Consider the following 47073-nt stretch of genomic DNA (forward strand, 5'->3'; position numbering starts at 1 on the left):
GCTCGGTACGAGCCCAGTAGTCCAGCTGACGGTACGTGATGCCGGCGGCGCGAGCGGCGACCGCACCGCGGTACCCGACCTCGTCATCCATCGCGGGCAGACCGTCCGTGAAGAGGAGTTCGGTCACGAACCGCGGGTCGCCTGCGAGCTCATCCGCATTCATCTGAAATCCTCCCTGGAACGGTTATCTCCACGGTAGAGCAGGGTCCCGGCACCGGCAACGACATCCGTGCGCCGCCGAAGGTGTGTCGCAATCAGTTCGTTACGAAAGGATGCGCGTGAGCGCGTCCTTCACGAACAGGGTCCGCACGTCGTCGATCCTCTTGGCCAGCTCGGGAGCCAGCTCGTTCGCCCGCGCGCGTGAGGTGGCGTCCGTCCGCCGCAGCAGCGTGGACAGCGCCGACTCGATGAGGGACACCTCGCGCTCCGCGCCCTGCCGGAGGGAGCGGAGGTGACGCGGCTCGATGCCGTGGCGGTCGAGCGCCACGAGTCCCCGCAGCAGCGCGACGGTGGACTCGGGATAGGTCTCCTGGGCGGTGATCACACCCGTGCTGATCGCATCGTTGAGCAGCTGCGGGCCCGCACCGGCGGCGGCCAGAAGCTCCTCCCGGCGGTAGCGGCGCGGTGCGGGGGCGATCGAGGGCGGCGGGGCGAGCGCGGCGGCCTCCCCCGAGGCCTCCGCCTCGTCGAGCTGCTCCCGGATCACGCTGAGCGGCAGGTAGTGGTCCCGCTGCAGGGTGAGGCCCAGACGGAGCCGTTCGATGTCGGCGGCCGAGAACTTCCGGTACCCGGACTCCGTGCGCGACGGGCGGACGATGCCCTGCACCTCGAGGAACCGCAGCTTGCTGGAGGTCAGGTCGGGGAACTCCGGTGTGAGGCGGGCGAGCACCTGACCGATGCTCAGCAGGCCCGCGGACGCCGAGCGTTCGCGGGCGGGAGTCCCCGCCATCAGGCGGTCGCCGCGACGCGATCGAGCGGTGACGCGAAGAAGTTCAGCCGGAACTTGCCGACCCGGAGTTCAGAGCCGTCCACCAGGGTGCTGCGGTCGACGCGCTCCCCGTTGACGTAAGTGCCGTTGAGCGACCGCTGGTCGATGATCTCGAACGTCGTCCCGTTGCGGGTGATCTCTGCATGGCGGCGCGACACCGTGACGTCGTCGAAGAAGATGTCGGCCTCGGGATGACGCCCCACCGTGGTCACGTCGGTGTCGAGCAGGTAGCGGGCTCCCGCGAGTGCGCCGGAACGCACGAGCAGCAGCGCCGAGCCCGACGGCAGCGCCGCGATCGCCGACTGCTCGACATCGGTCAACTCCACGCCGAACGGCACGAAGGACAGATCGGAGTCGTGTCCGAACGTCTGCGTCACATCGTGTCTGGGCTCGCCGGAGCGATGGATGGCGGCTTCACCGGCCGGTCGGCTGTCGCTGTCTGTCACTGTGCCCTCCTGACTGTCCAGACTATCCGATCCGGAGCGCCGCGCGGGAGCCGGGTTTCACACTCAGCGGTCCCATACCGGGGATTCATAGGCTGGACTCGTGAAGACCAAAGCCCTGCGCCGCCCCGCCACCCCGATCGCCCTCGCAGCTGGCCTCCTCGCCACCTTCCTCGTGCTCTTCTCCCCGCTGTCGGCGTCCGCCCACGACGCCCTCCTGTCGTCGTCGCCCGCGGCGGACAGCACGGTCGAGACGCTGCCCTCGGCTCTCACGCTCACCTTCAACGCCAAGCTGATCGACGGCGAAGGGGCGACGGAGCTCGTCGTCACCGATCCGACGGGCGCCTCGGTGATCGACGGCTCCCCCACCGTCGACGGAGCGATCGTGACCCAGCCCCTCCGCGGCTCGGGCCCGGCGGGCGAGTACCACGTGGTGTGGAAGGTCGTCTCCAGCGACGGCCATCCGACGTCCGGGGAGTTCTCCTTCACCGTCTCGGTCGGTGACGAGGGCACGGCGACGGCGGAGCCCACCGCCGCTCCGACCACGGCCGCCCCCACCACGGCGCAGACCGCCGCACCCGAGCCCCCCGCGACGACCACGCCCGCGGCCGCGGACGGCGGCGACAGCGGCGCATCGGCGTGGATCTGGGCGATCTCGATCGCCGGGGTGCTCGCCGCGCTGGCGGTGGCCGTCTGGCTGACGATGCGCGGTCGGAGAGGCACCGCTCCGACCGATTCCGACGCCCCCTCGGAGCGATAGGCTTAAGGCATGCCACATTACGACGTCGTCATCCTTGGTGCAGGTCCTGGCGGATACGTCGCTGCGGTTCGCAGCGCGCAGCTCGGTCTGTCCACCGCCATCATCGAGGAGAAGTACTGGGGTGGTGTCTGCCTCAACGTCGGCTGCATCCCTTCCAAGGCGCTCCTGAAGAACGCGGAGATCGCGCACACGCTGAACCACAAGGCCGACTTCTTCGGGATCTCCGGAGAGTTCACGATCGACTACGGCAAGGCGTTCGACCGCAGCCGTGTCGTCGCGGACGGCCGGGTCAAGGGCATCCACTTCCTCATGAAGAAGAACAAGGTGACCGAGTACGACGGCCGCGGCACCTTCACCGGCCCGAAGGCCATCTCGGTCGCGAAGTCGGACGGCTCCACCGAGGAGGTCACGTTCGACAACGTGATCATCGCGACCGGATCGAAGGTCCGCCTCCTCCCCGGCGTGCAGCTCAGCGAGAACGTGGTGACTTACGAGGAGCAGATCCTCTCCCGCGAGCTGCCGAAGTCCATCGTGATCGTCGGCGCCGGCGCCATCGGCATGGAGTTCGCCTACGTGATGACGAACTACGGCGTGAAGGTCACGATCATCGAGTTCCTCGACCGCGCGCTTCCCAACGAGGACGCCGACGTGTCGAAGGAGATCACGAAGCAGTACAAGAACTACGGCGTCGACATCCTCACCTCCACCAAGGTCGAGTCGGTCGTCGACAACGGCTCCTCCGTGACCGTCTCCTACACGGGCAAGGACGGCCAGCAGGCCTCGATCGACGCCGACAAGGTGCTCATGTCGGTCGGCTTCGCCCCGAACGTCGAGGGCTTCGGGCTCGAGAAGACGGGCGTGAAGCTCACCGAGCGCGGTGCGATCGACATCGACGACCACATGCGCACGAACGTCGAGGGCATCTACGCTATCGGCGACGTCACCGCCAAGCTGCAGCTCGCCCACGTGGCCGAGGCGCAGGGCGTCGTCGCAGCCGAGACGATCGGCGGCGCGGAGACCATGCCCCTGGGCGACTACCGGATGATGCCGCGGGCGACCTTCTGCTCGCCGCAGGTGGCGTCGTTCGGACTCACCGAGCAGCAGGCGAAGGACGAGGGCCGCGAGATCAAGGTCGCGACCTTCCCGTTCATGGCCAACGGCAAGGCGCACGGCCTCGGCGAGCCGGTCGGCTTCGTCAAGCTCATCGCCGACGCCGAGCACCTGGAGCTCATCGGCGCGCACATGATCGGTCCGGACGTGTCGGAGCTGCTGCCCGAGCTGACGCTCGCGCAGAAGTGGGACCTCACGGCTCTCGAGCTGGCCCGCAACGTCCACACGCACCCGACGCTGTCGGAGGCGCTGCAGGAGGGCTTCCACGGGCTCGCCGGCCACATGATCAACTTCTGATCCGTCGCCTCGAGAAGGCCCGGTCCGCGCATCGCGGACCGGGCCTTCTCGCGTCACAGGCCGCGCATCGTGATGAGGCCGGTCGTCCAGCCGCGCAGTGGCGGAGAGCCGAGCGCACGCACCAGTCCCTCGCGGGCGACCGCCACCGGCGCGACCACCGGGGAGCCCATCGCCATGAAGAACGCGGAACGCCGCTGCGCTCTCCCCGCGGAGCGCCGGACACCCCGGGCGAAGCCGTCGAGGAGAGGAAGGGCCTGGGGATCGGTCCCGCGCAGCGCGGCGGCGAGACGGAGGGCGTCCGCCCAGCCGAGGTTCATGCCCTGCCCGCCGATCGGACTCACCTCGTGCGCGGAGTCCCCGAGGAGCACCACGCGACCGCGGTGCACTCGGCGGGCCGCATGCTGGGCCGCGCGGAAAGACGACACCGCGGCCCGGGGGTCCCCCTCGACCCGCTCCCCGGTGCGGTGCGCGACCATGGCGGCCAGCTCGGCCGCCGAGGACACGGTCTGACCGGAGCCCGTCCGCACCACCCAGCGACGCCGACCTCCCGGCAGCGGGAACGACTCGACCAGCCCTTCCGATTCGAAGAACAGCACGGCACGATCGTCCTCGGGCGCATCGACATCGAGCATCGTGTAGGTCGCGGCCCCGGGCCGGGAGACCCACCCGGCACCGAATGCCGCACGCAGCCGGCTCCGCACGCCGTCGGCGACGATCACGACGGACGCCGTCTCCTCCCGCCGGCCCCATGCGTCGTGGATCCCGACGCGGACGAAGGGACCGACGTCCCGCACGGATCGGACGGCGGACCCGGGTCGCAGCGCCTCGGGCTGCAGCTCCCGGAGTCGGGTGCGCAGCAGCCCTTCCGTGCGCGGCTGCGCGAGCGTGAGGATGGGGCGTTCCGCCGGGAAGGTCAGCGACGCGAGGCATCGACCGCGGCTGCGCACCTCGCCACCCGACAGCCGGAGAGCCTCGGCGCGCACGCCGGCGCCCACCCCCGCCGCATCGAGGGCGTCGAGCCCCGGACGGTGGATGCCGATGGCCCGCGTCCGCGTGCCTGGCCCGGTGCGGCGCTCGCACACCCGCACCCGGCGCCCGTCCTGCGCCAGGAGGCAGGCGACGAGCAGGCCCACGGGACCGCCGCCGACGATCAGGACGTCATGGTCGGCCATCCGCCGCCTCCCAGCGCAGTTCGAGCCGCGCCGGCAGGTGCGACCGCACCTCCCAGCCCGACGGGACGACCGCCGCGAGCTCGTCCGGCGTATAGGAGCGCCGGATGCTCAGGAGGCCGTCGACCCGGATGAACGAGCCCGCGAGGGCGTTGCGCGCCAGAGGCCAGGTGCCCGCGGCGAAAGCCGTGTACGCCAGGCGGCTGCGCGCGATGTCGTGATGGGAGATGAGGCCGCGGGGACCGGCCAGCGCCCGGGAGTCCTCGAGGACCGTGCGCAGCGCCCCCGCGTCGAGATGATGGAGGACGTGGTTGGACAGCACCACATCGTAGGTGTCCCCTTCCGCCACGAGGTCGCCGGAGAAGGCATGGCGATAGCGGATGCCCGCACCGTCGTCATGCGCGGAGGCCCAGCGCACCGCCCGCTCGTCGGCATCGAGCGCGGTGATGTCGGCCTGCAGCCCGTCCCGACGCAACCGCCGGACCAGATCCCGGCACAGATCGCCCCCTCCCGCGCCGATGTCCAAAACCCGCACCCGGCGGCCGGACGCCGCCCGGGGACGGATGTCTCGTCGGTAGAGACGCCCGGGACGGGACACGACCGCGTTCACCGCGCCGAAGCGCTGATACGTGCGGCCGAGCGCCTCGTCGTCCGCGTCGGGATCATCCATGAGCTCGACGATGTCGACCGCGCGCGTCGAGAGGTCCACGGTCACGAGGCGGCGGCGACCACGGTAAGCAGCGCGCTCTCGGCAGTGAGGCCCGGCCCGAAGGCCATCGCCGCGACCCGGTCGCCGGGCTCCGCGCCTTCCTGCTCGAGGATGCGCTTCAGGACGAACAGCACGGTCGCGCTGGACATGTTCCCGAACCGGCGGAGGGTCTCCCGCGCCGGACGCAGTTGCACGTCACTCAGGGTCAGCCGCTCCTGGACGCGGTCGAGGATGCTCCGACCGCCGGGGTGGATGGCCCAATGGCGCACGCGATCCCCCACGCGCCCCGCGGCGAAGGCCTCGGCCAGGGCGTCCTCCCGGCCGTAGAGCGGAGTCAGCGCCCCGATGATCGACTCTCCGATGATCTGCGGGACGGCGGTCGAGAGGATCATCTCGAATCCGGAGTCGCCGATCGTCCATGCCATGTCGTCCACGCCCTCGGGAACGATCGCGGTGTGGAAGCCGTCCAGCCGGAGCGCGGGGACGGTCGTGGGGAGGTCCCGCGCCGTCACGATGCCGGCGGCCGCCCCGTCGGCGAACAGAGAGGACGCCACGATGGTGTCCGGATCCTCGGAGGAACGGAGGTGCAGGGTGCACAGTTCGACGCTGACCACGAGGACGACGGCCTCCTGATCGGCGGCGCAGAACTGCCCGGCGGCGCGGAGGGCCGGCATCGAGGCGTAGCAGCCCATGAAGCCGAAGTGATAGCGCTGGACGGCGTCCGACAGTCCGAGTCCGCGCACGATCTCGTACTCGGGTCCCGGAGCGTGGAAGCCGGTACAGGAGACCGTGATGACGTGCGTCACGTCCTCGGGGCCCAGATCGGGGTCCGCCTCGAGGGCGCGGCGCGCGGCCTCGACGAAGAGGCGGGAGGCCTCGCGCGTGTAGACGTCGTTGCGCGCCTTCGTGCCCGGCGCCAGCAGGTGCCCGGAACCACGGTCGTAGAACAGCGGCTCCTCCGGGGCGGCGCCGTCGGCCAGTTCCGCGATCACGGTGTGCCGCGTGTCGATGCCGGAGACGTTGAACGAGGTCGCCACGATGCGCTGCGCCAGACGCCCCAGGTCGGGCTGCGCGGCGAAGACGTCCCGCACCTGCTCCTGGACGAGGACGGTCTCGGGGACGATCGTCTGCAGTGATCGGAGCACGGGCGGTCGACTCATGTCGTCACTCAATCACCCCGGCGCCATCAGCGGAAAGGGGTTGCGCCGGAATGGCGCGCCGCCTAGAACCCGAGAGCGCGGGCGAGCTTCGAGTCGGAGCCGGCACCGCGGCCGCCGACCGCACGCACCGCCTGCTCCACGGCGGCGAAGAACGCCGCACGCCCGGCTTCGTCGGACGGAGCCGCCGGCCCGAGCTCGACCTCCCACTCCCGCCATGTCCGGCGCGTGCCGCCGCGGAGGTCGGTGGCGCGCACGTGGTCGTCGACGAACTCCGCCAGCACGCCACCGGGCCCGGTGAGCAGGTAGGCCGTGCGGTCGTTCTCGATGCGTGCGAGGGGCTCCAGAGGCGCGGTCGTCCACTCGGCGATCGCTTCGAGCACCGGGGCGGGGATCCCCTCGTCATCGCCGAGGGGCCACCCGAGCTCCAGGCGACCGTCACCCTGCCGGGGACCTTTGACGTGCCACCCCTCGTCGGGTCCGCCGGAGCGGCGACGCAGCGCGACGCCCGCGCGGGCGAGCGTCCCTGTCGCGGTGTCGAGGTAACGGGCGTCGAGCGCGCGATGCTCGCCGGGCGAGACCGCGTCCACCCCGGGGACCGTCGTCCAGTCCGGCAGCGGGGTCGCGTCGTCGACGTCGTACTTGCGCTCGACCTCGACGGTGCGGGAGGGCTCAGTCATCCTCGAGCGTGAGGTCTTCGAGGGCCTCTTCGAACCAGTAGTCGATCTCGGTGGGACCGTCGCCCTCCCCGGTGTTCTGCGGTTCGCCGCGGCGGTTGTACACCACCTGCGTCTCGCTGTAGGGGACGATCAGCTTGTCGTCCGCGTCGCCGAGGGGGATGATCTGCCCGTCCAGCGGGCCGCCGTGAAGTCGTGCGAGTGCCATGTGCTCAGGGTAGCGCCGCCCTCCCCCTTTGGTCGCGACCTGCGCGGTCAGCCGCCGACGACCCCGAGGATCGCCCCCGCGATCATCCACGGGCCGAAGGCGATGCGGGTGTGCCGGTCGGCCCGACCGGCGGCGAGCAGCACGAGGGCATACGCCGCGCCGAGCACGAAGGCGGACGAGGCGCCGAGGGCGAAGGCGCCCCAACCGTGCCACCCCAGGAGCAGGCCGATCACGAGGGCGAGCTTCACGTCCCCTCCGCCCATTCCCGCCCGGCTGAGCATCCGCAGCACCGCGTAAAACCCTCCGAGCGCGAGGGCCCCGAGCACGCCTCGGCCGAGCGGGGCCGCCTCCCCCGTCACGACCGCATCCGCGGCGAGGACGAGGAGCAGCAGGGACAGGGTGGGCAGCACGATGCGATTCGGGAGTCGGTGCGTGCGGGCATCGATCGCGGTCAGCAGGATGCCGACCGCGAGGAGCCCGCCGTGCACCAGCCCGAGGAGGGCGAGACGGAGGTCCATCCCGGCAGGCTAGAGAGATCCTGGGCGTCGCGGAGCGGCCTGTGGACAACAGCTCTCGCGATGTCGGATGTACGAACTAGCGTCGATCAGGTCACTTGCTTTATTCGTACATATCTTCGAGGATGGACACATGGGGATCGGGCTCGATGCGATGACCGCGCTCTCTCCGACCAGCGACACCCGCGCCGGAGAGGTCCTGCGACTGCGCCGCGAGATCAGCCGGATGCAGCGACGCCGCAGCGATCATGCCCTCCTCCCCCTCGACCCCGCTTTCGCCGCGCTGCTGCCCGACGAAGGACTGCAGACGGGCACCTCGTACACCGTCTCCCCCTCGCCCGCCCTCGTGCTGGCCCTGCTCAGCGCCGCCTCCGGCCGGGGGCACTGGTGCGCGGTGATCGGCATGCCCACTCTGGGTGTCGAGGCCGCCGCCGCCTACGGCATCGATCTGAGCCGGCTGATCCTCGTCCCCGACCCGGGAGACCGTTGGCTCGCGGCCACCTCTGCGCTGGCCGAGGTGGTGCCGCTCCTCGTCGCGCAACCGTCCACGAGAGCGCGCGATGCCGATGTCTCCCGACTGAGCGCGCGCCTGCGCGACCGTGGGGCCACCCTTCTCGTGGCCGAGGAGCCGGGTGCGGGGCGCTGGGCGCAGAGCGAAGGGAGCATCCGCCTCCACGACCCCGACTGGCACGGGCTCGGTGAAGGGTGGGGGCTGCTGTCGGAATGCACGGTGACGGTCACCGCACGGACCAGGCACAGTCCCCGCGCGACGAGCGTGCGGGTGCTTCTGCCGGGTGGGCAGGGAGCCGTGGAGACCGCGGCCACCGAGCTGACCGCTCTGCCGACCCTCTCCCCGCCGATGGCGGACGCCGCTGCGACGGCACCGTCCGAACTCCTCTACTGGGCGGAGGCAGGATGAACGCCCCGCTCCGCGTCCTCGTGCTCTGGTTCCCCGACTGGCCGCTGCGCGCGGCGCTGGGTGGCGGGCATCCGCACCCGCCGACGGCCCTGGTGCAGGCGAACACGGTCGTCGCCTGCACCGCTTCGGCCCGCGCGCACGGGGTGCGGACGGGTCAGCGCCGTCGCGTCGCCCAGGGCCTCCTCTCCTCCCTGCAGGTCCTTCCCCACGACGCCGAGCGGGATGAACGCGCCTTCACCCCGGTGCTGCAGCTCATCGAGAAGCACGCGCCGGGAGTCACGCTGCTGCGCCCGGGACTCGCGATCCTCCGCGCCCGCGGCATCGCCCGCTACCACGGCGGAGAGGCCGAGGCGGGGGCGGCGCTGTCCGCGATCCTCTCCGCAGCCGGCTTCCCCGAAGTGCGCGTCGGTATCGCCGACGGCCCCTTCACCGCAGAGATCGCTGCCCGGGGCACCGCGTCCTGCACCGTGGTCCCGCCGGGCGAGTCGAGGGGGTTCCTGGCCCCATACCCCGTCCAGGTGCTCCGCGACGAGCAGCTGAGCGACCTCCTCCTCCGTCTCGGCGTACGCACCCTGGGTGAGTTCACCGCGCTCGCCCCGCTCGACGTACGCGACCGCTTCGGCGAGCACGGCGCCCGACTGCAGGCGCTCGCCGCCGGCGCCGACTCCCGGCCCCTGACCCCTCGACCACCCGATCCCGAGCTCGCCCGGAGCATCGAGTTCGAGTCGCCCCTCGGAGGCGCGGACCAAGTGGCCTTCGCCGTGCGGCAGACCGCCGACGCCGTGATGCTCGCGTTGGCGGACGCGTCGGTCGTGTGCACCGAGGTGCGGATCGACCTGACCGATGATGACGGCACGGTCCACTCCCGGACGTGGTTGCATCCGACGAGCTTCGACGCCGCCGATCTCGTGGACCGCGTGCGCTGGCAGCTGGAAGCGCTGGCAGCCCGCAACGCCCGCGAGCCCGTCGACGAGGCCCGGGCGTTCGGAGGCATCGTGGCCGCCCGGCTGCTCCCCGTCGCCGTGGACGACGCCGCCCACCATCAGCCCGGGCTCTTCGGTTCCGGCACCGACGAACGCCTGCATCACGCGGTCTCGCGGGTGCAGACCATGCTCGGTCATGAGGGGGTCGTCACGGCGGCCCTCTCCGGAGGGCGCTGGCTCGCCGACCGTCAGGTGCTGACGCCGTGGGGAGAACGTGCGGTGCCGCCTCGCGACCCCCGCTCCCCCTGGCCGGGGAGCCTTCCCGATCCTCTTCCCTCCGAGGTGTTCCGACCGCCGCGTCCCATCGGGGTCGTCGCCGCGGACGGGAGCACGGTCGCCGTCGACGACCGTGGCGCCCTCTCACACGACCCCGCCCGGATCGACGGCGCCCTCGTGCAGGCCTGGGCCGGCCCCTGGCCCGTGCACGAACACCGCTGGAGCACGGACGGCGGCAAACGAGGACACCGGCTCCAGATCGTCGACGACCGCGATCGCGCCTGGCTGGTCTTCCGGGCCGGCGAGCGCTGGTGGGCCGAAGGGAGGTACCGCTGATGGGCTGGCACAATCCGCCGCTGACCTGGGATCAGCTCGAACGCACCCTCAGCGGGGAGTCTGCTCCCGCGTCCGCACCGCCGGGGCTCCGTCCGGACCCCGGCCCCGTGAGCCGTCCCCGGAAGCGCGTCCCCCCTGCCCACCCGGAGCGTCCGGAGAAGGCTGTGCCCTATGCCGAGCTGCACGCGCACTCGTCGTACTCCTTCCTCGACGGGGCGTCCTCACCCGAAGACCTCCTCGCGGAGGCCGAACGCCTCGGCCTGAGCGCGCTCGCGCTCACCGACCACGACGGGTTCTACGGCGCCGCACGGTTCGCCGAGCTTGCAGAGCTCATGGAGCTGCGACTGCAGACCGTGTACGGGGCCGAGCTCTCCCTCGACCTCCCTTCCTCCCCGCAGGGGGCCCCGGATCCGGCCGGTACGCATCTGCTCGTGCTCGCGCGCGGCCTCGAGGGATACCACCGCCTGTCGGGCGCGATCACCGCCGCGCAGCTGCGCGGCGGTGAGAAAGGACGTCCGGTCTATGACCTCGAGGACCTCGCTGCGACCGCCGACGGCCACTGGACGATCTTGACGGGCTGCCGCAAGGGCGCAGTACGGCGGGGCCTCGAGGCGGGAGACGCCGCCGCGCCGCTGCGCCGCCTCGTCGACCTCTTCGGGAGGGACAACGTCAGCGTCGAGCTCTTCGACCACGGCGACCCGCTGGACACGCGACGCAACGACGCCCTCGCCGACCTCGCCCGTCGGATGCGACTGCCCGTCGTGGCGACCAACAACGTGCACTACGCCCGTCCGGATCAGGCCCCTCTCGCCGAGGCGGTGGCCGCGGTCCGCGCGGTCCGGAGCATGGACGAGCTCGACGGCTGGCTGCCGGCCCACGGCGGGGCGCACCTGCGCAGCGGTGCGGAGATGACGGCGCGTTTCCGGCGGTACCCCGGCGCCATCTCCCACGGACTGGAACTGGCGGCGGCCTCCGCGTTCCCGCTGCGGATGGCGCGCCCCGCCCTGCCCCGACAGGACGTGCCGCCGGGGCACACGCCGATGAGCTGGCTGCGGCACCTGGTCTGGGACGCCGTCCCCACGAAGTATCCCCGGCTGGATGCGGAGGGCCATCGGCGCATCCAGCGGGAACTCGACGTCATCGAAGAGAAGGACTTCCCCGGCTACTTCCTCATCGTGCACGGGATCGTGGCGGAGGCCCGGCGACGCGGCATCCTCTGCCAGGGCCGAGGGTCCGCGGCGGCGAGCGCGGTGTGCTACCTCCTGGGCATCACCGCGGTCGATCCGATCCTCTACCGTCTTCCCTTCGAGCGCTTCCTCGCCACCACGCGCACGGAGGAGCCGGACATCGACGTGGACTTCGACTCGCGGCGACGGGAGGAGATCATCCAGTGGGTGTATCGGGAGTACGGCAGGGAACGCGCGGCGCAGGTGGCGAACGTCATCCAGTACCGACCGAAGAACGCGGTCCGCGACATGGCCAGGGCTCTCGGGCACTCTCCGGGGCAGCAGGACTCCTGGTCACGACAGGTGGACGGCTGGGGGTCGGGACTGGAGCCGGTCGACGGCCATGACATCCCCGACACGGTGCTCGACTACGCGGGCGAGCTGCTGAAGGCGCCCCGACATCTGGGTATCCATTCGGGTGGCATGGTGCTCACCGCCCGCCCGGTGGGTGAGGTGGTGCCGGTGGAACACGCGCGCATGGAGGATCGCACCGTCATCCAGTGGGACAAGGACGACGCCGCCTTCATGGGGTTGGTGAAGTTCGATCTGCTGGGCCTGGGCATGCTCGCGGCGCTGCAGCACTGCTTCGATCTCATCCGCGAGGCGACGGGCGAGGAGTGGACGCTGGAGACCCTGCCGAAGGAGGAGGCCGGCGTCTACGACATGCTCTGCCGCGCCGATTCGATCGGTGTCTTCCAGGTGGAGTCCCGCGCACAGATCGGCCTGCTCCCGCGGCTGCAGCCGCGGCGCTTCTACGACCTCGCGATCCAGATCGCCCTCATCCGCCCCGGCCCCATCCAGGGCGGCGCCGTCCACCCGTTCGTCCGGCGGAAGATGGCGAAGGACAAGGTGGACGAGGCGAACAGGGAGCGGGAGGCCAGGGGCGAAGCGCCAGAGGAGTTCCCCATCCCGTATCCGCACAGCGACCTCGAGGACATCCTCGCCCGGACGCTGGGCATCCCCATCTTCCAGGAGCAGCTCATCCAGATGGCCACCGCTGTGGGCGACTGCACCGCTGATGAAGCGGATCTGCTGCGCCGCGCGATGGGGTCGAAGCGAGGTCTGGAGAAGATCGAGAAGGTGAGGGACAAGCTGTACGCGGGCATGGCCCGTCGCGGGCTCGTCGACGAGGCCGCCGACCGCATCTACGCGCAGATCCAGGCGTTCTCGAACTTCGGCTTCGCCGAATCCCATTCCCTGTCCTTCGCTCTGCTCGTCTACGCGAGCTCCTGGCTGAAGCTGCACTATCCGGCCGCCTTCCTCGCGGGCCTGCTGCGGTCGCAGCCGATGGGCTTCTACTCCCCCGCGACGCTCACGGCGGATGCCCGCCGGCACGGTGTGGAGGTCCGCCGGCCGGATCTCCATCTCTCCGGCGCCACCGAGACCCTCGAACCTCTCTCGCCGGACGCCGCAGGCGCGACCGGAAGGGATGACTGCCTGGCCGATCCGCAACCCCCTGTGCACCGGTTCGACCGGAGCGCCCCCGACGAGTCCGCTGCCCACCGGCGGGACGGGCGGTTCGCGGTGCGTCTGGGTCTCAGCGGCATCCGGGGAATCGGGGTGCCGATGGCGGAGCGCATCGTCGCCGAACGCGAGGCGCACGGCCCGTATCGCGATCTCCACGATCTCGTACGCCGGACCGATGCCACGGCCGCGCAGCTGGAGGCCCTAGCCACCGCCGGCGCCTTCACCTGTCTCGGACTGGAGCGTCGGGAGGCGATCTGGCTCGCCGGGGCCGCCGCAGAGGACCGCTCACGTTTCCTTCCGGGCACGACCGTGGCGGTCCAGCCTCCCCTGTTCGCCGATCAGACCAGTTACGAACGCCTCTCAGCGGATCTCTGGGCCACCGGGATCTCCACCGACGACCATCCGATGACGCATTTCCGCACGGACCTCCGCGCTCGGGGCGTCCTGACGGCCGCGGATCTGCAACGGCATGAGACCGGGCGACGAGTCGAAGTGGCCGGTCTCGTCACCCACCGGCAACGCCCCGCCACGGCCGCCGGGGTCACCTTCGTCAATCTCGAGGACGAGAGCGGCCTGGTGAACGTGATCTGCTCCACCGGGGTCTGGGGCCGCTTCGGCCGGATCGCGCGGGAGTCCCCGGCGCTCATCATCCGCGGCATCCTCGAGCGTTCCCCGGAAGGCGTGGTCAACGTCCTGGCCGATGCCTTCGAAGACCTCCGCACCGGCGTCGCACACCGCTCGAGGGACTTCCGGTGACCGCGGCGGTCACCAGAAGCGTTCGCGCTCCTCCGCGGGCGGGCGATCGGTGCCGCCCCAGCGATCGGCCTCGGCCTTCGCCGCGCTGACCGCGGCGTCCGCTCCTCGCAGCGCGATGCCCGCACCGCTGGCCGACGGTCCGATCGGGTCGATGAGCAGCGACGTGCGCGGGGCGCCGCCGACGGCGACCGTGCACTCCAGGACACGGCCGATCCAGTGCGTCACCTCTCCCCGCGGCTCGTCGCCACGCCGGTAACGGATGCCCGTGTCGAGGTCGACCACCGTGAGCACGACGGGTTCCTCGGTTCGCGGATCGAGGTGCTCGGAGACCTCGACCCGATGACCGACGGGAAGAGCGACCTGACCGGCGAAGACGAGCATCCTGTCCATGCCTCCACCCTACGGATCAGCCCTCATCGGCGACAGAGAGGGGCCGGGGCAGAGAATTCGAAGAAATTTTTGTCCCCCAAATGGTGGACACGAGGATTAAGGGATATCCTGCTTCTTGTAGCGGGGGCTACGGCTGATGACTGGGGATTCAGCCGATGAGACAGCGAGATCTTCGCCGCCTCCCCCACCGTCCGGGTAGGGCGGTGAGCCCTCTCGGCAGCACCGGGTTGGGGCGGTTCGTCGAGAGGGCATACCCCTCGCGGCTAGCGGCGGCATGGCGACCCGTCAACCCCGGACCGCGCAACCAGAGCCCGGGCTACCGTCGCTCCGTATGACAGCTCTCCGCGACCACCGCCGCCCCGGTGCGGGTACCGGGTGCCGCTACTCCTCGTCGAACGCGCCCTCGAGGCCGTCGTCGTCCAGAGGCACCTCCAGGCGCTGCTCCGCCGCATCCGCGGGATCCGCCTCGATCGGGTGCGGATCCGGGGCCGACGGCTGCGGCACCTCCGGGTCGTCGGGCGTCTCGTCGGCCAGACGCTCCTGCTCCTGCAGGTCGGCCTCGGGCTTCACGTCATCGATCGGATGGTCGTTGAGGGACATGCCTTCTCCTCCTTCACTGCGGATGACTCCAGCCTGCCGACCGGGCGCCGTCGCGGCAAGGGGCTTGACCCTCGGGCGGCGCCCATGACACGGGCAGCAGGACGCGGGCGGGTGCGCATCGGCGTCTCCGGCTGGCGGTATGCGCGATGGCGCGGCGACTTCTACCCCCGCGGCCTCCCGCAGCGGCGCGAACTCGAGCACATCAGCATGGCCTTCCCCACCGTCGAACTCAACGGTTCCTTCTATTCCCTGCAGCGGCCCGACAGCTACCGACGGTGGGCCGACAGCGTCCCCGAGGACTTCGTCTTCGCGGTCAAGGGCTCCCGGTACGTCAGCCACATGTTGCGGCTGCGGAACGTGGAGCAGGCCCTCGCGAACTTCTTCGCCTCCGGGGTCCTGGCCCTGGGACCGCGTCTGGGCCCGATCCTCTGGCAGCTCCCCGCGCGCCAGCGCTTCGACGCAGACGTGCTCGCGTCGTTCCTCGACGGGCTGCCGCAGACCACGGCGGAGGCCCTCGCCCTCGCCGAGCGCCACGACGAACGGCTGAAGGACAGGGCGTGGCTGGAGATCGATGCCGACCGCCCGCTCCGGTACGCCCTGGAGCCACGGTCGGACACGTTCGCGGCGGACTCCAGCCTGCGGCTGCTCCAGGACCACGGCACGGCCCTCGTCATCGCCGACACGGCCGGCAAGTGGCCGCGGTTCGATGCCCTCACCGCCGACCACGTCTACATCCGTCTGCACGGCGCACAGATGCTCTACCACAGCGCCTACACCGAGCCCGAGCTGCGGGAGTGGGCGGCGCTCATCCGCGGGTGGGCGGACGGGACCGGTGCCGCTGACGGGAAGCCGCGGGACGTGTACGTGTACTTCGACAACGATGCCCGGGGGCACGCTCCCCACGACGCCCGGGCGCTCATCGATCTGGTGGCGGAGGCGTCCTCGTGAGGTGCCTGCGGCGAGCGCGGGTCACCGATCGCCGACGTGGCCCGGTGCGGTGAGCGACAGCACCCTCTCGACGAACGCCGCGTACTCCTCCATGTAGTGCGCGAGGAACTTCTCGGTGTCGGCGTCGTGGACCTGCCCGTCGGAGCCGAACACCTCGGGACGGAACGTGATGTACGCCTCCGGCGCGTTCAGCTGCGGGGCGTTGAGGAAGCTCAGCACGCTCCGCATGGACGACTGCACGACGGCCGTGCCGATCGCGCCGGTGGACGCGCCGATGATGCCGGTGGGTTTCCGGGCGAACGAGTTGTGCCCCCAGGGGCGGGACCCCCAGTCGATGGCGTTCTTCAACGCGCCGGGGATGGAGCGGTTGTACTCCGGCGAGATGAGGAGGAGGCCGTCGGAGCTCTCGATCGCGCTCTTGAACGCGCTGACGGCGGGGACGGGAGTGAGTTCGTCGTCGCGGTTGTAGAGCGGGAGGTCCCGGATCGGGATCTCGACGAGGTCAAGATCCGGCGGGGCGAGGCGCACGAGCGCGGTGGCGAGGACGCGATTGATCGAGTCCGATGCGAGGCTGCCGATGAGGTAGCCGATCCGATGGGTCATGGTGTGGTCCCCTCGTCTCCCTGCACCTCCAGGATATCGCCGGGGTGGGGGCTTGCCACAAGACCCCCCTGACCGAGCAGAATCGACGGCTCGCGTGCCTTCGCACGCGGACCCGAGAAGGAGACCCGGTGCTCGATCCCTTTCACCTTTCCGACGACCATGCGGCGAAGTCCGCCGACGATCTGATCGCGGCCGATCGCGCGCACCTCCGGCGCCTCGACGCCGCGCTGACCCGCGAGCGGGAGACGGTGTCCGCCCGCCTCGCCCTCGTGCGCCGGCAGACCGCTGAGGCCGGTGTCACCGCGGTCGACCGCGACCTGGAGATCCGGCGGCTGAGCGCGACGCTGCGTCTGCGGGAACGCTTCGGCATCGACATGTGCCTCGGCCGGATGACGCCGGCCGACGGCCCGCCGATCTACATCGGCCGCGCGGGTGTCTCCGACGCCGACGGCACCCGGCTCCTCGTGGATTGGCGTGTTCCCGCCGCCGAGCCGTATTTCGCCGCCACCTGGGAAGACCCCCGAGGGCTCATCTCCCGACGTCGGTACCGCTGGACCGCGGGGCGGATCACGGACTACTGGGACGAGGCCCTGACCGCGGAGGGCCTCGACGGTTCGGCTTCGCTCGACGACCAGTCCGCCTTCCTCGCCAGCCTCGACGCCCACCGCACGGGCCGGATGCGCGACGTGCTGGCGACCATCCAGGCGGATCAGGACGCCATCGTCCGCGCCCCGTCCGCGGGGGCGCTCGTGGTGGACGGCGGGCCGGGGACCGGCAAGACCGTCGTGGCGCTGCACCGGGCCGCGCACCTCCTGTATGCGGAGCCGCACCTGACGAACGGTGCCGGCGGGATGCTCCTCGTCGGGCCGAACCCGCACTACCTGGGATACGTCGAGGACGTGCTGCCGAGCCTCGGGGAGGACACCGTGCGTCTGTGCACGCTGCGGGATCTCACCCCCGAGGGTGCGGCCGCCGTCGCCGAGACGGATGCCCGGGTCGCGGCCGTGAAGGAGCGCCTGGCCCCGGACCGGGTGATCGACGCGGCGGTGGCCGCGTTGACCCGTCCGCCTCGCCACGCGCTGCGGATCGAGTCGCCGTGGGCCGATCTCTGGGTGACCGGCCGGGACTGGATCGACCTGTTCGCGGCGGCTGATCCGGAGGTGCCCCTCAACGAGGCCCGCGACGCGGTCTGGGAGGAACTCCTGGACATGCTCGTCGACCAGGTGCGCGACGAGGAGGTGCCGGAGTCCGCGATCCGCCGGCGTCTGCGGCAGGACGACGAGCTGACCGGCCTGTTCGTGCGGGCCTGGCCGCTGCTGTCGCCCGCCGCCGTGGTGGCGGCGCTGTGGGCGTCGCCGGAGCTCCTCACCCGCTGCGCCCCGGAGCTCTCGGCGGAGGATCTCGCTCTGCTGCACCGGGCGGAGGGAGCGCCGTGGACGGATGCCGATCTTCCGCTGCTGGACGCCGCCCACCGCCGGATCGGCGACCCGGAGTCCGTGCGCGAGCAGCATCGCCGGCAGGCGGCCGCGGCGGTCGCGCAGGAGCAGATGGCCGCGGTGGTCGAGCATCTCGTCGCGGGGGACGACAGTGAGATGAAGGTCATGTCGATCCTGCAGGGCGAGGACGCCCGGAACGTCCTCGCCGGGGCGGGAGCGCCGCCGCCGCTGCCGCCGGACGAGCTGGCGGGCCCGTTCGGGCACATCGTGGTCGACGAGGCCCAGGAACTGACCGACGCGCAGTGGCGCATGCTCCTGGCGCGCTGTCCGTCGCGCCGCTTCACGATCGTCGGAGACCGCGCCCAGGCACGGCAGGAGTTCGCGGAGTCCTGGACGGAGCGGCTGGAGCGCCTCGGTCTGCGTGACGTGCGCGTCGCCACCCTCCGGGTGAACTATCGGACGCCCGCGGAGGTCATGGATCTGGCGGGTCCGGCGATCCGCGAGGCGTTGCCTGACGCCAACGTGCCCGTCTCCGTGCGCGAGAGCGGCATCCCGGTGCGCGATGCCGCCGTGTCCGAACTGGATGCCGTGCTGGACGCATGGCTGGCGGAGCACCCGGAGGGCGTCGCGGCGGTCATCGGCGCAGGTCCGATCACCCCGCGTCCGCGGGTGCGGGCACTGACGCCCGAGGGAGCGAAGGGCCTCGAGTTCGATCTCGTGATGCTCGTTCGGCCCGAAGACCTCGGGGACGGGCGCATCGGGGCCGTCGACCGCTACGTCGCGATGACCCGGACCACGCGGGAACTCATCGTGCTGCACTGACCAAGGTCCCTGGCGTCGCCGTGGGAGCGGTCCTAGCCTGGGGCGATGACGAACCGTGAGGGGACGGCGCCGCACTGTCCGGAGGACGACGTCGTGATGCTCGCCGTGCCCGGCGGCTGGAGGTGCCCGGAATGCGGGCACCTCCAGCAGGCGCAGGATCCCGACGAGCCGGATCCTCCGGCGGCGTTCGGGTCACGCCTATGACGCTCAGGCGTCGTCGGAGTCGCCCCCGTCGGTGATGACGCCGGTGGGCTCACTGAGCTCCACCTCGTGGCGGACGCCGTGCTCGGACGCGAGGGCCTCCCCCTCCTCGATGGCCTCATCGCGGCTGGTGTAACTGCGGGAGAGCTCGGGGGCGCCGTCCACCTCGTTGACCCACTGGCCGTTCTTCGAGCGGGTGATGACCGCGGCGACCCCCATCAGATGTCTCCCGGTCCGAGGTCGCCCTGACCTTCCTCGCCGAGATCGGCGAGCACCGGGTCCTCCCCCTGGCTCTCCGGTTGGGGCGCAGACCCGGGAAGGTCCGCCGCCGGGACCTCGTCGTCGGGATCGGGGATCTCGTCGGGATCACGGCCGGTCGCGGTCGACGCGTCCAGCTCCTCCGGCGTCGCTCCGTCGTCGAGGGCCTCCGTGCGCTCCCACTCCGCCTGCGCGGGGTCATCACGCGGGTCGGCCTCGGTCGTCGCGTCACCGTCGCGCAGCGGCTGGCCGCCGACGTCGTCGGGTGTCGATTGCATGTGTCCTCCTTCGATCGGGCTGCCCTCAGTCTGGCGGTGCGCACGGGCGTCGCCGAGGGGCTTGAGGAGACCTCGCCGAGCCGCTAGGTTCGCGACCGTCGGTGCCACGACCGAGCCGTCTCGCTATGGCGCCGTTCGGGCGATGCGGGCGATCTCGTCGCGAATGAGCTCCAGCGCCCCGTCCACGTCGCCGGGTTCCCGGTGCAGCAGGTGGAGGGCCAGTCCATCGGTGAGGGCGTGCAGTCGCCGTGCCAGTGGGACGACGACCTCGTCCGGCAGGCTCTCGTGTGTCAGCAGCTCCACCAGTCGCGTGAAGACGGCGAGGAGCTGCTCATGCGCGCGGTTCCGGATCCCCACCAGCGCGGGCTCTGCCGGGCATTCGCCCACGAGGGCGAGATTGATCTCGAGCTCCGCGCGCGTGTCCGGGTCCCGCGGGAGGAGACGCGTGATGACCGCGAGTGCGTACTCGGCCGGGTCGTCGTGCCACGGCGTCGCCAGGACGCGGGCGGTGGCCCGTTCCACCATGAGCTCGGCAGAGAAGCGGAGCAGTTCGGTGCGGGTCGGGAAGATGTAGCGCAGCGAGCCGACGGCGAGCCCGGCCCGGTCTGCGACGGTGCGGACGGAGACGGCGCCGATCCCCTTGTCGAGGATGATCTGCCAGACCGCCTCCGCCAACTGCTCTTTGCGGGCCTCCCTGTCGATGCTCCTGCTCACGGCTGGACTCTAGCACGACCGTGCTAGAGTCCAGTTCTAGCACAGTCGTGCTAGACGATTGCGCGGATCTGGACAGGAGGCGCGGTGATGAGGCGACACGGAGCGAGGCGCTCGACCGCAGCGGTGGCCTGTGCGCTGGTGAGCATGCTGACCCTGAGCGGTTGCGGCGTGGTCGAAGACACTCTGGAAGGACTCACGGGTACCGCGCCGTCACACGAGGCCCCACGCCCCGCCCCCTCCGGCTCCGCGCACGAGTCAGAGGCTCCAGACGGCGAACAGATCGTGATCGAGGTGCGATTCGAGAGCGACGGCGCCACCGCCGCGGACGTCGTGATCGAGGTCGAATCCACGACCAGCCCACAGAGCTTCCGCGACGACCTCGTCGACCTCCCGTTCCAGCAGGAATTCCGGGTCGACACCGGCAAGCCGTTCCCGTTCCGGAATGTGACGGCGACGGCCGATGCCGCAGACGGAGCGACGTACATCAGCTGCGAGATCATCATCGACGGCGAGTCGGTCGCGTCGCACCGCAGCACGGGCGGGAACGCGCGCGCCGAGTGCGAACGCGGCCTGCGCCTGGGTCCGTCCTGACGGCGCGAAGTGCCGCGCTCTCACGACCCTCGGTGGAGGGGTGCGCAACACTCAACGCCGTCATCGCCTGGGGACGGCATCGAGGTGATACGCCTGAGATCCCTCGAGAGCGCGCAGCGGGGACGCATCAGCCAGCCGCGCTGACCATCGCGCCCCCAGCAACCTCGCTGACGGCGCCCCGGCGCGGGCCGAACCCTCATGAGGAGGAGCGCAGGCGCCGCCGGATGCCCGCGGCGTCGAGGCCGTGCAACCGGGCATGATCGGCCGGCGTGCCGTAATGGCGCCGTTCGGCATGCCCGACCCCCAAGTGCTCGATCCGGAGGGGGGAACCGCGGAGCGCTGTCGACACGGCGTAGGCCAGGGTTCCCTCCAAGAACGGCTCGAGGACGAGGAGCCGGTCGTACCCGTCGGCGAGGCGGCGAAGCCCGGCGCCGTCGAGCGGGAGCGGGGTGGAGGTGTAGGCGACGCCGACCTCGAGGTCGCTCGTCGCCGCCAGCGCCGGGGCGAGCATCGGACCGATCGCGAGCAGGAGGGTTCCCGTCCCCTGCCGGACGGCGTGTACCGACCCGTCGGCGGGGAACGGATCCGGATTCTGCTGGGTGGACAGGCGGATGTACTGCCGATCGCGTGCGGCGACGGCACGACGGGTGACCGCTTCGACTTCGTCGGGGTGGCCGGGCGTGTGCACACACCAGTCCGGCAGCGTGGACAACAGGGCGACATCCCCCGGACTCTGGTGTGTCCTTCCCTCGACGGAGGCGTCGTAGCTGGCGCCGATGGAGACCAGGACGGCGCCGAGGTCCTGGTGCGAAAGGTCGAGCTTGATCTGCTCGAACGGACGCTCCACGAGGAAGGGGGCGTAGGTGTGGACGACGGGGCGGAGCCCGGCGAGGGCGAGGCCTGCCGCCACTCCGATCATGGCCTGCTCACGGATCCCGACGTTCACCACGCGGTCCCCCGTCGACGTGCCGGCGAGGAGCCGGGTCGGGCCGATATCGGCGAGCACGAGAGCGGCTTGAGGATCGTGGACGAGCAGATCCGACATGGCGTCGTAGAAGCGGGTACGCATCAGGCCCCCTTGGCCGGGGTGTGGACGACTGTGACGCGAGGCTCGGGGCCCCGCGCCGAGAGCGCCGCCGCGAGCCCGTCGTGATCGGCCGTGTCGACGTCGGCCGTGGCCCATCCTTCGACGGCGAAACGGGAGGCGATGCCACCCGTCCACCCCAAGGAGGCCGACGCGTTGTCGATGACGATGCAGTGCAGCCGCCCCAGAGACCACCGCGCGGCGACGGCGATCGCCTCGTGGTTGCTGCCCTCGTCGAGCTCGGCATCGCCGACGAGCACGAAGATCCGACCCGCTTCACCGGCGATCTCGAGCCCCCGCGCCAGCCCGACGGCGATCGGCAGGCCGTGGCCGAGGGAGCCGCTCGATATCTCCACCGGCGGGATCAGCAGGCGGTCAGGGTGATGTCCGAGCGGCGAGTCGATTCCGCCGAGGTCGTCGAGCCAGGAATCGGGGATGAGGCCGAGGGCCGCCAGCACCGCGTAGTACGAGGCAGGGCCGTGCCCCTTGGAGAGGAGGAAGCGATCGCCACCCGGAGAGTCGAGGACCCGGTCGTGCAGCACCCACAGTACGTCGAGGGTCGAGTGCGCGGCGGAGTCGTGTTTCTCGTCGCCCGTGACGCGGCGGAGCCTCTCGAGGAGGGCATCGGGAAGTCGTGAATCGCGTGATGTCAGGAGTGTCGAAGGCATGCCCCTGATGCTAAAACCTCAACTTAAGTTGAGGTCAAGTCGACCGGTGACGGCCCAGATCGTCAGTGATCTCGGCCTCCCCGACCTCGCTTGGCACGGCCTCCGGCACGCCGGAGCCACCTGGATAGCCGACACCTTGACGAGGGGACCAGAGTGGGACCGGCGAGAACCGGTCGCCAGACATGACGAAGCCCTGATGAGAATCGCTTCTCATCAGGGCTTTTCCGTCGGGCTGACAGGATTTGAACCTGCGACCCCTTGACCCCCAGTCAAGTGCGCTACCAAGCTGCGCCACAGCCCGTTGTTCTGCACTCTCGCGCAGGCAACTCCCCTATCTTAGCCGCACCGGAGGCCGTCTCGCGAACCGAGGCATTGCGGGGTGTCGGAGGCTGCTTGTACGGTCGCCTGCATGTCGACGATCACGACCGAGCCGGCGACGACCGCGCGGTGGAACGACGTGCAGCGTGCGCTCACCGGCGGCGGCGATGGCGCCAGCTGCCAGTGCATGTGGCCGATCCTGCGGAACAAGGATTGGAATCAGACGAGCACGCCGCAGCGCACGGAGATGTTCCGCGCCGAGATCGATGAGGGGCCGCCGCCCGGACTGGTCGCGTACGTCGACGGCGAGGCCGCCGGGTGGATCCGGGTCGGACCGCGACCCCGCCAAGCCCGGATCCCCCACACCCGCATGATCGCCGCGGCCACCACCGAGGCGTTCGACGACGAGTCGGTGTGGGCCGTGACCTGTGTCGTCGTCCGCCGGGAGCATCGCGGAGTCGGGCTCACCGCCGCGCTGCTTCGTGCGGCGGTGGAGTACGCGCGCGACGCGGGTGCGCGCGTCCTCGAGGCATACCCGGTCGACACCCGCGGCGAGCAGCAGCGCGCGAACGATCTGTACCACGGCACGCTCGGCACATTCCTCCGCGCGGGATTCCAACAGAAGACGGTCATGAAACCCGGCCGCGTGCTCGTCGCGCTCGACCTTTCGGGGAACGCGAACCGCTAGCGTGAAGGCATGAGTGACGCGCCTTCTTCCCTCGACGATTCCGGTCTCAGCTCCCTTCGGCGGGCGACCTCGACTCTCGAAGACGGCACGGTCCTCACCCACGACTGGTTCGTCGGCAGCACCGAGATCGACGGCTACACGTACGAGGTGATGGTCGAGGGCACGACGCCGGACGAGATCGCGCCGCTGCTCCCCCGGCTTCGTGCGACCCTCGCCGACCTGCCCGCCACCCGTCGCGCCGCCTCCGACGCTGTGGTCACGGCCTTCAGCACCGGGGAATCCGCCGCCACCGAGCTCGACGAAGCCGCGGCCGACCTGGAGCTCGAGACGGTCGAAGCCGCGGCCGACGGCACCATCGTGCTCCACTTCACCGACACCTGCGGCGAACATTTCCCGGACGGCTACTGGCCGGCCGTGCACCTGGATGCAGGCGGCGACGTGGCCAACGTGACCGTGGAATCCTGATCCGCCGCCTCGCCGCCTCCGGCGCTCGGGACGCGCCGTCGCCTCGGTCATACGATGGGAGGATGCAGCGCAGCGCCCGCCCGTCCGTGATCGTGTGGGCCTTCGTTCCCTACGTCGCCGTGTCTCTCGTGCATGTGGTGCTCCTCGCGCTCGACCATGACCTCGCTGGCCCGTCGAAGCTGCTGCTCATGCCGCTGCTGGCGGTCCCAGTGCTGGTGTCGGCGCGACGGATCCGTCCTCCCGTCACCGCCGCACTGCTCCTGATCGCCCTCCTGTTCTCCTGGTTGGGAGACGGCGCCGGCGCGCTGTTCCCCACCGCCCCCGAGCTCCCGCTCATGCTCGGGTTCTTCGGTCTCGCGCACGTCGCCTACATCCTCCTGTTCGCACGCCATCTCGCTCGCCGTCGCCTCCCCTGGTGGACGACGGTGTACGCGGTGTGGTGGCTCGCGATGATCGTCGTGCTCGGGCCGCACACCGGTGGGCTCCTCGCGGCCGTCGGGCTCTACGGTCTGCTGCTCGCCGGCACCGCCGCCTTCGCCGCCCGCTGCGATCCGCTGGTGGCGGTCGGCGGGGCATTCTTCCTGGCGAGCGATACGATCCTCGCCTTCCGTCTCTTCCTCCCGGACGCTCTTCCGGCCTGGAGCAGCCCCGCCGTGATGCTCACGTACACACTCGGGCAGGGGCTGATCGTGGCTGGCGCTCTTCTCTCCCTGCGACGGAAGGCCGCCTGATGGCCGACAGCGCACGGGTGGACAGCTGGCTCTGGGCCATCCGGATGTACAAGACGCGATCAGCGGCGACGACCGCGTGCCGTGCGGGGCATGTGCGCGTCAACGGTGACAAGGCGAAAGCCGCGCAGGCGGTGCGCATCGGAGACGAGCTCCGCGTTCGGATCGCGGGTTTCGACCGGATCCTGATCGTGAAACAGCTCCTCGTCAAGCGCGTCGGCGCGCCGCTCGCCGCCCTCGCCTATGACGACCGCACACCGGAACGAGAGCCCCAGGCGGCCCTCGCTGTCCGTGACCGCGGCGCGGGGCGCCCGACGAAGCGGGAGCGTCGGGACATCGATCGCCTCCGCGGTCGAGGCGACATCGCGCACGACTGACCGGTCGGATCGACCGGCACGGGCGATTCCCGGCCCCTCTCCGTTCGCCCACGGGGCACCCGATGGCCGGCCTTCTGAGCATGCCAATATGCTTCCGCTCCGGGTGATGGAGAGTGGCCATCCTCGCGTCTATCCTGAGGGCCGGAGCCTCGTCGCAGGCTGCCGATGTCCCGTATCCGAACCCGCCGCAGGGCTTTGAAGCCACCGCCGTGCGCGGCACCGGCAAGCCGGATCCTCCTGTTGCAGATTCCGCGATCGGGCGTCCTCGGGATACGTCACTTCCGGCGAGATGGAGAGGGGAACCGCCACGTGCAACTGAGTACGCGCAACGGCCGCTGCTGGATCATCGGGTCGGCAACGGCGGTTGCCTGCATCCTGGTCTTGACGGGCTGTCAGGCTCCTGAGCCCCCGCAGACGATCGTGCAGAATCGATCCATGTGGACGATGCCACTGGACGAATTCAAGGCATTCGAGCCGTCACTGAGCAACTACGCCGAACAACTGCTGATCGCGAAATGTCTCGAGGTACAGGGCTACGAGTGGCCGGTGCCGTGGCAGGACACCGAGTTCCCTCCGCCTGAGACGGTCAACGACGCGGCTCTCAAGATCTTCAACTCCGACATCGCGCGCCGCTACGGCTACCACGATGCGCCCGCAGCGAATCCCGCGGATGCACGCGCATGGGCAGAGTTCACGGCATGGACGAATTCCTACGATCCGGACGGTGAGTTTCGTTCCCGGTTCGAAGCGTGCGGAGAAGATGCGCGGAGCGAGAAGACGGTGGCAGGTGCCGATGGGTTGAACTATGTCGCCAGCCTCGAGATGCAAGCGCGCGATGAGATCTCGTCGGATGACTCCGTTCGCGACGCAGCGCGATCGTGGCGAGCATGCCTCTCGGATCTCGTCACGTTCGACCTGCCGACAGATCCGTGGAGCGAGATGCCGACGACCACGATGGCACAGGAGTTCGGACTGTTCGGCTCCCACCTGACCGAGGCGGCATCGTCGGAGGAGATCTCCGTTGCCGAGGCCGACGCGCAGTGCCGTGAATCCAGCGGTTACGCCGAAGCCCGGTATCAAGCCGAATGGGCGGCGCAAGAGATTCTCGTGAGAAACAACCGCGACAAACTCGACCGGATTCGGGACGAAGCGGTCGCTCATATGGACGAGCTGAAGACAGTGATCGCATCGAACGCGCCGTCGAAATGAGGTTCATCCGGCGAGGTGGCGATCTGGACCCGATGACCGAGGACGCCTCCCTCCCCCGCGGATCCGCCGCGAGGAGGATCCGGCCGTTCGTCATCCTTCTTCTTTCGGCTCTTGTCGCGCTGACTGCCGGGTGGGCCCTTGCAACGGTCTTCCAATCATCAGCCCAGCGGGATGCCGCGACCGCCCCGCCCGCATCGACCCCCATCCTTGCCACGGTGACCACCGGAAAGCTCGTTCGCGAGACAGCGTTCTCCGGGAGCATCGTCGCCGAGAACCAGGAGTCCCTGAGCCTGGCGGTGCCGTCCGACGCGCTGCGCTCCGTGGTTACGGCACACCCGGTGAACAAGGGTATGACCGTGACCACCGGTCAGGTCTTGACTGAGGTCAACGGCCGCCCCGTCTTCGTCGTGCAGTCCGCGTTCCCGTTCTACCGTGATGTCGGAGTCGGCGATCAGGGTCCTGATGTGGCGTCTCTGCAGGAGACGCTGCAGAGCTTGGGGTACTCGCTCGACATCGACGGCTCGTTCGGCGCGCAGACGGAGATCGCCGTCCGGGACTGGTACGCCACGAACCATTACGCCCCGGCCACACGGGGCGGCGAGGCCGACAGCGGTGCGAGCACCTCCGACCCCGCGGCTCGACCACAGGACCCGAAGGCAGGGACCGACTCCGGAACGAGCACGGCATTCGTCCCCTACTCCGAGATACTCGGCGTCAAGGTTCTTCCGTCTGCTTCTCTGAGCGCACTGGCGGTGGGCAGTGCCGTGGGAGCGGAGGGTGAATCTGACATCGTCCTCGGTTCGACCACGACCACAGTGACGTTCGAGGCCGCGCCCGCGGATCTGACGTACATCGCTGAGGGTGGCGAGGTTTCCATCGAAGCGGATGGCGGCGTCACGAAGGGGGTGGTCTCGAGCATCGAGCCGATCGCCCCCGGCACCCAAGAGGACGCTGAAGGCGGCCAGCCCGAGACCGACGAACCTCCCAGCACGTCGCTCGTCACGGTGATCCCCTCAGAACCACTCCAGGCATCGAACGCCAAGGTGCGAGTCGTTTCTTCGCAGGTCATCGTGGATGAGGAGGCGCTCCTCGTCCCCACGATCGCGGTGGTCGACCGCGGTGACACCAATCAGGTTGTCATCGTCCGCCGGCCGGGAGGGGAATTCGCCGAGGTCGAGGTGACTGTCCTCGGCGCTCTCGACGGCAAAGCGGCGATCAGGCCCTCGTCTCCGTCATCGATTCGCGACGGCGATCGGGTTCGAGTGGGGTCCTCGTGACCTTGATCGAACTGCGTGACGTCTCACGAACCTACACGCCGCCACACGGGCCGCGTGTTCACGCGCTGCGCAACGTCACGTTGACGATCGACCACGGTGAGTTCGTGGCCATCGTGGGCCCATCAGGCGGCGGCAAGAGCACTCTGCTGAATCTGCTGGGACTGCTCGATGACGCTTCGTCCGGCGAGTATCTCCTCGCGGGAAAGAACCCAGGGCCGGTGAACCGCAGCGCAGCGGCGAGATTGCGGGCCCGGCACATCGCGTTCATCTTCCAGGCCTTTCATCTGCTGGAGCGGCGCCCGGCGATGGACAGTGTGGGACTGAATCTCCTGTACCGCGGAGTCCCCCTCCGTGCGCGGCAGCGGGAATCGATGCGCGCACTCGCGGCAGTGGGCCTGGATGACATCGCCTGGCAGGACACGTCCACTCTGTCCGGCGGGCAGCGTCAGCGGATCGCGATCGCGCGTGCGATGGCCGGCGATGCTCACCTCGTCCTCGCGGACGAACCGACCGGCAACCTCGATTCGGTCAACACGGAACGGGTCCTCGCCGAACTGGAGCGAGTGAATCGCGGTGGCGCTGCGGTCGTCATCGTGACCCACTCTCCGGAAGTCGCGGCTCGCGCAGACCGGATCATCCGTATCTCGGATGGAGGTGTGGTCTCGGACACGGGACCATCGAATCCGAGAGCGACCTTCGCGAACGTTCCGACGAGTGGAGCCGTCGCGACACGAGGCGATGGGAGGGCTTTCCTTCGCGTCGCGGACATGATGGCCGACGCCTGGGCATCGATCTCGTCGCGGAAGAACCAGACACTTGCACAGTGCATGGCCGTGGTGATCGCCGTCGCGCTGTCGATCATCACCCTCGGCCTCTCCGCTTCTGCCGATGCCCAGGTCTCCGAGACCTTCGACGCCCACCTCACCCGCGAAGTGACCGCCAGATGGTCCACGCAAGTGCCGCACTCGAAACCGCTCTCCGCGGCGCCGTCGACGGCACGAACGGTGCGAGGGGTGGAAGCCGCCGCGGTCGTCGTCGACCTGAGCGCGAGCGCGATCACGACGCCCGCCGCAACAGCGCAGGCGCAACCCCACGTCGTCGCGGGGGACCTGGAAGAGGCGACGAGGGTCGAGATCGACGAGGCACAGTGGCACCACGGCGGTCTCCTGCCCGGCGAGGCCTACGTCGGGGATCTCCTCGCCCGGGACCTCGAGCTCGCTGACGTCGATCTGGCCCCCACCATCCAGGTGTCGGGTGAACGCTACGTGGTCGCCGGTCTCATCACGGAATCCCCGCGGCTCCCGCTCTGGAGGGGCGAACTCGTGCTCGGCGCGGAGGCACAGGGCTTGGACACCATGGCGCCGGAGGCGACCCTGCTCGTGACGACCATGGCCGGAGCCGTTCCTCAGGTCTCGTCGCAACTCGCGCGTGCGATCAATCCCTATGCGCCGGACGCGATCTCCATCGTCGCAGCGTCGGATGACAGCCGATTGAGGGTTCAGATCGAAGCCGGCGTGCAAGCGACACTCGTCGCCTTCACGCTTCTTGCGGTGCTCGTTGCCGTCGCCGCTCTCATCAACACGACCCTCATGGCCGTCAACGCACGCAGAGGCGAGATCGGCATGCGGAAAGCGCTGGGCGCGAAGGAGCGCGACATCGGGATCCTGATCGCGGTCGAAGCTGTGTACGTCGGTGCCCTGGGCGGGATCGGCGGCCTCTTCGTCGGGATGATGGCGATCCTGGCGGTCACGATCAGCCAGCGGTGGGCCCCGGTCTTCGATGTCATGCTGATGCCGCTCGCTGTGCTGCTCGGAGTGGTCGTATCGAGCGCCGGCGGCGCCTTTGCGGCTGTCCGCGCGGCCACACTGCGTCCTGCCGAGAACCTGCGCGCGCCCTGAGGGCCGAGCCTCCGCGCCGTTCCCACCCTGCGACTCCGACAGGTCTCAGGTGTCGAGGAGTCGCAGGAGCCAGCCGCTCGAGCGCACCTGGGCGCCGGCCGCCGCGACACGCGCCTGCAGTTCGCGGTCGCTGGTCACGGCCAGCACCGGCTGTGCCGTGGCGACGCGACGCTCCACCTCGGCCACGATGGCATCGTCACCGGCGGCTTCCGTGCGCACCACGTCCAACGCCGCCCCCGCAACGCCGGCCTCCGCGGCCGCGACGTCGGCGGGCGAGCTCTCCGCGGCGGCTTCCGCGATGTCCCGCGCGCGCCCCTCGACGACGAGCGCCACCTCCGGGAACCAGGCGTCACCCGCGAGCCCGAGGTCGTCCCCGGGGACCGCGAGCCCCGTCAGCCGGTCGCGCAGACGCGCGGCCGCACCCGCCCTGTCCTTCCACCAGCCGTCCGGGACCGACCCCACGACGTTGGCGGCGTCGACCACGACCACCGGATGCGCCGACAGCTGCGCGCGCAGCACCGGCCAGGCGGCCCCGAAGCCGGGATGCAGCGGCAGCCCGTCCACCTCCTCGACCGGCACCCACGAAAGCGCGACGCTCTCGGGATCGCTGATCACAGGATCGAACGCCGTCCGCACGTCGGCGACGACGGTCGTGTAGGACCAGATGCCGAGGTCGAGCACGCTCGTGAAGCGCGGCCGCACCGCACCATCCGGCACTCCCGCCTCCTCCTGAGCCTCCCGGATCGCACCGACGATCGCCGCCTCACCCTCGTGCAGCGCGCCCCCGGGCAGACCCCAGGTGCCGCCGAAATGGCTCCACGCCACGCGATGCTGCAGCAGGATGCCGCGCTCCGGGTCGACGGCGAGCAGACCGGCGGCGCCGAAGCGCCCCCAGTAGCGCTCCCCGGTGTCCGCGACGACCCAGGCATCGCCCGGATCACGAGGCCCCTCGGGGCGACGCGGTTCACCGGCGGCGGGAGGTACGACAGTCACCCCCTCAGCTTTTCACAGCATCGGGGCTCCGGCGCCACCGCCGCGACATGCGCGGCAACGAGTCAGCGCTGACGCTTCTCGCGCACCCGCATGTTGATGACGATCGGTGTGCCCTCGAACGGGTAGAGCTCCCGCAGCCGGCGCTGGATGAATCGGCGGTAGCCCGGGTCGAGGAATCCGGTCGTGAACAGCACGAACGTCGGCGGACGGGTCGACGCCTGCGTCCCGAACAGGATGCGCGGCTGCTTCCCACCCCGCACCGGGTGCGGGTGCTCGGCGACGAGCTCGGCGAGGAACGCGTTGAATTTGCCCGTCGGAATCCGTCGGTCCCAGTTCTCCAGCGCCGTTTCCAGCGCCGGGACGAGCTTGTCGAGATGACGGCCCGTCTTGGCGGAGATGTTCACGCGCGGGGCCCAGGCGACGTGCGCCAGGTCCTGCTCGATCTCGCGCTCCAGGTAGCGTCGGCGGTCGGCGTTCTCCAGGTCGTCGTCGTTGAGACGGTCCCACTTGTTGAAGGCCAGGACCAGCGCGCGGCCCGATTCGAGCACGAGGTCGATGATGCGCACGTCCTGCTCGCTGATCGACTCGGAGACGTCGAGGACGACGACGGCCACTTCGGCCTTCTCCAGGGCGGCCGAGGTGCGCAGCGAGGCATAGAAGTCGGCGCCCTGCGCCATGTGCACGCGGCGACGGATGCCGGCCGTGTCGACCAGGCGCCACATCTTGCCGCCGAGCTCGACGACCTCGTCCACCGGGTCGCGGGTGGTGCCGGCGAGGTCGTTGACGACCACGCGCTCCTCCCCTGCGGCCTTGTTCAGCAGCGAGGACTTGCCGACGTTCGGGCGTCCCAGGATCGCGACACGGCGCGGGCCGCCGATCTCCTGCTTCGCCACGGCGGAGACCTCCGGCAGCTTCTTCAGCACGTCGTCGAGCAGGTCCGCGACACCGCGACCGTGGATCGCGGAGACGGGGTGCGGCTCCCCGAGACCCAGATTCCACAGCGCGGCTGCTTCCGGCTCCTGACGGGCGTCGTCGATCTTGTTGGCGACGAGGAAGACCGGCTTGCCGCTCTTGCGCAGCAGCTTCACGACGTGCTCGTCGGTCGACGTGGCGCCCACCATGGCATCCACGACGAACAGCACGACATCGGACAGGTCGATCGCGACCTCGGCCTGGGCTGCGACGGAACGGTCGATGCCGCGGGCGTCGGGCTCCCAGCCGCCGGTGTCGACGACGGTGAAGCGACGGTCGTTCCACTCGGCCTTGTACGTGACCCGGTCGCGGGTGACACCGGGGGTGTCCTCCACGACGGCCTCACGACGACCGAGGATGCGGTTCACCAGCGCGGACTTGCCGACGTTCGGCCGCCCGACGATCGCCACCACGGGCAGCGCGGGGCTGTACTGGATGCCGTCTTCGCCGAGGGTGATGCCCGCGAGGAGCTCCGCGTCCTCGTCGTCCAGTTCGTAGTCGGCGAGGCCGGCGCGCAGGGTCTCCGCGCGCTGTTCCGCCAGCTGCTCATCGAGTTGGTCCATCTTCTCGGCGAGCTGGTCGGGACCGCCTTCGTATTCGTCGTCAGCCACGGTGTGCTCCTCGGAGTCGTTCGATCACCGAAAGGACGGCGTCGATGGTCTGGGGGAAATCGAGTGCGGTCGAGTCGACGACCTCGACGCCGTCCGCGGCGTTGAGGAAGTCGACGACCGCACTGTCGGAGGCGTCGCGCTTGTGCAGGGCGGCCGCCACGGCGGCGGCGTTCTCACCGGCGAGCTCACCGGCGCGACGGGCGGCGCGCACCTCGGGCGCCGCCGTGAGCAGGATGCGGACGGGCGCGTCGGGGGCGACGACGGTCGTGATGTCGCGTCCTTCCACGACGACGGCCGGGTACGGCGCCTCGGCGACGAGGGCACGGAAGAGCTCGTTGACCTGCGCACGCACCTCGGGCACGCGGGCCACGCCGCTCACGGCGCCGGACACCCGGGGCTCGCGGATCGCGTCCGTCACGTCGACCTCGCCCACGCGGACGGTGCGGTCGTCCGGGTCGAGCCCGAGACGCACGGGGAAGTCGGCCGCAGCGGAACGCACGGCCTCGGCGTCGTCGGTGTCGGCACCCCGGTCGAGCACATGCCAGGCGAGCGCGCGGTAGGCGGACCCCGTGTCGAGGTAGCCGTATCCCTGACGCCGGGCGATGGCCTTGGACACGCTCGATTTGCCGGACCCGGCGGGGCCGTCGATGGCGATGAACTTCGTGGCGGAGACGGTGGAGGTGTCAGTCATTGGTGTTCCCTGCGATGCGCCAGCCGCGTTCCTGGAGCCCGGTGATCGCGCCGTGCAGCGCCGCGGGGTCGACACTGATCTCGGCGAGGCCGAACTGCGCGCCGGGCGAATGCTCCAGCCGCAGATCCTCGACGTTGACGCCCAGTTCACCGAGCTCGCCGAACAGGCGGCCCAGCTGTCCGGGGGTGTCGTCGATCATGACGACCAGTGTCTCGAAGCGCCGGTTCTGCCCGTGCTTGCCCGGCAGACGATCGACGCCGTCGTTGCCCTGGCGGATGGCCTCCGCCAGCACGCGGCGGGCGCCGGGGGCGCCGGGCGCACGGAGCGCAGCGGCGACCTCGCTCAGATCCGTCGCGAGCGCGTCGAGGATCTCGACGACGGGCGTGGCGTTGGCCCCGAGGATCTGCACCCACAGCTCCGGAGCCGACGCCGCGATGCGGGTCGTGTCGCGCACGCCCTGCCCGGCGAGGCGCAGTGCACCCTCCTCCGCCCCGGCGAGCCGCCCGGCGAGGAGGCTCGCGACGACCTGCGGCACGTGCGAGGTCAGGGCGACGGAACGGTCGTGCTCCTCGGGGGTCATCTCGAGCGGCATCGCGCCCACATCCAGAGCGAGGGCCTCGACCAACGCGAGGTCCCGCGCCGTCGTGTGCTCGTCGCGGCACACCACCCACGGACGTCCGATGAACAGGTCGGCCCGCGCGGAGATGGCCCCGCCGCGTTCCCTGCCCGCGAGCGGGTGCGAACCGATGTAGCGCGCGAGGTTGACGCCGCGCTCTTTCAGCGTGCGGAACGGCTCCAGCTTCACGCTCGCGACATCCGTCACGACCGCATGCGGGTAGCGCTCCAGCTCGGCCTGGACCACGTCGGCGGTGACATCCGGCGGCACCGCCACGACGACGAGCACGGGAGCGTCGTCATCGGCCGGAAGACGTCCGGCACCGTAGTCGACCGCGAGGCGCAGCTGTGCCGGGGACGCGTCCGTGAGGACCACGTCGACGCCCTTCGCGCGGAGCGCGTGACCGACGCTGGCGCCCAGCAGCCCGGCGCCGACGATGCGCACGGTGCCGGACAGACGCGGCGCCACGGCACCGGTCTTCCGCGCCGCGGGCGCACTCGTCGTCTGGGTCATTCGTTCTCCTGCTCGCCTGGCGCCTCGGCGACACCGGATTCCCGGCGCGCGAGAGTCAACAGCGCGCCGAGTTCGATTTTACTCAGTTCCCGCGTCCTGCCCGCCGGGAGGGTTCCCAGGTGCAGGGGACCGAACTGGCGGCGGACGAGTTCCGTGACGGGATGCCCGACCGCGGCCATCATCCGGCGCACGATCCGGTTGCGGCCGGAGTGCAGCGTGAGCTCCACGAGGCTCGATCCACGGGACGTGTCCAGCAGCCGGGCCTTGTCGGCGGCGATGGGACCGTCCTCCAGCTCGATGCCCTTGGTGAGCGTCGAGATGGTCTGCGCGGTCACCGTCCCCTCGACCTTCGCGATGTACACCTTGGTGACACCGAAGGACGGATGCGCGAGCACGTGCGCGAGTTCGCCGTCGTTGGTGAGCAGCAGCAGGCCACTCGTCTCGGCGTCGAGACGACCGACGTTGTACAGCCGCTCCTCGTAGTCCTTCGTGAAGCGCCGAAGGTCCGGACGACCGCTCTCGTCGCGCATGCTGCTGACCACGCCGGTCGGCTTGTTGAGCATCACGTAGCGCTTGGACACGTCGAGCTGCACGGCCGTACCGTCCACATCCACGAGGTCGCGCTCGGGATCGATGCGGCGCCCCAGCTCGCTGACCACCTGGCCGTTCACCCGGATGCGGCCTTCGACGATGTACTGCTCGACCACGCGCCGGGACGCCACGCCGGCCGCCGCCAGCACCTTCTGCAGTCGCACGCCCTCGGGGGCCGCGGGGTCGTCGGTGTGCGGGGTCATCGGACCGTCCCTTCGTCGAAGCCGTCGGCGCCGTCATCCAGGAGCGGCGAGATCGGCGGAAGCTCATCGAGCGAGTTGATGCCGAGGTGCTGCAGCAGCGCGTCGGTGGTGCCGTAGTTGATCGCGCCGGTCTCGGAGTCGGCGAACAACTCCGTGATCAGGCCGCGGGCGAGCAGCGTGCGGACCACGGAGTCGACGTTGACGGCACGGATCGATGCGACCTGACTCCGCGTGACGGGCTGCTTGTAGGCGATCACCGCGAGGGTCTCCAGGGCCGCCTGCGACAGCCGCGCGGGCGCCTGACCGCCGACGAACTCCGCCACGACCGGATCAAGGTCCTCGCGCACGTACAGCCGCCACCCGCCGCCGACCTCCCGCAGCTCGAAGCCGCGCCGAGGGCCGGCGCCTCCCCCGTCGTAGTCCGCGACGAGGGTCTCCAGGGTCTGCCGCACCGCCGGCACCGGCGCGCCGACCGCCGCAGCGAGGGCCACGAGGCCGATCGGCTCGTCGACGATGAAGAGGATCGCCTCGACGCGCTCGCTCAGCGGCAGCTCCGAACCCGCCGCCGTGGCGGGGCCGGCGTCCTGGTCCGGGGAGTGCGGATCCGCGGTCACGTCATCGGTCATAGTCGGCCCCCAGGGTCGCGAGTGTCTCATCCGACCAAGAGTCGGCGGCCCAGCGGAGCGTGAGCTCCCCGAGCGGTTCCAGTTGTTCGAAGGAGAGCGCCGCATGGCGGTACAGCTCCAGCACCGAGATGAACCGCGCGACCACGATGCCCGGTTCGGTGACGCCGGCGACCAGCTCGCGGAAGCTCAGCGACTCGGTACCGCGCAGCAGCGTCACGACGATCGCGGCCTGCTCGCGGATGCTGACGAGGGGTGCGTGCAGGTGGTCGAGCCCGACGTGCGGGATCTCCTTCGGCGCGAACGCCAGGAGCGCCAGCGCCGCGAAGTCGTCCACCGTGAGCGACCAGACGAGCTCGGGGGTCTGCTTCCGGTGCTTCTCCTCCAGCGGCACCGCGCGCACGTGACGCCGGTCCTCGCGCTGCAGGCATCGCGCGAACCACGCGGAGACCTCCTTGAACGCGCGGTACTGCAGCAGACGGGCGAACAGCAGGTCCCGCGCTTCGAGCAGAGCGACGGCCTCGGCATCGACGAGTTCGCCCTGCGGGAGGAGTCCCGCCACCTTCATGTCGAGTAGCGTCGCCGCGACGACGAGGAACTCGGAGGCCTGATCCAATTCCTCGTCGTCCTCGAGGTCGGCGAGGTACGCGATGAACTCGTTGGTGACGGCGCTCAGCGACACCTCGGTGATGTCCATCTCGTGCTTCGAGATGAGACTGAGCAGAAGGTCGAACGGCCCGTCGAAGTTGGTCAGCGAGACGCGGAAGCCGGAGGCCTCGTCCCCGTTTGCGGCCTCCCGAGCGTCGACGACCGGGGCGGACGCCGCGGCCTCCGTCGCTTCAGCGGTCGGCGGAGCGTCAGCGGTTGCGAGCTCGTCAGGCGACGGCGCCACGGGCGACCAGCTCCCTGGCCAGCCGCAGATATGCCTGTGCGGCCGCGTGCTCCGGGGCGAACTCGGTGATCGGGACCCCCGAGACCGACGCGTCCGGGAACTTCACGGTGCGGCCGATCACGGTCTCCAGCACGTCGTCGCCGAATGCCTCCACGACACGCTCCAGCACCTCGCGCGAATGCAGGGTGCGCGGGTCGTACATGGTGGCCAGCAGTCCGTCCATCTCGATGGAGGGGTTCAGCCGGTCACGCACCTTGTCGATGGTCTCGATGAGGAGCGCGACCCCACGCAGCGCGAAGAACTCGCACTCGAGCGGGATAATCACGCCGTGCGCCGCCGTCAGCGCGTTCACGGTCAGCAGGCCGAGCGACGGCTGGCAGTCGATGAGGATGACGTCGTACTCCCCCGCCACCTGCCGCAGCACGCGGGCGAGGATCGTCTCGCGGGCGACCTCGTTGACGAGGTGCACCTCCGCGGCGGAGAGGTCGATATTCGCCGGCAGGACGTCGAGCCCCGCGACGTTCGAGTGCACGATCGCGTCGTGCGCATCGCGCTTCGTGTCGAGCAGGAGGTCGTAGACCGTGGGCACGTCGTGCGTCTGGATGCCGAGGCCGGCGGACAGCGCGCCCTGCGGGTCGAAGTCCACGGCGAGCACCTTGCGGCCGTACTCGGCGAGAGCGGCGGCGAGGTTGATGGAGGTCGTCGTCTTGCCGACGCCCCCCTTCTGGTTGCACAGGGCGATGATGCGGGCGGGACCATGCGACTTCAGCGGTGCCGGGATCGGGAAGCCCTGATACGGACGGCCGGTGGGTCCCATGGGGATGTCGTCGGCCTTCTGTGCCTTCGCCCTGGACTTCGCCGCTTTCTCAGCCACCGGTTCTCCTGCTCCTTCGTGCTTGCTCGATTGTAGCGGCCGTGGGTTCCCCGGCCGTCCCGGCGCGCGGCGGACGGGCGGGGCGGGATGGCCGCGGAGCGCCGGAGTCAGCGCGCCCGAGGATGCGAGGTCGCATAGATGTCGCGGAGGGCGTCCACCGAGACGTGGGTGTAGATCTGGGTCGTCGCGACCGACGAGTGCCCGAGCAGCTCCTGCACCACGCGCACGTCGGCGCCGCCCTGGAGGAGGTGGGTCGCGAACGAGTGCCGCAGCGTGTGCGGCGAGACCTCGGCCGTGAGCTGCGCGCGCTCCGCGGCGGAACGGATCACCAGCCAGGCGCTCTGGCGCGACAGCGGGGCACCCCGGGCGCCGAGGAAGAGGCGGGCGGACGCGCGCCCCTTCGCCGCCAGGCCGGGGCGCACCCGGGTGAGGTAGGCGTCGACGGCCGCGCGGGCATACGACCCCACGGGGACGATGCGTTCCTTCGACCCCTTGCCGCGCAGGCGCAGCACCTCGCCGTGCGCCATGTCGTCGACGTCGAGACCGACCGCCTCCGAGACGCGGGCCCCGGTCGCGTACAGGAGCTCCAGCAGCGCCCGATCGCGGATACCCAAGGGCTCCTCGGCGGAGGGTGCCGCGAGCAGCCGCTCCACCTGGTCGATCGTGAGGGCCTTCGGCAGCCGACGCGGAGTCTTCGGCGGCCGCAGCCGGCCGCTCGGATCGTCGGCCTCGATGCCCTCCCTGGCAAGGAAGCGATGCCATCCCCGCACCGAGGACTGCAGGCGCGCGAGGCTCGTCGCCGCGGGCGGCGGATCCGCCGAGGCGCGGTCCGCGACGAACCGGTCGACCACCGCCGGAGTGATGTCCGCGGTGTCGACGATGCCTTCCGCCTCCAGCCACTCGCGGTAGCCCTCGAGGTCGCGACGATAGGCCGCGATCGTATGTGCGCTGAGGCCGCGCTCGATCGTCACATGACGCAGGTACGCGTCGAGGGCGCGATCGAGCAGCATCTCAGCCCCGGTCGCGCAGCCTCTGCGCCGCGGCCAGCACGCCGATGGACAGGATGCCGTTGTGCAAGCGCCCCTCCAGGACTCCGGCGACGGCCTCCTCCAGCGGCACCCAGGCGACACGGATGTCCGCCTCCTCGTCCTCGCGGGCATGCGCCGTCTCGGCGGGCGAGAGGCCGGTCGCGAGGAACACCCGGATGAGCTCGTCGTTACCACCCGGCGTCGTCCACGACGACACCAGGGGCTCCCACTGCGCGGCGACGAGGTCGGCCTCCTCCGCGAGCTCGCGACGGGCGGCCGCCACCGGCTCCTCCCCCTCGATGTCGAGGAGACCGGCCGGGAGCTCCCAGTCGCGGTGACGGATCGGGTGGCGGTACTGCTGGATCAGCAGCACGCGCTCCTCGTCGTCCAGAGCGAGGATCGCCACCGCTCCGGGATGGGCGACGTACTCCCGGACGATCTCGCCGTCGCCGTAGCGGACCCGGTCGGAGCGCACGTCCCAGACGTAGCCCTCGTACACGAGATCGCTGCTCACGACCTCCGGCTCGAAGGGCTCGTCGCGCAGCGACCCGCCCCCGGCGCCCGTCCCCGACTCACTCATCGACGGGCACGTCGAACAGCTCGCTGGCGCGGTGTCGGGCGATGGCGGCACCGACGAGACCGCGGAACAGCGGGTGCGGGTCGGTCGGACGCGAGCGCAGCTCCGGGTGCGCCTGCGTGGCGATGTAGTACGGGTGGACGTCCCGCGGCAGCTCGACGTACTCGACGAGGTCGAGTTCCGGGTTGAGCCCGGAGAACACCAGGCCCGCCTCGGACAGCCGGTCGCGGTAGGCGTTGTTGACCTCGTAGCGGTGGCGGTGCCGCTCGGACACCTCGGCGGCGCCGTAGACCTCGCGCGCCAGCGAGCCCTCCGCGAGAGCCGCCTGGTAGAGGCCGAGACGCATCGTGCCCCCCAGGTCGCCGCCGTCGAGGATCTCGATCTGCTCGGCCATCGTCGCGATGACCGGCTCGGCGGTGTCCGGGTCGAACTCGCTGGACGATGCGCCGACGATCCCGGCGACATCGCGGGCGTACTCGATCACCATGCACTGCAGGCCCAGGCACAGCCCCAGCGTCGGGATGCCCTGCTCACGGGCGAACTTCAGTGCGCCCAGCTTGCCCTCGATGCCGCGGATGCCGAAGCCACCGGGCACGCAGATGCCGTCGAGTTCGGCCAGCTGCTCCTGCGCACCCTCGGGCGTCTCGCACAGGTCGGACGGGATCCAGCGGATGTGGACCTTGGTCTCCTGCGCGAAGCCGCCGGCCTTGAGCGCCTCGGTGACCGACAGGTAGGCGTCGGGCAGGTCGATGTACTTGCCGACGAGACCGATCGTGACCTCGTGCTTGGGGTTGTGCACCGCGTGCAGCACCTTGTTCCAGCGCGTCCAGTCGACGTCGTCCGCCTTCTGGTCGAGGCCGAGGCGGCGCACGATGTAGGAGTCGAGGCCCTGCTCGTTGAGGGTCGACGGGATGTCGTAGATGCTCGGCAGGTCGACGGTGTTGATGACACCCTCGACGTCGACGTCGCACATGAGGGCGATCTTGTTGCGGTTGCTCGCGCTCACCGGGCGGTCGCTGCGCAGCACGAGCGCGTCGGGCTGGATGCCGACCTGGCGGAGAGCGGCGACGGAGTGCTGGGTCGGCTTGGTCTTCTGCTCGCCGGACGCGCCCATGAACGGCACGAGGGAGACGTGCACGAAGAACACGTTGTCACGGCCGAGCTCGTGACGCAGCTGGCGGGCCGACTCAAGGAACGGCTGCGACTCGATGTCGCCGACCGTGCCGCCGACCTCGGTGATGATCACGTCGGGACGCGGGTCCTCGGTCGCCTGCAGCCGCATGCGGCGCTTGATCTCGTCCGTGATGTGCGGGATGACCTGCACGGTGTCGCCGAGGTACTCGCCGCGGCGTTCGCGTGCGATGACCTGCGAGTAGATCTGGCCGGTGGTGACGTTGGCCGCCTCGGACAGGTTGATGTCGAGGAAGCGCTCGTAGTGGCCGATGTCGAGGTCGGTCTCCGCGCCGTCATCGGTGACGAAGACCTCACCGTGCTGGAACGGGTTCATGGTGCCCGGATCGACGTTCAGATACGGGTCGAGCTTCTGCATGACCACGCGGAGCCCGCGGGCGGTCAGGAGGTTGCCCAGGCTGGCCGCGGTGAGCCCCTTGCCCAAAGACGAAACGACACCACCAGTCACGAAGATGTGCTTGGTCGTGTCGTTCTTGGGCCCCGCAGAAGAAGAGTTCATCACGGGCTTCTATCCTAACAGTTCGTTCAGACGCCGAGGCTGAGAAGCTCGCGGGCGTGGGTGAGTGCGGCATCGGAATCCGCGAGTCCGGAGAGCAGGCGAGCCATCTCGGCCTCGCGCTCCTCCCCGTCGAGCCGCCGCACGCTGGAGGCGGTGACGGCGCCGTCGTGCGATTTCACGACGGTGAGGTGGTTGTTCGCGAAGGCGGCGACCTGCGCGAGATGGGTGACGGCGATCACCTGCGACTTCTCGGCGAGTCGGGCGAGTCGCCGCCCGACCTCGATGGCCGCGGCGCCGCCGATGCCCGCGTCGACCTCGTCGAACACGAAGGTGGGAACCGGGTCGGTCGCCGCGATGACGACCTCGATCGCGAGCATCACGCGGGACAGCTCTCCCCCGGAAGCCCCCTTGGCGACGGAACGGGGTTCGGCGCCCGGGTGGGGGGCGAGCAGGATGGCGACGTCGTCGCGTCCGTGGCTGCTCTCGGCGCCGGCGGTCACGGAGACCTCCAGACGCGCGTCCGGCATCGCGAGCGCGTGGAGCTCGGCGGTCACCGCCTCGCCGAGCCGGACGGCGGCCTCGCTCCGGGCGGCGGTGAGAGCGTCGGCGCGGACGTCGAGTTCCGTCCTGGCCGCGTCACGCTCGGCGGTGAGGCGTTCCAGACGCTCCCCGTCGTCGTCGAGTTCGGCCAGCCGCGCGGACCCGGTCTGCCACAGGGCGAGTGCCTCCGCGAGGGAACCGTGCTGGCGGATGAGGACGCCGAGCGCCGCCCGGCGCTCCTCGACGGCCGCCAGCTCGTGCGGACCGGACTCGTCGAGGTCGGCGAGGAAGCCGGAGAGCACGCCGGCGGCATCGGCGATCCGGTAGCCGATATCGGCCAGGGTCTCGGCGACCTCCGCGAGCTTCGGGTCCGACACGCGTTCGATCGCCCGCCGGGCCTCCGCCACCAGCGCCGACGCATCGGGCTCCCCCTCCTCATGGGAGAGAGCGCTGTGCGCCAAGGAGGCCGCGAGGCGCAGCTCCTCGGCATTCGCCAGACGCTCGGCCCGGGCTGTCAGCTCGTCGTCCTCGCCCTCTTCGGGGGCAGTCGCCTCGATCAGCGCGAGGTCTTCCCGCAGCCGGGCGGCCTCCTCCGCACGCCGGTCGCGGTTGGCGGTGATGTCGATGATCTCCGCGTCGAGAGTGCGCCAGTGCTCGAACGCCGCCTGGTACTCCTGCAGTGCCCGGGCGATCGGCTCGCCGCCGAAGCGGTCGAGGGCGTCGCGCTGCGCGGCGGCCGACCGCAGTCGGAGCTGCTCGGACTGTCCGTGCACGACGATGAGCTCATCGGCGAGCGATGACAGCACCCCCGCCGGCGCGGCGCGTCCGCCGACGCTCGCGCGACTGCGGCCTTCGGCGCTGAGAGTGCGCGAGACGTACAGCTCGGCCGTTCCCGCGCCGGCCGGCTCCAGTTCTCCCCCGGCTTCGGCGACGATGTCGGCCACCTCACCGGATTCCGGCACGATCCACACACCTGCGACGGAGGCCTGCGCCGACCCCTTGCGGACCGCTCCGGAATCGGCACGCTGGCCGAGGAGCAGTCCGAGGCCGGTGACGACCATGGTCTTCCCCGCACCCGTCTCCCCCGTGATGGCGGTGAATCCAGGACCGAGCGGCAGGACGGCGTCGGCGATCACGCCGAGCCCCTGCATGCGCATCTCCTCGATCATGCCTCGCTCCTCCGTTCCTGTCCGCGCCATCCCTCGACGGGCAGCTGGAACTTGCGGACGAGACGATTCGTGAAGGCGGTGGGATGCAGCCGCGCGAGCCGGACGGGGCGCGACGAGCGACGGACCACGACGCGCGCGCCGGGCGGGAGGTCGTGCGAGCGGCGGCCGTCGCACCAGAGGATGCCGGACCCGTCGGTCCGCTCCAGCATCTCGATCGCCACGGCGGCGTCGGGACTCACCACGAGCGGCTTCGCGAACAGGGCGTGCGCGGACAGCGGGACGACGGCGATGGCCTCCACGGTGGGCCAGATGACCGGCCCGCCGGCGGAGAAGTTGTAGGCGGTCGACCCGGTCGGGGTGGAGATGACCATGCCGTCGCAGCCGAAGCTCGACAGCGGGCGTCCGTCGATCTCGAGCACCACCTCGATCATGCGCTCCCGGCTCGCCTTCTCGACGGTCGCCTCGTTGAGCGCCCACGTCTCGTACACGACGTCGCCGGACGCATCCTTCACCCGGACCGACAGCGCCAGGCGCTCCTCGACTTCATAGTCGCGGGCGATGACGCGCCGCATGGCGTCGTCCATGTCGTCGCGGTCGATCTCCGCGAGGAATCCCACATGGCCCATGTTGATCCCGAGCACCGGGGCGCCACTGTCGCGGACGAGCTCCGCCGCCCGGAGGATGGTGCCGTCGCCGCCGAGGACGATCGCGAGTTCGAGGGTGGCGCGGTCGCCGGCCGCCTCCAGCACGTCGACGTCCTGGAAGAACGGGTCGACCGCGGCGAGCTCGGCATGGTCGTCCGCCGCGAGGACGGGCCGGACACCCGCACCCCGGAGGGCGTCGGTCACGCGGCGGGCGGCCGCGACGGTGTCGACGCGCCCCGCGTGGGCGACGACCAGGATCCTGCGCTCGTTCATCGTCCCCCTGCCAGCCGGTTGATGGTGTCCATCCATTCTGTCGGATTGCTGCCGCCGCCCGGCACGAGGTGGACGAGATACTCCGCGTTGCCGTGGGTTCCGAGGATCGGGGAGGGAACGATCCCCGCCATCCCCATCCCCGCGTCCCAGGCGCTCCACACCACACGCGCGACGGCGTCGGCGCGGGTGGCCGGATCGGTCACGAGACCGCCGCGGACGGCCGTGCGGCCCACTTCGAACTGCGGCTTGACGAGGACCAGCGCATCGGCACCGGGCGCGGCGACCGCCACGACCGCGGGAAGCACGTGCTCCAGGGAGATGAAGGACAGGTCGCCGACCACGAGGTCGGGCGCGGCGGTCTCCCACGTCGCCTCGGCCAGGCTCTCTCGGGTCATGTAGCGCACGTTGAAGCCCTCGACGGCGGTGACTCCCGGATCCGCCGCGACCGACGGCGCGAGCTGTCCGTGCCCCACATCGACGGCGAGCACCCGGCGCGCACCGCGCTCGCGGAGCACCTGCGTGAAGCCGCCGGTCGATGCGCCCATGTCGAGCGCGAGCCGGCCCTCGACGGGGATCGCGAGCCCGTCGAGACCGGCGAGGAGCTTGTGCGCGGCACGGCTGACGTAATGGTCGGCCCCTGCCACCGTGATCGTGGTGGTGTCGTCCACCGAGGTCGAGGCTTTCGTCACCGGACGGCCGTCCACGCTCACGAGCCCCTCGGCGATCAGGGTGGCGGCATGGGTGCGCGAGCGGGCGAGTCCTCGGGACGCGAGGGCGGCGTCGAGTCGCGTCATCGTGGTCCCGGCGTCTCCCGCTGATCCAGCCGGGAACCGCTCTCGAGGCGACGGGAGAGTTCATCGTGGAGAGCGGAGTACGCCTCGGCCCTCGCGGTGAGCGGCTGGCCCTCGATCAGACGCAGGCGGCTCCACAGGCCGTCCGTCGGCGCGCTGGTCGTCGTCTCTTCGCTCACGCTTCCACTGTACGCGGCGCCGCCGACGGCCGACGGCGCCACGCGTGGCTCAGGGACGGTGGAACGGATCGGCGTACAGGCGCTCCGGGACCCGGAGGACGAACACCGGCGTGCCGGAGGCCCAGATGGCCGCAGCGCCCGCCCGGAGCAGATCGAGCTGGTCGCCGGACTCAGCGACGATCTCGACGTCCGCGCCCCGGACGCGGACGGCGGCGCCGTTCACATCGAACACGCCGTCGGTCACGGTGGGCTCGGGATACGGCTCATGCAGCCCGCGGAGGTCGCCGAGGATGAAGGTCGGACGCGACCCTTCGGGCGCGGCGAGGACGTGCTTGGGACGGTCGATGCCGGTCAGCACCAGTGCGGACTCGATGCCGGCACGGCTGGCGCCGAGGATGTCGGTGTCGAGGCGGTCACCGATGAACAGGGCCTTCGCGGCGCCGAAACGGGCGAGGGCCTCCTCGAAGATCGGCGTCTCCGGCTTGCCCGCCACCGTCGCCAGCCGCCCGATCGCCGTGTGCACGGCGGAGACGAGGGTGCCGTTGCCGGGGGCGACGCCGCGTTCGCGCGGGATCGTCCAGTCGGTGTTCGTCGCGATCCACGGGATGCCGCCCTCGTCCTCGGGGACTTTGAGTGCGAACGCCGCCTCGGCAAGATCCGTCCAGGCGACCTCCGGTGCGAAGCCCTGCACGACCGCCTGCGGCGCATCCTCCGCACTGCGGGTGACCGTGTAGCCCGCCTTCTGCACCTCGTCCACGAGACCGTCGCCGCCGACCACGAGGATCGTGGCGGGCGCCGGGACGATTCCGGACAGGAGACGCATCGCCGCCTGCGGGCTCGTCACCACGTCCTGCGGTGCGACCTCGAGTCCGAGACTCGTGAGATGCGCGGCCACGGAGGCGTCGGTGCGGGAAGCGTTGTTCGTGATGTACCCGAGGCGCACCGAGCGCGCCGCCGCGTTCAGGTTCTCGACCGCGTGCGGCAGGGCGCCCGGGCCGGCGTACACGACGCCGTCGAGGTCGGCGAGGACGGTATCCACGCCGTCGAGCGGGGTGCGCCCCGTCGGCCGCTTCCGTGTGAACAGGCCCACTACGCCTCCGGCTTCTCGGATGCGGAGGGCGCGTCGTCCTCCGTCTCGTCGTCCTCACCGAGCAGTTCGCGCACCTCGTCCTCGATGGACGGCTCTACGGGCTCGGCCCCCGCAGCGGCATCGGCCGCATCAGGCTCAACATCAGCACCAGCGGGCGCGTCGGTGTCGTCGATGTCCTCGGTGTCGTCGGAGAAACCGTCCTCGTCATCGATGAGGCCGTCCTCCACGTAGATCTCCTCGTCGCCGGCTTCGTCGACCCCGAGGGCCTCCGCTGCGACCTCGGCGCGGTGCGCCCAGAACTCGGCCTCGTCTGTGCGTCCGAGGTCCTCCAGGACGGCCGCCCGTGCAGCGAACAACGCCGGGCTCCACTCGAACGCACGATCGGGATCGAGCTCGGGGATCTCGAGTTCGCCGAGCGCCAGCTCCAGGTCACCCTGATCGAGACGGGCGCCGGACATCGCGATGGCGAGAGCCACGCGCACCGGGGTGGTGAGGCTGGAGCGGTCGACCGCACGGCCGGTCTCCAGCGCGCGGTCAGGTCGACCGATGCCGCGCTCGCTGTCGACCATGAGCGCGATCTGGTCGTCCTTACCCGAGATCCGACGGTACGTACGCAGCTCTCGCAGCGCCAGGGCGAAGTCACCGGTCGCATACGCGGTGATCCCGAGGGTCTCGCGGACGATCGCGATACGACCCGCACGACGCGAGGCCGCCAGCGCGTGCTCGTGTGCCGACGCCGGGTCCTCGTCGATCAGCCGCGACGCCATCGCGAGGTGCCGTGCGACGAACTCGGCGTTCTCCTTGCTGAGTGTCTTCAGCTCGTTGCGCGCAGACGGGTGAAGGTCGCGTGCGGTGACCTCGTCCGGAACGCGGGGCTCATCGAACCGCGGACGCTCGTTCGCCGCGTTCGCCGGCCGTTCCCGACCGGCGCCCCCGCGCTGCGGGAAGGACCGAGACCGATCACTCCCCCGCTCCCGGTCGAAACCGCCCTCGCGACGCGGGGCACCACCATCACGGCGCGGGGCACCACCATCACGGCGCGGGGCACCACCATCACGGCGCGGGGCACCACCATCACGGCGCGGGGCACCACCATCGCGGTTGTAGCCACCCTCGCGACGCGGAGCACCACCATCGCGGTTGTAGCCACCCTCGCGACGCGGAGCACCACCATCGCGGTTGTAGCCACCCTCGCGACGCGGAGCACCACCATCGCGGTTGTACCCACCCTCGCGACGCGGAGCACCACCATCGCGGTTGTACCCACCCTCGCGACGCGGAGCACCACCATCGCGGTTGTACCCACCTTCACGACGCGGGCCACCACCGTCACGGTTGTACCCACCCTCGCGACGCGGAGCACCACCGTCACGGTTGTACCCACCCTCGCGACGCGGGCCACCACCATCGCGGTTGTACCCACCCTCGCGACGCGGGCCACCACCGTCACGGTTGTACCCACCCTCACGACGCGGAGCACCACCGTCACGGTTGTACCCACCCTCGCGACGCGGGCCACCACCATCGCGGTTGTACCCACCCTCACGACGCGGGCCACCACCATCGCGGTTGTACCCACCCTCACGACGCGGGCCACCACCATCGCGGTTGTACCCACCCTCACGACGCGGGCCACCACCGTCACGGTTGTACCCACCCTCACGACGCGGGCCACCACCGTCACGGTTGTACCCACCCTCACGACGCGGGCCACCACCATCGCGGTTGTAACCGCCCTCGCGACGAGGAGCATCACCATCGCGGTTGTAACCGCCCTCGCGACGCGGAGCACCACCATCACGGTTGTACCCACCCTCACGACGCGGGCCACGGTCACCGGAGCCCGCGCGAGAGCCGCCGTCGCGGTACACAGGGCGCCCTCCGGAAGGACGATCGCTGCGCTGGTTCCTGTCGTCGTTGCGACGTGGACGGCGCTCTTCCTCTTCCGGCATGGTGCTCCCTGTTCTCTGTTCTTTTCGTTCTCAAACGCAAAATGGCCACCCAGCATTGGGTGGCCATTTCGA

Annotated in this window: 51 protein-coding genes and 1 tRNA gene (1 of these 52 running past the window's edge); 16 read left to right on the plus strand and 36 right to left on the minus strand. The window is 70.6% G+C overall.

From position 1 onward, the window contains the following. The 3 genes from KAF39_RS14295 to KAF39_RS14305 form a co-directional block, all read right to left on the minus strand. Nucleotides 1-163, minus strand: partial view of a MerR family transcriptional regulator gene (locus KAF39_RS14295; protein WP_025105106.1) — the start only. The gene continues 383 nt to the left of window position 1, outside the view; 163 of the gene's 546 nt are visible here — the first part of the coding sequence; the start codon lies at nucleotides 161-163; the stop codon falls past the left edge of the window. Nucleotides 164-262: 99 nt separating this feature from the next. Further along, nucleotides 263-949, minus strand: a complete 687-nt coding sequence (locus tag KAF39_RS14300) for a MerR family transcriptional regulator (protein WP_210677840.1) — start codon at nucleotides 947-949, stop codon at nucleotides 263-265. Further along, on the minus strand, nucleotides 949-1434 hold the full coding sequence (locus KAF39_RS14305) for an FHA domain-containing protein (protein WP_210677841.1): 486 nt from the start codon (nucleotides 1432-1434) through the stop codon (nucleotides 949-951). The genes KAF39_RS14300 and KAF39_RS14305 overlap by 1 nt, the downstream gene beginning before the upstream one ends. Nucleotides 1435-1534: 100 nt before the next feature. Here KAF39_RS14305 and KAF39_RS14310 point away from each other — a divergent pair, with 100 nt between their 5' ends. Then, on the plus strand, nucleotides 1535-2191 hold the full coding sequence (locus KAF39_RS14310; RefSeq protein WP_210677842.1) for a copper resistance CopC family protein: 657 nt from the start codon (nucleotides 1535-1537) through the stop codon (nucleotides 2189-2191). Nucleotides 2192-2200: 9 nt separating this feature from the next. Next, nucleotides 2201-3598 carry a dihydrolipoyl dehydrogenase gene (gene lpdA / locus KAF39_RS14315; protein WP_210677843.1) on the plus strand — a complete coding sequence of 466 codons (1398 nt, stop codon included), beginning with the start codon at nucleotides 2201-2203 and terminating at the stop codon, nucleotides 3596-3598. Nucleotides 3599-3651: 53 nt separating this feature from the next. On the opposite strand, the gene KAF39_RS14320 is transcribed toward lpdA, so the two are convergent. From KAF39_RS14320 to KAF39_RS14345, 6 genes are all read right to left on the minus strand, one after another. Continuing rightward, entirely contained in the window at nucleotides 3652-4770 is a 1119-nt protein-coding gene (locus KAF39_RS14320) for an NAD(P)/FAD-dependent oxidoreductase (RefSeq protein ID WP_210677844.1), read from the minus strand. Beyond that, nucleotides 4757-5476, minus strand: a complete 720-nt coding sequence (locus KAF39_RS14325) for a methyltransferase domain-containing protein (RefSeq protein WP_307805220.1) — start codon at nucleotides 5474-5476, stop codon at nucleotides 4757-4759. The genes KAF39_RS14320 and KAF39_RS14325 overlap by 14 nt, the downstream gene beginning before the upstream one ends. Before the next feature lie 2 nt (nucleotides 5477-5478). Beyond that, nucleotides 5479-6636 (minus strand): type III polyketide synthase, encoded by a 1158-nt coding sequence (locus tag KAF39_RS14330; protein ID WP_246878318.1) that lies wholly within the window; start codon nucleotides 6634-6636, stop codon nucleotides 5479-5481. Nucleotides 6637-6698: 62 nt separating this feature from the next. After that, nucleotides 6699-7313: a CYTH domain-containing protein gene (locus KAF39_RS14335; RefSeq protein ID WP_210677846.1), complete on the minus strand. Its 615-nt coding sequence runs from the start codon at nucleotides 7311-7313 to the stop codon at nucleotides 6699-6701. Next, on the minus strand, nucleotides 7306-7518 hold the full coding sequence (locus KAF39_RS14340) for a response regulator (RefSeq protein WP_210677847.1): 213 nt from the start codon (nucleotides 7516-7518) through the stop codon (nucleotides 7306-7308). Before KAF39_RS14340 ends, KAF39_RS14335 begins: the two co-directional genes overlap by 8 nt. Before the next feature lie 47 nt (nucleotides 7519-7565). Then, nucleotides 7566-8036, minus strand: coding sequence for an A24 family peptidase (locus tag KAF39_RS14345; RefSeq protein ID WP_210677848.1), 471 nt, complete (start codon nucleotides 8034-8036; stop codon nucleotides 7566-7568). A gap of 130 nt (nucleotides 8037-8166) precedes the next feature. On the opposite strand from KAF39_RS14345, the gene KAF39_RS14350 reads away from it, so the two are divergent. The 3 genes from KAF39_RS14350 to KAF39_RS14360 are packed head-to-tail and all read left to right on the plus strand — an operon-like array spanning nucleotide 8167 to nucleotide 13936. Further along, complete coding sequence (locus tag KAF39_RS14350) at nucleotides 8167-8952, plus strand: hypothetical protein (protein WP_210677849.1); 786 nt, start codon at nucleotides 8167-8169, stop codon at nucleotides 8950-8952. Then, nucleotides 8949-10487, plus strand: a complete 1539-nt coding sequence (locus KAF39_RS14355) for a DNA polymerase Y family protein (RefSeq protein WP_210677850.1) — start codon at nucleotides 8949-8951, stop codon at nucleotides 10485-10487. The genes KAF39_RS14350 and KAF39_RS14355 overlap by 4 nt, the downstream gene beginning before the upstream one ends. Beyond that, nucleotides 10487-13936: an error-prone DNA polymerase gene (locus KAF39_RS14360; RefSeq protein ID WP_210677851.1), complete on the plus strand. Its 3450-nt coding sequence runs from the start codon at nucleotides 10487-10489 to the stop codon at nucleotides 13934-13936. Before KAF39_RS14355 ends, KAF39_RS14360 begins: the two co-directional genes overlap by 1 nt. Before the next feature lie 9 nt (nucleotides 13937-13945). On the opposite strand, the gene KAF39_RS14365 is transcribed toward KAF39_RS14360, so the two are convergent. After that, nucleotides 13946-14326, minus strand: a complete 381-nt coding sequence (locus KAF39_RS14365; protein WP_210677852.1) for a hypothetical protein — start codon at nucleotides 14324-14326, stop codon at nucleotides 13946-13948. A 381-nt stretch (nucleotides 14327-14707) separates the two neighbouring features. Beyond that, nucleotides 14708-14926, minus strand: a complete 219-nt coding sequence (locus KAF39_RS14370; RefSeq protein WP_210677853.1) for a hypothetical protein — start codon at nucleotides 14924-14926, stop codon at nucleotides 14708-14710. An 84-nt stretch (nucleotides 14927-15010) separates the two neighbouring features. Here KAF39_RS14370 and KAF39_RS14375 point away from each other — a divergent pair, with 84 nt between their 5' ends. Then, nucleotides 15011-15874 (plus strand): DUF72 domain-containing protein, encoded by an 864-nt coding sequence (locus KAF39_RS14375; RefSeq protein ID WP_210677854.1) that lies wholly within the window; start codon nucleotides 15011-15013, stop codon nucleotides 15872-15874. 21 nt (nucleotides 15875-15895) lie between these two features. Here the strand turns inward: KAF39_RS14375 and KAF39_RS14380 are convergent, their stop codons facing one another. Continuing rightward, complete coding sequence (locus KAF39_RS14380) at nucleotides 15896-16477, minus strand: NADPH-dependent FMN reductase (RefSeq protein WP_210677855.1); 582 nt, start codon at nucleotides 16475-16477, stop codon at nucleotides 15896-15898. Between the two features lie 128 nt (nucleotides 16478-16605). On the opposite strand from KAF39_RS14380, the gene helR reads away from it, so the two are divergent. Both helR and KAF39_RS14390 read left to right on the plus strand, forming a co-directional pair. Further along, nucleotides 16606-18735: an RNA polymerase recycling motor ATPase HelR gene (helR, locus tag KAF39_RS14385; RefSeq protein ID WP_210677856.1), complete on the plus strand. Its 2130-nt coding sequence runs from the start codon at nucleotides 16606-16608 to the stop codon at nucleotides 18733-18735. A 45-nt stretch (nucleotides 18736-18780) separates the two neighbouring features. Then, a complete protein-coding gene (locus tag KAF39_RS14390) occupies nucleotides 18781-18939 on the plus strand; it encodes a hypothetical protein (protein WP_210677857.1) in 159 nt (52 codons plus the stop codon). 3 nt (nucleotides 18940-18942) lie between these two features. On the opposite strand, the gene KAF39_RS14395 is transcribed toward KAF39_RS14390, so the two are convergent. The 3 genes from KAF39_RS14395 to KAF39_RS14405 form a co-directional block, all read right to left on the minus strand. Continuing rightward, on the minus strand, nucleotides 18943-19155 hold the full coding sequence (locus tag KAF39_RS14395; protein ID WP_210677858.1) for a DUF2188 domain-containing protein: 213 nt from the start codon (nucleotides 19153-19155) through the stop codon (nucleotides 18943-18945). Beyond that, entirely contained in the window at nucleotides 19155-19472 is a 318-nt protein-coding gene (locus KAF39_RS14400; protein ID WP_210677859.1) for a sugar ABC transporter ATPase, read from the minus strand. The genes KAF39_RS14395 and KAF39_RS14400 overlap by 1 nt, the downstream gene beginning before the upstream one ends. Nucleotides 19473-19595: 123 nt before the next feature. Continuing rightward, a complete protein-coding gene (locus tag KAF39_RS14405; RefSeq protein WP_307805221.1) occupies nucleotides 19596-20186 on the minus strand; it encodes a TetR family transcriptional regulator C-terminal domain-containing protein in 591 nt (196 codons plus the stop codon). Nucleotides 20187-20468: 282 nt separating this feature from the next. Here KAF39_RS14405 and KAF39_RS14410 point away from each other — a divergent pair, with 282 nt between their 5' ends. Then, a complete protein-coding gene (locus KAF39_RS14410) occupies nucleotides 20469-20777 on the plus strand; it encodes a hypothetical protein (RefSeq protein ID WP_210677860.1) in 309 nt (102 codons plus the stop codon). 196 nt (nucleotides 20778-20973) lie between these two features. Here KAF39_RS14410 and KAF39_RS14415 read toward each other — a convergent pair whose 3' ends face one another. The 3 genes from KAF39_RS14415 to KAF39_RS14425 form a co-directional block, all read right to left on the minus strand. Next, complete coding sequence (locus KAF39_RS14415; protein ID WP_210677861.1) at nucleotides 20974-21846, minus strand: transketolase family protein; 873 nt, start codon at nucleotides 21844-21846, stop codon at nucleotides 20974-20976. Beyond that, complete coding sequence (locus KAF39_RS14420) at nucleotides 21846-22529, minus strand: transketolase (RefSeq protein WP_210677862.1); 684 nt, start codon at nucleotides 22527-22529, stop codon at nucleotides 21846-21848. The genes KAF39_RS14415 and KAF39_RS14420 overlap by 1 nt, the downstream gene beginning before the upstream one ends. 227 nt (nucleotides 22530-22756) lie before the next feature. After that, nucleotides 22757-22830 (minus strand) — tRNA-Pro (locus KAF39_RS14425). Between the two features lie 108 nt (nucleotides 22831-22938). Between KAF39_RS14425 and KAF39_RS14430 the strand changes: the two genes are divergently transcribed. The 7 genes from KAF39_RS14430 to KAF39_RS14460 all read left to right on the plus strand — a co-directional run bounded on the left by KAF39_RS14430 (nucleotide 22939) and on the right by KAF39_RS14460 (nucleotide 29489). Then, nucleotides 22939-23535, plus strand: coding sequence for a GNAT family N-acetyltransferase (locus tag KAF39_RS14430; RefSeq protein WP_210677863.1), 597 nt, complete (start codon nucleotides 22939-22941; stop codon nucleotides 23533-23535). Between the two features lie 9 nt (nucleotides 23536-23544). Beyond that, nucleotides 23545-24000 carry a hypothetical protein gene (locus KAF39_RS14435; RefSeq protein ID WP_210677864.1) on the plus strand — a complete coding sequence of 152 codons (456 nt, stop codon included), beginning with the start codon at nucleotides 23545-23547 and terminating at the stop codon, nucleotides 23998-24000. Between the two features lie 62 nt (nucleotides 24001-24062). Continuing rightward, nucleotides 24063-24731 carry a lysoplasmalogenase family protein gene (locus KAF39_RS14440; RefSeq protein ID WP_210677865.1) on the plus strand — a complete coding sequence of 223 codons (669 nt, stop codon included), beginning with the start codon at nucleotides 24063-24065 and terminating at the stop codon, nucleotides 24729-24731. Further along, nucleotides 24731-25105, plus strand: coding sequence for an RNA-binding S4 domain-containing protein (locus tag KAF39_RS14445; RefSeq protein ID WP_210677866.1), 375 nt, complete (start codon nucleotides 24731-24733; stop codon nucleotides 25103-25105). The genes KAF39_RS14440 and KAF39_RS14445 overlap by 1 nt, the downstream gene beginning before the upstream one ends. 309 nt (nucleotides 25106-25414) lie before the next feature. After that, entirely contained in the window at nucleotides 25415-26314 is a 900-nt protein-coding gene (locus tag KAF39_RS14450; RefSeq protein ID WP_210677867.1) for a hypothetical protein, read from the plus strand. A 32-nt stretch (nucleotides 26315-26346) separates the two neighbouring features. Beyond that, a complete protein-coding gene (locus tag KAF39_RS14455) occupies nucleotides 26347-27591 on the plus strand; it encodes a peptidoglycan-binding domain-containing protein (RefSeq protein ID WP_210677868.1) in 1245 nt (414 codons plus the stop codon). Continuing rightward, nucleotides 27588-29489, plus strand: coding sequence for an ATP-binding cassette domain-containing protein (locus KAF39_RS14460; RefSeq protein WP_210677869.1), 1902 nt, complete (start codon nucleotides 27588-27590; stop codon nucleotides 29487-29489). Before KAF39_RS14455 ends, KAF39_RS14460 begins: the two co-directional genes overlap by 4 nt. Nucleotides 29490-29534: 45 nt before the next feature. Here KAF39_RS14460 and KAF39_RS14465 read toward each other — a convergent pair whose 3' ends face one another. The 18 genes from KAF39_RS14465 to KAF39_RS14550 form a co-directional block, all read right to left on the minus strand. Beyond that, nucleotides 29535-30482, minus strand: a complete 948-nt coding sequence (locus tag KAF39_RS14465; RefSeq protein ID WP_210677870.1) for an NUDIX domain-containing protein — start codon at nucleotides 30480-30482, stop codon at nucleotides 29535-29537. A gap of 62 nt (nucleotides 30483-30544) precedes the next feature. Beyond that, on the minus strand, nucleotides 30545-32017 hold the full coding sequence (gene der, locus KAF39_RS14470) for a ribosome biogenesis GTPase Der (RefSeq protein WP_246878766.1): 1473 nt from the start codon (nucleotides 32015-32017) through the stop codon (nucleotides 30545-30547). 40 nt (nucleotides 32018-32057) lie between these two features. Then, entirely contained in the window at nucleotides 32058-32756 is a 699-nt protein-coding gene (gene cmk, locus KAF39_RS14475) for a (d)CMP kinase (protein WP_210677872.1), read from the minus strand. Further along, nucleotides 32749-33885 (minus strand): prephenate dehydrogenase, encoded by a 1137-nt coding sequence (locus KAF39_RS14480; RefSeq protein WP_210677873.1) that lies wholly within the window; start codon nucleotides 33883-33885, stop codon nucleotides 32749-32751. Before KAF39_RS14480 ends, cmk begins: the two co-directional genes overlap by 8 nt. Then, nucleotides 33882-34679 (minus strand): pseudouridine synthase, encoded by a 798-nt coding sequence (locus KAF39_RS14485; protein ID WP_210677874.1) that lies wholly within the window; start codon nucleotides 34677-34679, stop codon nucleotides 33882-33884. Before KAF39_RS14485 ends, KAF39_RS14480 begins: the two co-directional genes overlap by 4 nt. Continuing rightward, nucleotides 34676-35305, minus strand: a complete 630-nt coding sequence (gene scpB / locus KAF39_RS14490; RefSeq protein ID WP_210677875.1) for an SMC-Scp complex subunit ScpB — start codon at nucleotides 35303-35305, stop codon at nucleotides 34676-34678. The genes KAF39_RS14485 and scpB overlap by 4 nt, the downstream gene beginning before the upstream one ends. Next, nucleotides 35295-36194: a ScpA family protein gene (locus KAF39_RS14495; protein WP_210677876.1), complete on the minus strand. Its 900-nt coding sequence runs from the start codon at nucleotides 36192-36194 to the stop codon at nucleotides 35295-35297. The genes scpB and KAF39_RS14495 overlap by 11 nt, the downstream gene beginning before the upstream one ends. Beyond that, complete coding sequence (locus KAF39_RS14500; protein ID WP_210678076.1) at nucleotides 36178-37011, minus strand: ParA family protein; 834 nt, start codon at nucleotides 37009-37011, stop codon at nucleotides 36178-36180. The genes KAF39_RS14495 and KAF39_RS14500 overlap by 17 nt, the downstream gene beginning before the upstream one ends. Nucleotides 37012-37175: 164 nt before the next feature. Beyond that, nucleotides 37176-38078, minus strand: a complete 903-nt coding sequence (gene xerD / locus KAF39_RS14505) for a site-specific tyrosine recombinase XerD (protein WP_210677877.1) — start codon at nucleotides 38076-38078, stop codon at nucleotides 37176-37178. Between the two features lies 1 nt (nucleotide 38079). Next, nucleotides 38080-38676: an NUDIX hydrolase gene (locus KAF39_RS14510; protein ID WP_210677878.1), complete on the minus strand. Its 597-nt coding sequence runs from the start codon at nucleotides 38674-38676 to the stop codon at nucleotides 38080-38082. Continuing rightward, nucleotides 38669-40363, minus strand: a complete 1695-nt coding sequence (locus KAF39_RS14515) for a CTP synthase (RefSeq protein WP_210677879.1) — start codon at nucleotides 40361-40363, stop codon at nucleotides 38669-38671. Before KAF39_RS14515 ends, KAF39_RS14510 begins: the two co-directional genes overlap by 8 nt. A gap of 26 nt (nucleotides 40364-40389) precedes the next feature. Beyond that, nucleotides 40390-42072, minus strand: a complete 1683-nt coding sequence (recN, locus tag KAF39_RS14520; RefSeq protein ID WP_210677880.1) for a DNA repair protein RecN — start codon at nucleotides 42070-42072, stop codon at nucleotides 40390-40392. Further along, nucleotides 42069-42989 (minus strand): NAD kinase, encoded by a 921-nt coding sequence (locus KAF39_RS14525; protein ID WP_210677881.1) that lies wholly within the window; start codon nucleotides 42987-42989, stop codon nucleotides 42069-42071. The genes recN and KAF39_RS14525 overlap by 4 nt, the downstream gene beginning before the upstream one ends. Further along, complete coding sequence (locus KAF39_RS14530) at nucleotides 42986-43783, minus strand: TlyA family RNA methyltransferase (protein WP_210677882.1); 798 nt, start codon at nucleotides 43781-43783, stop codon at nucleotides 42986-42988. Before KAF39_RS14530 ends, KAF39_RS14525 begins: the two co-directional genes overlap by 4 nt. Beyond that, nucleotides 43780-43959, minus strand: coding sequence for a hypothetical protein (locus KAF39_RS14535; protein ID WP_210677883.1), 180 nt, complete (start codon nucleotides 43957-43959; stop codon nucleotides 43780-43782). The genes KAF39_RS14530 and KAF39_RS14535 overlap by 4 nt, the downstream gene beginning before the upstream one ends. 49 nt (nucleotides 43960-44008) lie before the next feature. Beyond that, a complete protein-coding gene (locus tag KAF39_RS14540) occupies nucleotides 44009-45049 on the minus strand; it encodes an HAD-IIA family hydrolase (protein WP_210677884.1) in 1041 nt (346 codons plus the stop codon). Next, complete coding sequence (locus tag KAF39_RS14545; RefSeq protein WP_210677885.1) at nucleotides 45049-45816, minus strand: hypothetical protein; 768 nt, start codon at nucleotides 45814-45816, stop codon at nucleotides 45049-45051. Before KAF39_RS14545 ends, KAF39_RS14540 begins: the two co-directional genes overlap by 1 nt. A gap of 47 nt (nucleotides 45817-45863) precedes the next feature. Further along, a complete protein-coding gene (locus KAF39_RS14550; protein ID WP_210677886.1) occupies nucleotides 45864-46886 on the minus strand; it encodes a hypothetical protein in 1023 nt (340 codons plus the stop codon). Nucleotides 46887-47073 lie beyond the last annotated feature (187 nt).

It is taken from the genome of Microbacterium sp. BLY, from assembly GCF_017939615.1.
In the GTDB taxonomy this organism is placed as follows: Bacteria; Actinomycetota; Actinomycetes; order Actinomycetales; family Microbacteriaceae; genus Microbacterium.

Coding starts and splice junctions, on each gene's coding strand:
- KAF39_RS14435 (WP_210677864.1), top strand. CDS start 23,545: ATGAGTGACGCGCCTTCTTCCCTCGACGATTCCGGTCTCAGCTCCCTT.
- KAF39_RS14380 (WP_210677855.1), bottom strand. CDS start 16,477: ATGACCCATCGGATCGGCTACCTCATCGGCAGCCTCGCATCGGACTCG.
- KAF39_RS14335 (WP_210677846.1), bottom strand. CDS start 7,313: ATGACTGAGCCCTCCCGCACCGTCGAGGTCGAGCGCAAGTACGACGTC.
- recN (WP_210677880.1), bottom strand. CDS start 42,072: ATGATCGAGGAGATGCGCATGCAGGGGCTCGGCGTGATCGCCGACGCC.
- KAF39_RS14530 (WP_210677882.1), bottom strand. CDS start 43,783: ATGACGCGACTCGACGCCGCCCTCGCGTCCCGAGGACTCGCCCGCTCG.
- cmk (WP_210677872.1), bottom strand. CDS start 32,756: ATGACTGACACCTCCACCGTCTCCGCCACGAAGTTCATCGCCATCGAC.
- KAF39_RS14345 (WP_210677848.1), bottom strand. CDS start 8,036: ATGGACCTCCGTCTCGCCCTCCTCGGGCTGGTGCACGGCGGGCTCCTC.
- KAF39_RS14340 (WP_210677847.1), bottom strand. CDS start 7,518: ATGGCACTCGCACGACTTCACGGCGGCCCGCTGGACGGGCAGATCATC.
- KAF39_RS14320 (WP_210677844.1), bottom strand. CDS start 4,770: ATGGCCGACCATGACGTCCTGATCGTCGGCGGCGGTCCCGTGGGCCTG.
- KAF39_RS14395 (WP_210677858.1), bottom strand. CDS start 19,155: ATGGGGGTCGCCGCGGTCATCACCCGCTCGAAGAACGGCCAGTGGGTC.
- scpB (WP_210677875.1), bottom strand. CDS start 35,305: ATGACCGATGACGTGACCGCGGATCCGCACTCCCCGGACCAGGACGCC.
- KAF39_RS14545 (WP_210677885.1), bottom strand. CDS start 45,816: ATGGCGTCGCGGCTGATCGACGAGGACCCGGCGTCGGCACACGAGCAC.
- KAF39_RS14355 (WP_210677850.1), top strand. CDS start 8,949: ATGAACGCCCCGCTCCGCGTCCTCGTGCTCTGGTTCCCCGACTGGCCG.
- KAF39_RS14420 (WP_210677862.1), bottom strand. CDS start 22,529: ATGCCTTCGACACTCCTGACATCACGCGATTCACGACTTCCCGATGCC.
- KAF39_RS14500 (WP_210678076.1), bottom strand. CDS start 37,011: ATGGGACCCACCGGCCGTCCGTATCAGGGCTTCCCGATCCCGGCACCG.
- KAF39_RS14370 (WP_210677853.1), bottom strand. CDS start 14,926: ATGTCCCTCAACGACCATCCGATCGATGACGTGAAGCCCGAGGCCGAC.
- xerD (WP_210677877.1), bottom strand. CDS start 38,078: ATGCTGCTCGATCGCGCCCTCGACGCGTACCTGCGTCATGTGACGATC.
- KAF39_RS14330 (WP_246878318.1), bottom strand. CDS start 6,636: ATGAGTCGACCGCCCGTGCTCCGATCACTGCAGACGATCGTCCCCGAG.
- KAF39_RS14480 (WP_210677873.1), bottom strand. CDS start 33,885: ATGACCCAGACGACGAGTGCGCCCGCGGCGCGGAAGACCGGTGCCGTG.
- KAF39_RS14515 (WP_210677879.1), bottom strand. CDS start 40,363: ATGAACTCTTCTTCTGCGGGGCCCAAGAACGACACGACCAAGCACATC.
- KAF39_RS14375 (WP_210677854.1), top strand. CDS start 15,011: ATGACACGGGCAGCAGGACGCGGGCGGGTGCGCATCGGCGTCTCCGGC.
- KAF39_RS14390 (WP_210677857.1), top strand. CDS start 18,781: ATGACGAACCGTGAGGGGACGGCGCCGCACTGTCCGGAGGACGACGTC.
- KAF39_RS14525 (WP_210677881.1), bottom strand. CDS start 42,989: ATGAACGAGCGCAGGATCCTGGTCGTCGCCCACGCGGGGCGCGTCGAC.
- KAF39_RS14430 (WP_210677863.1), top strand. CDS start 22,939: ATGTCGACGATCACGACCGAGCCGGCGACGACCGCGCGGTGGAACGAC.
- KAF39_RS14445 (WP_210677866.1), top strand. CDS start 24,731: ATGGCCGACAGCGCACGGGTGGACAGCTGGCTCTGGGCCATCCGGATG.
- KAF39_RS14360 (WP_210677851.1), top strand. CDS start 10,487: ATGGGCTGGCACAATCCGCCGCTGACCTGGGATCAGCTCGAACGCACC.
- KAF39_RS14350 (WP_210677849.1), top strand. CDS start 8,167: ATGGGGATCGGGCTCGATGCGATGACCGCGCTCTCTCCGACCAGCGAC.
- lpdA (WP_210677843.1), top strand. CDS start 2,201: ATGCCACATTACGACGTCGTCATCCTTGGTGCAGGTCCTGGCGGATAC.
- KAF39_RS14365 (WP_210677852.1), bottom strand. CDS start 14,326: ATGGACAGGATGCTCGTCTTCGCCGGTCAGGTCGCTCTTCCCGTCGGT.
- KAF39_RS14300 (WP_210677840.1), bottom strand. CDS start 949: ATGGCGGGGACTCCCGCCCGCGAACGCTCGGCGTCCGCGGGCCTGCTG.
- KAF39_RS14415 (WP_210677861.1), bottom strand. CDS start 21,846: ATGCGTACCCGCTTCTACGACGCCATGTCGGATCTGCTCGTCCACGAT.
- KAF39_RS14440 (WP_210677865.1), top strand. CDS start 24,063: ATGCAGCGCAGCGCCCGCCCGTCCGTGATCGTGTGGGCCTTCGTTCCC.
- KAF39_RS14510 (WP_210677878.1), bottom strand. CDS start 38,676: ATGAGTGAGTCGGGGACGGGCGCCGGGGGCGGGTCGCTGCGCGACGAG.
- KAF39_RS14455 (WP_210677868.1), top strand. CDS start 26,347: ATGACCGAGGACGCCTCCCTCCCCCGCGGATCCGCCGCGAGGAGGATC.
- KAF39_RS14485 (WP_210677874.1), bottom strand. CDS start 34,679: ATGACCCCGCACACCGACGACCCCGCGGCCCCCGAGGGCGTGCGACTG.
- KAF39_RS14400 (WP_210677859.1), bottom strand. CDS start 19,472: ATGCAATCGACACCCGACGACGTCGGCGGCCAGCCGCTGCGCGACGGT.
- der (WP_246878766.1), bottom strand. CDS start 32,017: ATGGACCAACTCGATGAGCAGCTGGCGGAACAGCGCGCGGAGACCCTG.